This window comes from Paraburkholderia sp. 35.1 (assembly GCF_050436525.1).
GTDB classification, from domain to species: Bacteria; Pseudomonadota; Gammaproteobacteria; order Burkholderiales; family Burkholderiaceae; genus Paraburkholderia; species Paraburkholderia tuberum.
Map to the genome: position 1 here is coordinate 2,526,910 of NZ_JBNDMJ010000002.1, position 56,603 is coordinate 2,583,512.

The following is a 56,603-nucleotide window of genomic DNA, read 5'->3' on the forward strand; positions in this document are numbered from 1 at the left end:
CGGGGAACTTCGCGTAGCCTTCGTCGATGACAGTCGGACCGTGCTGCGCGCAGATCGCCTCGTCGCCCTTGCGGGCAAGCGGCCTGCCCATGAAGTTCATCCATGGCGAGCCGCCCGACACTTCCCCGCCGTGTTCGAGTATGTCGCCTTTGCGGATGGGAAATGTCATCGCGTCACCAACACATTCTGTTCCATTTTTCTAGCGCTTTAAGATCAAATAAAAATGCCGCTTGCATTGCGAATGCCGTAATTTTATTAGACAGCATCAGCCACCATTTTTCATGCGAACACTTTGAACAACATCAATCACTCGATTGATAAGTTCGGTGGCTTTTATTTGCGATTCTTCCGTTTTGTCAACCGGAATAGCAATACCGTATTTTCCGCCGGCGAAGACGTATCCGAAGGGGGTGCGTCTTATTACGTCAAAAATTATCAAATCACTTCCCGTTTGATCCGGAAAATGATACGGACGCTTCCATTCGCTGACAACTGTAATTCCATCAGAATTTCGTATGGTTCCATTAATGGTTTCCGACATGGACTTCTCCAACTCGCCTCCAGCATCACCCAAATTATAGACCCTCCTTTTCCAGCGACCTTGATATCCCTCGTAAAATCCGTTGTAATTAAGTACAGCCTTTTCTAAGCATTCGTCATAGTCGGGCTTTCCTTCGCAAAGATAACTCGGAGAAAGATAAGCTCCGCGCACAATCATGATATTCACAAATTCTCCATCCTGATGGGCGTCGGTTGACGACATAGGCATTAACACTTTAGACCTTAGCCCTACTATGCATTGATCGTGTACATCGTGATTCCCATAGGTTTCTGACAAGTTAGAAAAGTGACTCACACTAGAAAAGAGTACCCCATCATTTTTATTGTCAAATACAAATAATCTGCAATCGTTGTATGCCTCATTAATACCAAGATCGGCAAGCATAGGAGAAGCCTCGTCTGCCAGCACATTCGACCATGCTGCCAGAAAAAAGGTCTGAAATACGATTGAAATAAGTGTTTTTGCGATTACCTTGGCCGTCATACATCATCCCGCTATATTATCAATTGTCGACAAATCTTACAGATTTCAAAATATTAACAATTTCGGGCAAGATACTACCCCGCGGGTTTTGTAGGCGCGTAACAGATCGGGAACCGCAAACCGCCGAATGATCGTGGAAAAGGCAATACGAGAAATAACGTTGGCGTGTAGCTTCATCACCATCGTTATCATCCTGCACCATATAAAATCCGCTCGCATTTACCGCCTTCAATGCATAGACTTTAGTCAAACTGTGCAAATTATCGCGATCCTCATCAGACTCGTAATAGACTGACCAACCCTCGTCTGCCGTTTTATCGGGAACTGCGCCAAATCGCATGGAAACTTGATCAACCGTGGAACCATCCAAAATTTGGCACTCAAACGGGACACCAAAATTTTCCATATCAGTTTTGTGTGGTGGAGTGTCTGTCCAATATCCCGCTTTCAGTGGCATCTTGCTTGAGAAATGCCCTTCATAAATATCTTCAATGCCGATATGACACCCGCCCCCCATATCGACATAAACTATTTCTTGACCGGCATGCGCCGAAAATCCCAGCGAGAAATAGATACATATCCCGAAGACAGCCCTCAAAGCAGCACTAGATTTGACCATCAACTTCTCCTCGGCTCGCGCCCTTCTGGAAATCCCAATGTCATTGCACCTTGCGCATCTGGGAAAAACATATCCCCCAAGACGGCTAGCGCTTGAGCGTAGCCTACGCATCTCGCGATATACCCATTGAATGGCCTCTCTGGATGCCCAACTGCCGCCGGGAGATTGACCGCCGCCGATGCATCTCTAAATGAGGCACAATGATAGTAAACTTTGCTAACTGGCGGACTACTCGAATTCTGTTGGTGGTGGACGGGTGGGCGTGTCGCCGCAACCCCTCGCCGTTCGAGGGCAATTTGCTTGTCGGCGTAAACACCCATGCCAGAAAAAATCCAATAGAATCCCGCGCTATCTGATGGCGCGATTACATCTTCATCCGAAGGAGGCATCGAGTTCGCAGAAACTTGCGCTCGCCACGCAATCATTTGCGCCGTTACACCGCTAACGGAATCAGACAGATAATGTGCAGCGTTAGATCGGCTGTTACTCGCGTTACGATAGCTCTCTTTTAGTCTAACTCGCGTCGCATCGGATATTTGGCTCTTTCGCCCCCTAAAGTCCCAATAGTGCATGTAGTTTTCCGGGCCAGTAAGTTGAAGAAAGCCCCGACCATCCCAAGGGTGATACCACTCACCGGCATTATTTTCATAGAGGGAACCAAACCATCCCGTTTCCTCCGCTGAGTTCCCAAAAAAAGTTGACGCTCGGGACGGTGTGCTCAAATTATATTTTCTTAATGCATAGTTAAGCGGTATAAGGCTGTTCTCTGCAAAATACCTCCGGCTCTGCGTATGGCTCACTGTCTCATAGTAAACAGCGTGATGTGTCCTCTCCCGAAGTACTTCTTTTGGAAGGAGTTGTCTAAACTCGTCTGCCGAGAGCCACCCACACTTCCTGAAATGCCGGATAAGCGCCAACGGATGAAAAAACCAGAGTTTCTGCCCGACGAGCGGCGTCTTGTCCAGAAACTGGAACTTGCTCAGGAAATCGGTGAACTTGGCGTACCCATCGGGGTTGGTATCCTTCTGCTTGCCAAAGAAGCCGTACGGATCGTTCAGGTCCTTGTAGCGTTCGTCGTTGTTGGACGGATCCCACTCGCTGCGCGCCTTGAACACCATCCCACGGAGCTTTTCATCCACGCCGTCCGTGTTCTGCACGTAGCCGGCAAGCTGAAGGTTGACCTCATTGTTGTTGTTTGGGTCGGCTTCGAGCGGTTGCGCCGACGGCAGTGAATCCTGAATGCCGGTCAGCCCGCAAAGCGTGGCGTAATCACATCGCCCCGCATCGTTGAACGGCGTGTTGTCGCCATCGACCTTTTGCCACCCCGTAAAGAACGGGAAATCCGCGTCAGACAACTTCTTGATCGCGTCCGGCGCGATGTTGACATAGCCCAGCGTGCCGTTCCCGTCGAACGGCACTGCGATCCAGGTGGCACAAGCCGTCCCCGTCAGCGTCGGATGGTCCGAGAGAATGCGTCCAAACCGAAGCATTTCGTAGCCATCGCTCGGGCACGTCGGATAGAGCGCCATTGCACGCTCATACAGATCATATTCATAGCGCTTTGGATTGTGGTGGCTGTCGGTGCCGCTGTCATAGGGGTCTGCGACCGGGTCCGGCGTGAGCAGCGTCACGTTGCCACTATCGCCGTTATCGATCCACGCCCGCGTAAAGCGCTGCCCCTTGTTGAACCACGCCTCGACATAGAGCGTGTCGCCTGCGCCAAGCGAGCCGCCCTGCACCTTGGGAAACCACTTCTCATCCATGCCCGCCGGCTGGGGATAGAACTCCTGCGGGCCGGAAATGATGAAATAGCTGTGCCCCCAATAGTCGCCCGTGGTCGGCTGGGTTGGCTTTTTCACGCCGATCTGTACCTTGTCGAACCAGGTCGTGAAATCGCCGTCCGCCATGAAGACTTCGAAGTGCAGATGTGCCACGCCCTGATGCTGGCCGACATAGCCAAGCATGTCCTTGCGATACACCTTCTTCGTGCCGCCCGCCTGGACCACCCCATCCTTGCCCCCTGCCGTATCGAGTAGCCATCGGGGCAGCGCATTCGCCGAGCCGGTCTCTGGCGGATCGTTAGGCTGGGGGACGATGTGCTCCTGGTTGATCATGTCCAGCAGGTGCATGTAGAGCGAGTAATACGTGATCGTGCGTCCGTCGCCCGTGTCGGTCTTGTGCCGGAGCAGGACGAAACCGGCATTCGAATTCAGCTCCGGTTGCCCGGTCGTCGAATTGGTGGTGCCGTCCGAAATGCCGTTCTTGCAGACCCGGTACGCGACCACTTCCCCATCGGCGATCGCGCGGACAGGTTCCGTCTGCTCACCCGGGTTCAGATGGATGCCGCAATGAGAACGCCGGTCGAAGGTGACCGGCCAGACCCCGTGATGGCCGATCTCGAACGGGTCGACGAGGTCCATCATGGGGTCCGGTTTCGACGCGTCGCTGGCCGTCGGGCCCGACGCGGGAAGGAAGGGAGGGCTGATGATCATGGCTTCAGTGGGATGACGAATACGGGTCGGAAATCTTCAGGCTGCTTTTCGGCAGGGACGGTAACTGGGTCGGCACGTTGTCGGGGCCGACGAAGGTGAACGAGCCGGCCTTGATGGTGTATGCGCCGGGGCAGTGGAACGTGATGTTGCCGCCCTCCATGACAACCGAGGCCCCGCCGCAGTTGAGCGTGATCTTCGACTTCGCCGACACCTGCACATCCGCACTTTCGCTGGCGACGCGCAACTGCTTCTGCGCGAACAGGTCCATCCCGTCGGTAAGCGCCGAGGCCGTGAACTTGCCCTTTGCTGCAGTCAGGTTGATGCCGAGCCTGTGCGCGCACAGCGAGATCATGCCGCCCACCGCCATGCGCAGGCGCTGGACGACGCTCACGTCCATGTCCTGCCCCGCCGTCACGATCGCGTTCTGCCCCGCCGAGTGCTGCATCGATTTGGGCGTCACGAACGCCATGCCACCGGGGGCGCTGGCGAGCAGCCCCGCGTCGCGCAACTGGTTCAGCCCGTCGAGCAGCGCCGCCTGCGTGGCCCGGTCGGCAGGGTCGGCCCCAGCCTGCGCCGTCGCCGTCGCAAGGTCCGTCACGCGCTGCAATGCCGCCTTGAGCTGCGCGACGGCGGTGGGCATGTCGAGGTGCGGCGTATCGGCTGCGGCCGCCGCATCCGCCGAGAGAAACAGTCCCTTCGCCGCACGCATCGTGCCCCAGCCCTGGGTCGTCACTTCGGACCCTTCACCCCGCAGGAGCTTCTTGCTGTTGAGCAGATAGCCCTGATTGAACGCCGTCTGGCTGTAGACCGTCGCTATGCGGGCGCTTTCCTTTCCTTGCAGATCGTTGAACACCACCTCCGCACCGAGCAGCGGGGAACGCCAGATGGCATAGCTAAACAGCGACTGGTCTCCACGCACCACGTCCGGGTGGGCGTAGTCGTGCATGGCCCCCGCTATGTAGATGCGGTCCACGTCGCGATTTTCGGCGTCGAGCAGGACCTCGGTCCCCGGCAGCAGGGGCGAGTGGAAGCCGCCCTGGTAGGACGATGACGGACGCAGCAGGCGCAGCTTCAGCAGCTTGTTGTCGGTGTTGCCCGAGCCCTGCAGGAACTTCGGCAGAACGGCGTAACGCCCGTGGTCGTCCATGTCGCCGTATGGCGCGGAGTCCGATGTTGTGACCACGCCCACAGCGGGACCAGGCAGAAAACGCCAGTCCCGCTCAAAGTCAAACCTCGGCCGGTAGGTCAGGTTCGCCGGCATCGCCTTGAAGCGCGTATAGGCCGGCTGGGTGCGGCTGCCCTTCATCTTGAACGAAGTGATCACGAAGCCGTATTCGGCGCTCGGCATCTTCGCATTGGTGAGCTTCATTACCACGCCCGCCGCGATGCCCTTGGCGTCGGTCCTGCCCGCCAGCGTCGCCTGACGCGCGATCTGCTCATCGCGCCGCGTCTGCGCGAATGCTTCGCCCTGCGCTGGCGTCAGATGGCCTTCGACGCTGCGACTGATCTGCCCGAACGACGAGCGGTCATCCGTCTCGCTGGAGACATTCGCCGTGGCGCGAAGGGGATCGTCCGGCGTGCAGTAGTTGCGCTCCCACAGTTCGATGGTGGCCGGCACCAGCGCGCGCTGCTCATGCACGGCCTGGGCCGCTTCGTGCCAGCTCGCGTGCAGGCCCGAGGCATCCAGCAGCGGCACGTCGACCGAGCGGATATAGGCGCGCGGATTGTTGGCGAACACGATGGTGTCGAGCTTGCCATCCTTGCCGCGTCCCTGCTTGTAGAACCAGAATACGCCGAGGCGACGGCAATGGCGGGCGATGAAATTCCAGAGCGACTCCTCCAGCATCACCACCTGCTCCATCTTCTCCTGCAGCCCTTCGATCTGGAATTCGACATCGAAGGCATCGAAATTCTTGCGGTCGACCAGCGCCTGGGTGATCAGCTCCTGCAAAGTCACATCTTTAAATGTGTCGCTTTTGATGATGCGTTTGCAGAGGGCCACAAAGCGCGGCTCGATGAGCAGCCGGTACGCGGACTCGTCGCGGCTCGTGCGGATGCGCTTCCAGCTCGTCACCACGCCGTTGAAGGTGGCGGCGTCGTGACTGACGGGCTGCACGTAGCTCACCGAGGGCACCGCCGCCTGCTCGTCGATCTGCAGGCCCGCGCGACGGCCCACATACTGCTTTCCGTCGATCTCCAGCCGTGGCGACGTAACCGTGACGTCGACGCGGTAGTCCTTGCAGAAGCCGCCGCTGGCCTTGAAATCGAGCACGTCGAGGTCATGGGGCTGGGAGCCGATCCAGATCCTGAGGTGCTGGGTCAGGCGCGCGCTCGGGTGGCTGAGCGCGGCGGTAAAATTCTTCGTGACAGCATTCATCCACACATCCCTGTATGGTTAAAGAAACGAGGCACAACTGTTGCATCAGCAACCTTCAACCGAAAAAATCTAGGGCGGTACTCGCTGCCCGTCAATCACTCCACTCACCCTGTGCGAAATTGCCAACGATTTTGTGAATGATCGTTAAATCGGAATCCTTTGCTTTTTCGAGATGGAAATGCGTGATAAACGGGTGCAGCAACACCTAATGGCGAACGACGCATGCGAGTCGATCGCGCGCGGGAAACGGTCAGCCCTGCTGCTCGTGATAGCGCAGTGTGGTAGAGAGAAGCGTGGCGTCGCCGCGAGCGCGCGCCTCCAGAAGATCGGCGATGCGCTCAATCATGGCCAGCATCTCCTCGCGCGTTTCGTTCGGGTCGGGTCGGGTCGGGAGGCACATGATTTATCTGATGGACGCGCGTGACAACATATGCAGACACAATATGCAAAACGAATAAACGTCTGCTTCTCGCCGTGCAATTGAAAAAGGCGGCATCAAGCCGCCTTCATTGGATTGCGGTCCGGAATACCCTTGGCGTCGAGCGCCAGAACCGTGAACAGTTCATGATCGCAATTGTTCATGCGCCTGTAGTCCTCGCCGATATGGATCATGACCTCAAGCAGATTCCGCTGGTCGTGTCTTTCCTCAGGCGTTACAGAAGGATTCCTGAACAATGAAGTCGCAAGCGTAATCAGGTGTTGAAGTTGCTGTCCCTGCCTTTCACAAAGATGGAAGGCAGCCAGCGCGAGACGTTCATACTGAAGCGCATCTATGGGGGGCGGGAAGAAGGCTGTTGCCTGGTAGCTTTGGTCATACGCGGTCCGGGTTATGGGCGTGTTGGATCGAACGACACGTTTGGGTTCGCGTCGGCTTATGGGTTCAATAGCCACGGCGGCACTGCGACGGCATTCGGAAACAGTTATTCGATTGGCGACAAGTTCGTCAAGGCGCTGCTCTCGTCCAGCGACGGTCACGGGCTGCGATGCGACCTTCGCGGCCAGGGAGCCAGTGGTGGCGGCATATGCGTAGACGACGGCGGCAAACTGTACGACGTCATCCTCGTGCGGAGATAGGCACCAACTTACCATTCGCGCGGCATGGCGTCCTTGCTGAACGCGATTGACGCCAGCGAGCAAGATGTCGTTGCTACTCAATCGTGTCAAGTTGGATATTGAGATTCAATATCTCAGCATCGAGATCGACAGGGTGTTCGAGACGGCGACACAAACCGAGATTTGGGCCACTGTACGGGCCGTACAGTACGGACACCGTTAGGCCAGGAGTGGACGCCCGTATGCAGTGCTACAAAGCTGCCGTTCGAGCTTTCTCGGGTGACTGTTTGCGGGTGAGTCCTGGCACTTTTGCATAATCTCATCTGGCGCGGCTTTCCGGGGAATCGTGCGTAAGCTCAGAGCCCATTGCTCGATCCTCCATTACTGAAATTTTACGCACACTCAGTAACCGATACGGTTTTCAGTTTCCAGCTGAGCGCCAGGATCTAACGGATGTGCACCAAAGGCTGCCGCAACCCGTCTTTGACTCGCGCCGCCATATTTTAGTCAAAATCCCTCAACTGTTTTTTTAGTCATTGGATTCGCTCTCCCTTGCAACACGGGCCTGAGAGGGGATAGAAAAGTCCGTAACTTTAGGAATTTGAAGGAAGTCTGCTACGCTGCGCGCTTCACCACCCTCGCATTGAAACAATGGAAAGCCCTTTCAACGATCGCGGCGTGTCGGTCACGCGCAACGCCCTCTCATCCGCAGGTCAGGTCTTCCCGCTGCGCGATATCGTCGACGTGCGGGTCGTGACCGTGCAGAAGAACAAGGTCGTGCCGCTCGTGATCTCGGTGGCCGGGCTGATCGGCGCAATCGTCGGGGGCGTGCTGCACTCGGCGTCGGGACTCGTATGCGGGGTGATGCTGATCGTGGTCGGTTGGCTTACCTGGGTGACCCAGGACATCACGCATCGGCTGATGGTCAAGACGGCCGACGGCGAGCGCGAAGCGCTGATGAGTACGGATCGCGAGTTCGTCGAACGCGTCGGCGAGGCAGTGCATCGGGCGAAGGCCGCGGCTGCCGCGCCGAAGGCTTGACGCGGGGCGACGATCGAACATGACGAAGCCGTGCGCGACGGATCAGCACCAGCCTCGCACGGCTTTCGATCTGCTTGCCCGCAAGCAACGACTACGTTGCCGTCATCTCGCGCTCAGTCGAGACTGAGCGGACTCACGCGCCAGATATTGCGCGCATACTCGCCGATCGTTCGATCCGACGAGAACTGCCCCATCCCCGCGACGTTCTCGATCGCGCTTTCGGCCCACGCGTGCTTGTCGACGAAACGCGCATCCACTTCGTTCTGCGCCTTCGCGAACGCGTCGAAATCGGCGAGCACCATATAGTGATCGCCCCAGTCGACCAGCGTGTGAAAGATATCCGAGAAGCGCAGCGGATCGTCCGGCGAAAAGAAGCCCGTGCGAATCTGATCGAGCGCGGTGCGCAGTGCTTCGTTTTCCTCGTAAATCCGCCGCGGCCGATAGCCGCTTGCGCGCAGGTCGTCCACCTCGTCGGCGGAGTGACCGAAGATGAAGATGTTCTCGCGCCCCACCGCGTCGCAGATCTCGATGTTCGCGCCGTCCATCGTGCCGATCGTCAATGCGCCATTGAGCGCGAGCTTCATGTTGCCGGTGCCCGACGCCTCGGTGCCGGCCATCGAGATCTGCTCCGACAGATCGGCCGCCGGAATGATCAGCTCGGCCACGCTGACGCCGTAGTTCGGCACGAACACGACCTTCAGCCTGTCGCCGATCAGCGGATCATGATTGACCTTCTCGCTGACGTCGCCGATCAGCTTGATGATCGTCTTGGCCATCCGGTACGCGGACGCGGCTTTGCCCGCGAACAGCACGACGCGCGGCACCCAGTCGCGCTCCGGATTCGCGCGAATCTCGTTGTAGCGTACGATCACGTGCAGCAAGTTCAGCAACTGGCGCTTGTATTCGTGAATGCGCTTGACCTGCAGATCGAACAGCGCGTCCGGATCGAAGTGCAGCTTCGTGTGATGCGCGAGCCGGTGCACGAGCCGCAGCTTGCTCTGTCGTTTGGCCTCGCGGAACGCTTCGACGAACTCGTCGTCCTTGCGCAGATTACGCAGCTGCTCGAGCTCGAACAGATTGCTGCGCCAGTGTGTGCCGATGCGCGCGTCGATCAGCGACGACAGCGACGGACTCGCCTGCGCGAGCCAGCGGCGCGGCGTGATGCCGTTGGTCACGTTGGTGAAGCGGTCCGGATAGATGCGCGCGAAGTCGGCGAAGATGTCGCGCGTCATCAGCTGCGAATGCAGCTTCGACACGCCGTTCACCTTGTGACTCGCGACGATCGCCAGATACGCCATGCGCACGCGCCGCTGCCCATATTCATCGACGAGCGAAATGCGGCGGATCATCTCGGCGTCGTGGCCCGAGTGCTCGCTGACGTGCTTCAGAAACTGTGCGTTGATTTCGAAGATGATCTCGAGATGCCGCGGCAGCAGGCGTGACAACATTTCGACATCCCATGTTTCGAGCGCCTCGGGCATCAGCGTGTGATTCGTGTACGAGAAGATCTGCGTCAAGTGTTTCCACGCCTTGTCCCACGGCACATGATGCTCGTCGACGAGCAGGCGCATCAGCTCGGGAATCGCGAGCACCGGGTGCGTGTCGTTCAGATGCACCGCGACCTTCTCCGAGAAGCGTCCGAACGTGCTGTGCGTGCGCTGATAGCGGCGGATCAGATCCTGCATCGTCGCCGACACGAAGAAGTACTCCTGGCGCAGCCGCAACTCGCGGCCGGCCGGCGTCGAATCGTCCGGATAGAGCAGCCGCGACACGTTCTCCGACATGTTCTTGGTGTCGACCGCGTTGCGGTAGTCGCCACGATTGAATGCGCCGAGGTCGAGTTCCTCGGTCGCGCGCGCGGACCATAGGCGCAGCGTGTTGGTTGCGTCGGTCGCGTAGCCGGGGATCACGGTGTCGTAGGCGGTCGCGTTCACATGCTCGGTGTCGATCCATTCGGTCTTGTCGCCGCGCTGCACGGTGCGGCCGCCGAAGTGCACCATGTACTTGATTTCGGGTCGCGGAAATTCCCATGGGTTGCCGGCGCGCAGCCAATAGTCGGGCGCCTCGACCTGCTCGCCGTTGACGATTTCCTGACGGAACATGCCGTACTGGTAACGGATGCCGTAGCCGAAGCCCGGAATGCCGAGCGTCGCCATCGAGTCGAGAAAGCACGCCGCGAGCCGGCCGAGGCCGCCGTTGCCGAGCGCTGCGTCGGGTTCGAGATCGATCAGCGCGTCCATGTCGACGCCGAGGCTCGCGAGCGCCTCCTTCATCTGATCGTGAATGCCGAGCGCGAGTAGCGCGTTGGTAAAGGTCCTGCCGATCAGAAACTCCATCGACAGGTAGTAGACCCGCTTCACGTCCTGCTCGTATTGCAGGCGCGTGGTCTTCATCCAGCGCGCGACGAGCCTGTCGCGCACGGCCAGCGCGGCCGCGTGCAGCCAGTCGTGCGGGTGAGCGGTAACGGCGTCCTTGCCGACGCCGTACATCATGCGATTCGAAATTGAGCGCCGTAGCGCGTCGACGGTACTGTTGAGCTGGTCGAATTCCAGATCGACGGCTGTCATCGAAGCCTCCGGGAAGGTCGACATCGCAAACGCGAACCGCACGGGAGACGGACGGGAGGCGCGTGCCTGTCGGAGCGGTTTAAAAAAATAGAGTAGGACATTTTAGGGATCGCGCACACTGGCACGCGAGCGGACGGTAATGCATACGGCGTGCCCAGCGAGCGCGCCCGCTGCCGCGCGACCGAGCCGCGGCGGGCGCCCGGACGCGGTGCAAAGCTGCGTGGCAGCGGCACTCTGGGTGGGCATCGGCGCGCGTGAGTCGGGTGACGAAAGCGGGTTGGGGAAGGCAAACGCCCGAAGCATCTGCGAGCCGCACATCGATTATTTTTCCGATGCGTGACGAGCGGATGAAGCCCCGAATAGCCTGATTTTGTGATCGAATCGGGCGGCCCGTTCTGCCGGGCGGTTCTGTCGTGTGTGTGTTGGATTTGACGGGGGGCGCGCGCCGATTTGGAGATGGCGGGCGGGATTGACGGTTAGTTGCGTTTCATTGAGATCGATCAAAGCGCCTCATCTTCTAGCCGCCTCCCGGTTCCTGCCCGCCTCCCTGCACGATCGTGCCGTCTCTGCAACAATCGCGACGTTGCGCCGCACAAGCCGCCACGCCGATCCTCCGTGGACCGACAGCGCGCGCCTGACCCACGACGAAACCGCCGCCCGAGCGCGTCGCCTCTCCGGAAGCGACCGACACCGGCATGCCCACCCCCACGAGCCACGCCTTGTCCGATAAGCTCAGCCCCGCCGTCGGCGTCCCCACGCCGACTCTCCCCGCCGACGGCCCGATGTCGGCCGCCAACCGCCGCGCGATGGCCGCGATCATGCTCGCCGTCGCGCTCGCCACGCTCGATACCGCGATCGCCAACACCGCGCTGCCCGCGATCGCCGGCGACCTGCACGCGGCGCCGGCCGCCTCGGTCTGGATCATCAACGCATATCAGCTCGCGATGGTCGCGACGCTGCTGCCGCTCGCCGCGCTCGGCGATATCGTCGGACATCGGCGCATCTATATCGGCGGCATCGCGCTGTTCACGCTGAGCTCGCTCGGCTGCGCGATGGCGCCGACGCTGCCGCTGCTCGCCGCCGCGCGCATCGTGCAGGGCTTGGGCGCCAGCGCGATCATGAGCGTCAACACCGCGCTGATCCGCTATCTGTACCCGCCGCATCGGCTCGGTCGCGGGCTTGGCACCAATGCGCTGATCGTCGGCGTGTCGTTCGCGGTCGGGCCGACGGTGGCGTCGTTGATTCTGTCGGTCGCGACCTGGCCCTGGCTGTTCGCGGTCAACGTGCCGCTCGGTGTACTCGCGCTGAGCTTCGCGATGCCGGCGCTGCCGCATACCGCGCAGAGCCGGCACCCGCTCGATCCGGTGGCGGCGCTGCTCAACGTGGTCACGTTCGCGGCGCTGATCTTCGCGCTCGGCGAGGCGGCGCAACGCGCGTCGCTGCAGATCGTGCTCAGCGCCGCGGCGCTCGCCGGCGTGTTCGGGCTGCTGCTGATCCGCCGCGAGGCCGGCCACCCCGCGCCCATGCTGCCTGTCGATCTGTTCAAGCGGCCGGTGTTCGCGCTGTCGGCGGTGACGGCCGTGTGCTCGTTCGCCGCGCAGGGCCTAGCGTTCGTGTCGCTGCCGTTCTATTTCGAGGACGTGCTGCTGCGCAGCCAGGTCGAAACCGGCTTCCTGATGACGCCGTGGCCCGTCGTGGTCGCGCTCGCCGCGCCGCTCGCGGGCGGCCTGTCGGACCGCTACCCGCCGGGGCTGCTCGGCGCGATCGGGCTAGCGGTGCTGTCGGCGGGGATGGCCTCGCTGGCGATGCTGCCCGCCCATCCGCACGTGCTCGACATCGGCATCCGTATGGCGATCTGCGGCGCGGGTTTCGGCTTTTTCCAGTCGCCGAACCTGAAGGCGCTGATGGCGAGCGCGCCGCCGGAGCGTAGCGGCGGCGCGAGCGGCATCGTGGCGACCGCGCGGCTGCTCGGACAGGCGACCGGCGCGGCGCTGGTCGCGCTGTGCTTCGGCATTGCCGGCCGCCAGCATGGGCCGACGCTCGCGCTCGGCCTCGGCGCGTTCTTCGCCGGCGCGGCGAGCCTGGCGAGCGGCTTGCGGCTGCTCGCGCCGTCGCATCGCGCGGGCGTGCAGGCGAAGGCGGCGGTCAAGTGAGATATGCGCCGGACGGCGCGTGAGGCGGGGATGAAGCCTGAATGAAGCGCGCCTCGAACGAGCGCGCACGAGTTGAAGCCAGTGCGGGAAGACGAGGCGGCAACCACGCGAGCCGCCTCGCTTACGACCCATGCGGCGCGATCAACGTGCCGCGAAATACCCCTTCACCGCGGCAATGAACGTGTCGATATCGTCGCGCGACACATCCATGTGCGTGACGAAGCGCGACGCATACAGCATCTGCGTAAGGATGCCGCGCTCCTTGAGCCACGCCTCGAGCGGCGCGCAATGCTGCTGCGGAAACTGCGCGAACACCATGTTCGTCGCGACCGACTGCACCTTCACCTGCTCGATCGTCTCCAGCCCCGCCGCCAGATGCGCGGCGTTTGCGTGGTCGTCGGCGAGCCGCTCGACGTTGTGATCGAGCGCGTACAGGCACGCCGCCGCGAGCACGCCAGCCTGGCGCATGCCGCCGCCGAGCACCTTGCGCCAGCGATGCGCGACGTCGATCAGCGCGCGGCTGCCGACCAGCACCGAGCCGACCGGCGCGCCCAGTCCCTTCGAAAAGCAGATCGACACCGAATCGAACGGCTCGGCCAGCGCCGCGACCGGCTTGCCCGCCGCGACCGCCGCGTTGAACACGCGCGCGCCGTCGAGGTGGGTCGCGAGGCCGCGCTCGCGCGCGAGCCGCGTCGCATCGGCGACGTACTGCGCCGGCAGCACCTTGCCGCCGATCGTGTTTTCCAACGCGAGCAACCGCGTGCGCGCGAAGTGATCGTCGATCGGCTTGATTGCGGCGGCGATCTTGTCGAGCGGGATCGAGCCGTCGGCGGCGTTTTCGAGCGGTTGGGGCTGGATGCTGCCGAGCACGGCCGCGCCGCCGCCCTCGTATTTGTAGGTGTGCGCGAGCTGGCCGACGATGTATTCGTCGCCGCGCGCGCAGTGCGCCATCAACGCGGCGAGGTTGCTTTGTGTGCCGCTCGGGAAGAACAGCCCCGCTTCCTTGCCGGTGCGCTCGGCCAGCGTGGCCTGCAGACGCAGGACGGTGGGGTCGTCGCCCCAGACGTCGTCGCCGACTTCGGCCACCGACATCGCCGCGAGCATCGGCGGAGTCGGACGGGTAACGGTATCGCTGCGCAAATCGATCATTGTGTGTCCCTGTGCGTCCATGAATGACAGCCTACGGCAACCGGCCGCCCGTGCATTCCGGAAGGAACGCGCGCGCCAGCAAACGAGCCATACAGTGTATTCAATTCAGACGACGCTGAAAATCGACGCATCCCCGAGAAGCGCGCCGATCCGGCTGCGATGAGCCAACAGTCGCGACGGGGACGCTCAGCCGCCAGGCTTCGGCAACCACTGGAGCGGATCGACCGGCTGGCCGTTCTCGCGCACTTCGAACTGGATCGACGCGACGCCGTGGCTATCGACACCGACCTCGCCGATCGTCTGCCCTTGCGCCACCGCATCGCCTTCCTTGACGAGTAGCTGGCTGTTCTGGCCGTACGCGGTGATCAGCGAATCGTTGTGCTTGATGATGATGAGCGGGCCGTAGGCTTCGATGCCGGTGCCCGCGTACACCACGCGGCCGGTCGCCGCGGCCTTGACCGGATCACCGGGTTGGCCGCCGATCACGATGCCGTTGGATTTGCCCGGCGCGAACGCGCGCAGGATCGGTCCGCGCAATGGCCATTGCAGCACGCCCTGCTGTGGCACGGCGGCAGGGGCCGGCGCACCGGGTACGGCGCCCGGCGGCACGTTCGCCGTCGCGCCCGGCGCGGCTGGCGCGCCCGGCGCCACCGCGACCGGCGGCGTGACCACGCTGCCCGAGGCCATCGGCGGCGAAACGCGCAGCACCTGGCCGGGCGCGACCGCCGCGTTGACCGGCAAGCCGTTCCAGGCCGCGATTTCCTGCGGCCTTCGTCCATAGGCCGAAGCGATGCCGGACAGCGTATCGCCCGGATTGACGCGATAGTAGCCGGCGGGCACCGGGACGGTCGCGAGGCTGGTCGTGCTCGACGGCGCGTTGCTGTAGAACGGCGTGCTTTCCCACGGCATCGTCGTGCAGCCGGCGATCGCCACGCCGAGCGCCGCCGCCATCAGCAGGCGGATCGCCGTCGGTTGCCATTGTCGTGTCATCTGATTTTCCTCGACCTGTGTCTCAATCCAATTCAATCGACGCCGTAGCAATTGCCGTGCCGTCAAACTGCCGTGTTCTTCAGACGCTGCCCTGCTTTTCGACGACGAGCACGCGTGCCGCGCCCAGCGGATGCGCGACATGCTCGGTGCCGACCGACGCATGGAACACGTCGCCGGTTTCGAGCACTGTCGTGCGTTCGACGCCGTCTTCGCGATAGCGCATTTCGACGCGGCCGTCGAGCACGGCGAATACCTCCTCGCCGTCGTTCACGTGCCACTTGTACGGCTGGTCGGTCCAATGCAGACGCGTGGTGATGCCGTTCATGTTCGCGATGTCGAGCGCGCCCCAGGCACGCGACGCGGTGAAGCTTCTGCTGCGGATGATCTTCATGGTCGATGAGCAATTGGCAAGCGCGCAAGCCCGGCGGGCGGCGCCGTGCGCCCACGGCGTCGGCGCTCGCGCGGCTGGCCCTATTATAGGTCGCGTGGCCCGCGCGTCTGGGCGAGCAAGCCGCCACGGTCGTTCCGTCCGATCATTGCAGGCGATCGACCATCGCCTATACTCAGTCAAGCCGCGCGGAGCAGCTCACGACAACGTTGGGATTCTGGGAGGAATCGAGCATGAACAAAGCCACCTTTCTGGCCGTGCAACTCAACGTCGACGATGTGGCGGCGTCTGCCGGCCTCGTCGAACTGCTGAACACGCATCTGATCTTCGCCGCCGAAGTTGCCGAGGCCGCCGATGCGCTCGTGCAACTGGCGAGCATCGCGAGACTGTCGAGCGGGGTCGAGGCGAGCGTCGAGCTGCCGGCGGTGGCGCTCGAACGGCTGCGCGAGGCGCTCGACAACCTGAGCGACTACGACGAATCGTGGCTGCTCGCGCTGGAGCCGAGCCGCGCGCTGTTCGATGACATCGGCCGACGGCAGCGAACGCTGCATTGACGGGAACGTCGCAGCACGGCGCCGTAAACGACAAAACGCCATCCGATCGAACTGGATGGCGTTTTTTCTTGCCCGCCGCGTTCGCGCTATTCCACGAAGCGGCGTCTACAGCGCACTACAACTACCCACTACATCTGCGGACTTCTACTGCGATTAGTTGCCGAAGTACACCGAGTCACGGTTGGCCTTCGCCGGAATGACAGCGTGGCCGGCTTGCGATGTGCCGGCGGCCGGAGCGCCGTAGCCGCTGGTGTCTGCGGGGTTGGCCGCGATGGCCGTGCCGCGTTGCGCATCGACGCGTGCTTGCGCTGCCTGGATGTCGGCCGGGTAGTTCACGTCGCTGGCGCTCGGGTTGTAGCCGGCCTTTTCGAGTTGAATCAGTTCAGCGCGAACCTGAGCACGGGTCACCTGCTGACTCGCTTGAGCGAACGACGCGACCGGAACAACGAGGGCGGCGGCGATAGCAACAGCGGAAATCAGGGTCTTCATGATTAACCTCCAAAGGACTTGTTGTGTGGTGCGCTTCGGGTTTCTGCTTATCCCTCAGCGATTGAAAACAAGTCTAGAGGTGTCTCGACCTAGGGTAAACCCTTAAACCAGTGAAACTCTATTGCTGCCGTCGCAATAATCATTTGGGCATTCTTTAAGTCCGCTTTTAACCCGCAAGACATTTGGTAATAATGCGGCGTTTCCTTGCCGATCCAAACGGAGCAACGGCCCGGCGCGCCCTGTCACCATGGCGCGCCGGGCCGTTTTTTCAACCGCTCAGCTCCACTGCGCGTGGAAGCTGCCCGGCTTGTCGATGCGTTCGAACGTATGCGCGCCGAAGAAGTCGCGCTGCGCTTGCACGAGGTTCGCGGGCAGACGCTCCGAGCGGTAGGCGTCGAAATACGCGATCGCCGACGCGAATGCCGGCACCGGCACACCCGCGTTGACCGCGGCCACCACGACTTCGCGCAGTGCCGCCTGGTAGTTCTTCGCGATGTCGCGGAAGTACGGGTCGAGCAGCAGGTTCGCGAGCGCCTTGTCCTTCGAATAGGCGTCGGTGATCTTCTGCAGGAAGCGCGCGCGGATGATGCAGCCCGCGCGGAAAATCTTCGCGATCGTCCCGTAGTCGAGATCCCAGTTGTACTCTTCCGACGCGGCGCGCAACTGCGCGAAGCCCTGCGCGTACGAGATCACCTTGCTGAAGTACAACGCGCGGCGCACCGATTCGATGAACGCGTCCTTCGCGCCTTCGAGCGGCCTCGCCTGCGGACCTTCCAGCACCTTGCTCGCGGCCACGCGCTGCGTCTTCAGCGACGACAGCACGCGCGCGAACACCGCCTCGGTGATCAGCGGCAACGGCGCGCCGAGGTCGAGCGCGTTCTGGCTGGTCCACTTGCCGGTGCCCTTCTGCGCGGCACGGTCGAGAATCACGTCGACGAGGTCCTTGCCGGTTTCGTCGTCCTTCTTGCCGAAGATCTTCGACGTGATTTCGATCAGATAGCTGTCGAGCTCGCCCTGGTTCCACTCGGTGTAGACCTTGCCGAGTTCCTCGTTCGACAATCCGACGACCTGCTTCAACACCGCGTAGCTTTCGGCGATCAGCTGCATGTCGCCGTACTCGATGCCGTTGTGCACCATCTTCACGAAGTGGCCCGCGCCGTCCGGTCCCATGTACGCGACGCAGGGCTCGCCGTCCGGCGCCTTCGCGGCGATCTCGGTGAGGATCGGCGCGACGAGGTTGTACGCGTCGCGCGGGCCGCCCGGCATGATCGACGGGCCTTTCAGCGCGCCTTCCTCGCCGCCCGAGACGCCGGTGCCGATGAAATGCAGACCCGCCTTCGCGAGTTCCTGGTTGCGGCGGATCGTGTCGGTGAAAGGCGTGTTGCCGCCGTCGATCAGGATGTCGCCTTTTTCGAGCAGCGGCTTGAGCGAGGCAATGGTCGCGTCGGTCGGCTCGCCGGCCTTGACCATCATCAGAATGCGGCGCGGCTTTTCGAGCGAGTCGACGAACTCTTCCAGCGTGAAAGCCGGCACCAGTTTGCGGTCCGGAAATTCGGCGATGAGTTCGTCGGTTTTCGCGCGGCTACGGTTGTAGACCGACACCGCGTGGCCGCGGCTCTCGATGTTGAGCGCCAGATTGCGGCCCATGACCGCCAGCCCCACCACGCCGATTGCCTGTTTGCCCATTTGAATTCTCCAGAGTCCAAAAAAATGTCGTGGCGCCACGCCATGAAAACGGCGGGCGCGGCGTCGAGGGTGAAAGGATAAAAGAAATGCGCGCTTGCCGCTTGGGAGGGGGCAAGCACGCCAGTTGCTCGTGCTCCTGTCGTGCTCATGTTTGCGCGTGACGACAGGTATTGTGCGCGCGTCGGCGTTTGCGCGACCGGTTCGGTTTGGGATCGGACCGAGGTTTGGCGCAAGGCGTGGACGAATGCGCGGCCCGTCGGTGCACCCGCTACCCTGCCCGCTTCGTGAACACCAGGCTGAAGTTGTTCGCGGGCATCGCGACCACCCGTTCGCAGGTGAGCCCCGCCGTGTCGCCGAGCGCGACGACCGCTTCCATATCGCGCACGCCCCATTCGGGATCGCGGCTCTTCAACCATTGATCGAACGCTGCGTTGCTCGGCGCCGTGTGCGCGCCGCCGCGCCGGTAAGGACCGTATAGATAGAGCACGCCGCCGTCGACGAGGCGCCGCCCCGCGCCGTCGAAAAGTGCCTGCGCCGCGCTCCACGGCGAAATGTGGATCATGTTGATGCAGACGACGGCGTCGAGCGCATCGACGCCCCAGTCCGGCTGATGCACGTCGAGCGCGAGCGGCGCGCGCACGTTCGCGAGCCCCGCGTGCGCGGTCCACGCGGCAATCGACTCGCGCGCCTGCGCATCGGCATCGCTCGGTTGCCAGTCGAGACCGGGCAGCGCGCCGGCGAAGCAGATCGCGTGCTCACCGGTGCCGCTCGCGATTTCGAGCACGCGGCCGCTCGCCGGCAGCGCCTCGCGCAGCACGGCGAGGATCGGTTCGCGATTGCGTTCGGCGGATGGCGAATGTTGCCGGGAGTCGGTCATGGTCGGCTCTGGGTGTTCCTCAGGTTTTGACGGTGATCCACGGGATCTATTCATTCTCAATCGCCAGCCAGCAGACCGGCGAGCGCGCTCAAGGTATCGCCGCACGGCGCGGCCACCTTCAGCGACAGCAGCGGATCGGCGCGCGTGCGGCCGAGGTTGATCGCCGCGATCGGCTTGCCCTGGCGCTGCGCCCACACGCAGAAGCGGTAGCCGGAATACACCATCAGCGACGAGCCGGCCACGAGCACGGCGTCGGCCGCATCGAGCGCATGCGACGCCGCTTCGACGCGCGCCTTCGGCACGTTCTCGCCGAAGAACACCACCGACGGCTTCAGCAACCCGCCGCAGTTCGCGCATGCCGGCACGCGAAAACCGCCGAGATCGTGCCACTCGAGATGCGCGTCGCCATCGGCGGCGGCTTCGGCCGTGACGTCGAGCAGAGCGGGGTTGTCGGCTTCGAGCGTCTGCTGGATCGCCGCGCGCGAGTGCTGCATGCCGCAGTCGAGACAACTGACGCCGTCGATGCCGCCATGCAGCTCGATCACGTCGCGGCTGCCCGCGCGCTGATGCAAGCCGTCGACGTTCTGCGTGACCAACGTCGGCACGTGACCGGCCGCTTCGAGCCGCGCGAGCGCGACATGCGCGGCATTCGGCTGCGCGCGCGCGACGAGCGGCCAGCCGACCATGCTGCGCGCCCAGTAGCGCTGACGCATCGCCGGCGTGCCAAGGAACTCCTGCAGCGTGATCGGCGGCGAGCGCTTCCATGCGCCGTTGTCGTCCCGGTAGCCGGGGATGCCGGAGTCAGTGCTGATGCCCGCGCCGGTCAGCACGAACAGGCGCGGATGACGCTGCACGAAGCGATGCAGATCGTCGAGCGTGTGCGGATCAGTGAGAGATTCGGTCGGCGTGAGCTGAAGGTCGGTCATAACGGGGACGGTGGACGATCGTGCGCGAATTCGTGCGCGAATCAGCGGCGAGGGCTCGGTTTGCCGCGCGTGGGTGTCGAGCGACGCGCGTCGGCTTGCGGTTTCGACTTCGCGCCCTGCGTGTCCGGTCGCCGCGCTGGCCGCGCCTTCTGCGCCTGCCGCTTGTGCCACGCAGCCAGCGCGAGCTCGTAGCGCTCCAGCGCTTCATCGTAGAGATCGAACACACACTGCGTGCAGCCGCTATGACAGCAGTCGTCGAGATCGGGCCGCACGGGCGGCTGTGGCGGCGGGTCGTCGCTGGGTGTGGCGCGGGGCACGGCGGCTTGCTTTGCGTGGAAAGACGGCTAAGCGCCCAGTATAAGTTGAACGCGCGCGCCCCGCCCCCCGCCCCGGCGTTGTGAGCCGGTGCTGCGCGCCGCTCAGCCGCGCCCGACGAACGGCATCTTGCTCGCCATGATCGTCATGAACTGCACGTTCGCCGACAGCGGCAGGCTCGCCATGTGCAGCACCGCGTCGGCGACGTGCTGCACGTCCATCAGCGGCTCGACCGCGATCTCGCCGTTCGCTTGCGGCACGCCGCGCGCCATTCGCGCGGCCATCTCGGTCCCCGCGTTGCCGATGTCGATCTGCCCGCACACGATGTCGTATTTGCGGCCGTCGAGCGACACCGCTTTCGTGAGTCCGGTAATCGCGTGTTTGGTCGCCGTGTAAGCGGCGCTGTTCGGACGCGGCGCATGCGCGGAGATCGAGCCGTTGTTGATGATGCGGCCACCGCGCGGGTTCTGCGTCTTCATCAGGCCGAACGCCGCGCGCGTGCACAGGAACACGCCGTTCAGATTGGTATCGACGATGGAACGCCATTCGTCGATGCTCACTTCGTCGAGATCGACGGGCGAGCCGTTGCGTCCCGCGTTGTTGAACAGCAGGTCGAGCCGGCCGAAGCGCGCGCGGATCGTGTCGAAAAGCGCGGCGACGCTGTCGGCGTCGGTCACGTCGCACGCAACCGCGAGCGCGTCGCCGCGCAGCGCCCGCGCTTGCTGCGCGACCGCATCGAGCGCGGCCTGGCGGCGGCCGGCGAGCACCACGCTATAGCCGTGCTGCGCGAGCGTCAGTGCGCACGCGCGGCCGATGCCGCTGCCCGCGCCCGTCACCAGCGCCACTTTTCCGTTTCCTGTTTCCGACATCACGCATCTCCTGTTGTATTGGGTAGCGACGCGAGCTTGTTGCGGCAATCGGTCCGATCGCCATCGACACGCGCGACTCTTTTCGCCCCGCACCATACAACAGCGAATCAGCGATCGCAAACCGCGCGACGTCTTTCAGCGCGCTTTCACCGGATACGTGGCCGCTGAACGGCACGTCGACGAGCGCAACAGTGGTATCGTTCGCGGCTGCGCATCGCGCAAGATTCACGGCCTTCCCGGGACGGAGGAAGGCGTACTGGAAGCACGTTCGATGAATGAATGCCCGAACCCGCCGCGCCGCTGGCCGCGTAGCCGCAACTCCGCACTGCTGAACGGCACGATCGGCTGGCACGTGATCGTGCTGATCGGCGTGGCTGTCGCACCGGCCGCGTGGCCATGGTGGCTCGCCGCGATTGTCGCGAACCACGCGCTGTTCACGATCGCCGGACTATTGCCGCGCACCACCCTGCTCGGGCCCAACTGGACCCGCCTGCCCGCGAACCCGCGCAACGCGGATGCAATCGCGCTGACCATCGACGACGGTCCCGATCCCGTCGTCACGCCAAAAGTGCTCGATCTGCTCGACGCGTTCGACGTGCGCGCGACGTTCTTCTGCATCGGCGCGAAGGTGGAGCGTTATCCGCAACTCGCGCGCGAGATCGTCGCGCGTGGGCATGGGCTCGAAAATCACTCGCAGGTGCACGTGCATACGTTTTCGGTCACGTTTCCGCGCGCGTTGACGCGCGAGATCGCCGCCGCGCAACGCACGCTCGAAACCGTCAGCGGCGCGCGGCCGATGTTTTTCCGCGCGCCCGCCGGCCTGCGCAACCTCTTCCTGGAGCCGGTGCTGCGCAAGCTCGATCTGCGTCTCGCGGCCTGGACACGGCGCGGCTACGATACGCGCGAGCGTGACCCTCACGTGGTTGCGCGGCGGCTGCTCGATGGTCTCGCCGCGCGCGACATCCTGTTGCTGCACGATGGCAACGCCGCGCTGACGATCGAAGGCCAGCCGCTGATTCTCGCGGTGCTGCCGAGCGTGATCGAAGCGGCACGCGAGCGCCATCTGCGTTTCGTCACGCTGCGCGAAGCGCGCGCCGATGCGTGACGGCGCGCGTGAAGTGACACCACGCGCACGCAGCGCTACACACGGAAATCCGCCGCCATGTCCTCGTCGGTGCGCGCTTCGAGCTTGCCGTCGCGGCACGCTTTGATGAACACGTCGTGGTCGCGCTCGACCTGATCCGCGTAGGCGCTCGCGTAGCCGCTCAGCGCTTCGCCGAACTGATCGCCGCGGCCGATGTACGCGCTGATCTCGATCGCCTGGCCGCTCGCCTTCGCATGCGCGCGCGCCATGATCCAGCCGCACAGCCGCGCATAGCCGTCGAGCAGATCGCTGTCGAACAGCTCGATATTCGCGGACAGCTTCATGTCGCGCAGCTGGCGGAAATAGAAATGCCGCCCGAGCGGCCCGGTCCCCCAGCCGAGGAAGACGTCGCTCGCGGCCTGCAGCAGCCGCTGTCCTTGCACGACGCGCTCGCCCTGATGCTTGACCGCCGGCGACTTGTAGAACTGCGCGATGACCGACGGCCGCGCCTCCTTCAATTGCAGGAACAACGGCTTGCCCATGTGATCGACGAGCAGCACGCCCAGACAACGCGTGCCGACGCTGCCGACGCCGACCGCCTTGAACACGACGTCGTGCCTCGTGAACTGATCCAGCAGTTCGCGCCGATCGTGCGACATCGTCTTGCGGTACTCGTCCCACACCTGCTCGACCATCTTGTCGACGTTGCCGGTCCGGTAGGTTTCGGTTTCCTCGGCCGTCAACAACGTGTTCGCACCGTGCACGTGAAACAGCGCGGGCGGCGCATCGTGGATGGTCCACCGATTGCCGTCGAACGAGGCCATTTTTTCGAGCAGGCTTTCATGCGTGCGGCTCGCGGCCTTCTCCATGCCGCGCCGCACCGCGCGCCGGCGCTCGGGCGTCAGTGCGATCTCGGCCATGCGGTCGAACGTGATGCGGTCGTACCACAGGTCGAGCGCGCCGAACTGCGCGTATTGCGCGACGCGATCGCGATACGAGCCGACCGCGCTCATCACCAGACTCTCGGCGGTGCCGCGGCTCAGGCGCATCTGGCGCGCGGCCACGACGAGGCTCGCGCACAGGCGTTTCAGGTCCCATTCGAACGGGCCGATCGAGACTTCATCGAAGTCGCTCAGGTCGAAGACCAGTTGCCGCTCGGGCGTTGCGAAGCCGCCGAAATTCATCAGATGGCCGTCGCCGCAGATCGGCATGGTGAGGCCGGTGTCGTGCACCTTGCTCAGATCGTGCGCCTGCAGAATCGCGCTGCCTCGAAAGAACGAGAACGGCGAGGCAGCCATGCGCCCATAGCGCAGCGGCACCAGATTCTCGACGCGCTCCGCGCTGCTCTGTTTCAGCAGCTCGATCGGATCGCGGTGCAACTCGCCGACCGCCCGGTGACTCGAGCGTTTCGAATGCTCGCGCGCGGCGCGGCCGCGCGCTTCCCGTTCGGCAATGGTGCTGGCTTTCATGCTTTCTCTCCGTTTTGCGAGTCTTGAGCCGGCGCTGACAGAGACTGCTTGCCGCGCACGGCGTCGTTAACATCGAGGGCTGCAGACGCGATCATAACGGGTCGAAACACACAATGAATCGCCGCCAGTGAGCGCGGCGCTTGCAGCCGTGGCGGCGAGCTTGCAACCCGCTTTACAGCCAGCCAGTAGCTCGCGTAGTACGCCGTAGTATTTTGCCAACGCCGGCGCGCGTGGGCGCGAAAGCCCATGCAGCCGCGCGCGCACCGCGCGTAGAATCGAGCGCATGCGCCCTACCCTCGCTCCGCAGCGCGAGCCCGAGCTGCCGCTGCATACGCCCAGTGTGTCGTCGCTGACGTTGGCGGCGGTCATTGCGCTGATCGCGTGGATGGCGATCCTCGCGCAAGCCGACCTGACGATCGATCGCTCGCTCGCGCGCGGGCTCACCGTATTCGACGCGCTCGCGCGCATGAGCAGCTACCTGACCAATCTGACGGTGCTCGCCAGTGCGCTCTGCTTCACCTGCATCGTGCTGCGGAAGCACCGCTCGCCGCTCGTGCGCTTCTTCCGGCAGCCCACGGTCGTGACCGCGGTGGTCGCGTACATCGTGTTCGTCGGCCTCGCGTACAACCTGCTGTTGCGCGGACTGTGGCCGCTGTCGCCCTACCGGCGCCTGCTCAACGAGTCGCTGCACAGCGTGCTGCCGATGCTCGCCGCGCTCTACTGGGTGCTGTTCGTGCCGCGTTTTCATCTGCGGTTGCGCCACGCTCCGCTGTGGCTCGTCTATCCGCTCGCCTATCTCGGCATCACGTTCTGGCGCGGCAGCCTGTCGGATTTTTATCCGTATCCGTTCATCGACGTCGAAACGCTCGGGCTGCGCCAGGTGCTCGTCAATGCCGCGCTGCTGTTCGGCGGTTTTCTGATGCTGCTGGCCGTGTTCGTCGGCATCAATTTCGGGCGCCGACGATGATGTTCCAGCACGTCCCCTTTGGCCGGATGCATGGCGTCCCGTCGCCGGGCGCACTTCTTGCGCCCCTTTCGTCACTGACGCAGGCTCACGCCGCACTGGCACGGCTTGCGCGGCGCCCTTGTGCGAGCGCGTTGCAATTGCCGCGGGCCCGCACGTAAATATGACAACAGGAGCGATGCATATGGATACGAATTCAGCGGCAGGCGCGGTAAAGGAAGTCGCGGGCAAGGTGCAAAGCGCGGTCGGCGATGCCGTCGGCGACACCAGCGCGCAGGTGGCGGGCAAGGCGCGCGAATTGAGCGGCAAGGCGCAGCAGTTATGCGCGAATACGACGAGCCTCGTGCGCGATACGACGGCCGAAAATCCGTTCACGACGTTGGCCGTGGTTGCTCTCGCCGGGTTCGTGATGGGCGCGCTGTGGTCGCGCGGCGGTCGCGACTACGACTGAAGCAGGCACGGCGCCGGATCATCGGCGCCGATCAACAGGGCGCAGCAGTCGCGCCAAAGCGGGCGATCCGCCGCGAGCGGATCGCCCGCCGCTTCACTAGCCGCTCTTCTTCTTGCGGCCGGCGCCCATTTCCAGTTCGATCCACGTCGGCGCGTGGTCGCTGGCATGCGGTTCGCCGCGCACCCAACGGTCGACGCCCGCATCGCGCAGGCGCGGCGCGAGGTCGGCGCTCAGCAGCAGATGATCGATGCGCAGCCCCGAATTCGTATCCCAATGACGGCGAAAATAATCCCAGAACGTGTACACGCGTTCGTCGCCGAAATGCGTGCGCAGCGCATCGGTCCAGCCTTGCGCGAGCAGCCTGCGATAACGCTCGCGGCTCTCCGGCTGCAGCAGCGCGTCCTTTAGCCACGAGCGCGGGTTGTAGATGTCTTCGTCGGTCGGCACGACGTTGAAGTCCCCAGCGATCACGACCGGATGGCCGCTCTGGTAGAGCTGCGCCGCATGCGCGATCAGATGATCGAACCACGCGAGCTTGTAGTCGAACTTGGGGCCGGGCTGCGGATTGCCGTTCGGCAGGTACAGACACACGATCAGCACGCCGCCGACCGCGGCCTCGATGTAACGGCTATGCGTGTCGTCTTCGAAACCGGGCAGACCGCGCCGACGTTCGAGCGGTGCGTCGCCTTTGGCCAGAATCGCCACACCGTTCCATGCGCTCTGGCCTTGCCACACGGCGCCATAACCGGCGTCGCGCAATGCGTCGACTGGAAATGCGCTATCCACTGCCTTCAGTTCCTGCAGGCAGACCACGTCAGGCGCCTCGCGCTCGAGCCATTGCAATAGCGCCGCCTGCCGCGAGCGGATACCGTTGATGTTGAACGTCGCAATGCGCAGCTTCGCCATGATCATCTCTCCCTCGCCTATTGCTCCGCGACGTCGCGATACTCGGTCGGCCGCGAACGCGCGCGGCAATCAGGGTGTTGTCCCCGATCGGTTTTGCTCATAGCACCGACTCCATTTTGGCCCGGTTGGCCAGTTCCAAATTTATCACCCGCAAAGCGGACATTTTCCATCCAGTTCAAACCTGTCGACATCCGCGGCGAAGCTACCCGTAAGTCTGATGAATGGGACTGAAAGTCCGATGATAATCGGACGGTAAGAGCATGTGTATTGCATTATAATTTTTTGCACCCACGAGCCGCCGGCACGACGACCGGCTCAGGCCTGGCGGGTTGCGCGCCTGTTTTTTTACTGACTGACTCAAAATCGTTTCAATGGAAGCTGCAATGAACGCTGCCCCTTCATGCCCGCAATGCGCAATGGAAAACACTTACCCTGACGGCACGCTGTACGTGTGCGCGGACTGCGGTCACGAATGGTCGGCGAACGCTGGCGCCGACGCGAGCGATGAACCGGCGGGCAGCGTCGTCAAGGATGCGAACGGCAACGTGCTGTCGGACGGTGACTCGGTCGTGCTGATCAAGGATTTGCGCGTCAAGGGCTCGTCGATCACGCTGAAGATGGGCACCAAGGTGAAAAGCATCCGGATCGTCGGTGGCGATCACCAAATCGACTGCAAGACGGACGCCGGCAGCTTCATGCTCAAGGCCTGCTTTCTGAAGAAGGTCTGACGGGCCGTTCGCCGTTGGCGGCCCCGCCCGGAAGCGCGGACATCGCGTTCTTCACCGCCTGTCGCGAGCGTTTAACCGGGACGGGCGTCCTCGTCATCAACTTTACGGACGATGATCCGGCCATACCGCGGCACCTCGAGCGGCTGAAATCCGTATTTGGCGTTTCCTATGCGATCGTTCGGTGCGGCGACGACAGCAACTTCGTCGCGTTTGCCTGGAAAAGCGGGCGTCGCTTGCCGCCCCGACAAGTCCTGTTCGAGCGCGCCCTCTCGTTTGACTTTGCAGGCGAACGCAAGCTGTCCGTCACTGCTTGCCACCTGAAAGCGGGAGAGCGCCTCGATCCGAAGCGGCTGATCTGGCATGCGCAAGGGTAAGGGCAAGGGCAAGGGCAAGGGCACTGGGAAATCGGCGGTTGACCGGCACCAGGCCTCGAGCTGGGCGTCACTTTCCCCGCTTGGCGAGTGGACTCTTGGTCTTGTAGGTCACGCCGTGACGCTCGAGATACTCGCGGATCAGTTGGCGGACGACTTGTGACGGCGTCAGATCTTGCGCCGAGCAGAGCATTTCAAATGCTTCTTTCTTGGCGGGGTCGATCAGGACGGTCAGGCGTGCGGTTTTCGTTTCCATTACGAGGACGGGTCGGCGAATATGCTAACCAAATTATAATGCATTTGCTTTCGACGAGGATTCACCCCGCCTCCTATGAGGTCAGTGCCTGCGCTCGAACCGATAGAGATAGGCCAGCACATCGTCGGCGACGGGCACGATCGCGAGTGTGACGAGCGCGCCGGCGAGCGGCACGGTCGACACGTAGCCCACATGCTTGAAACCGATTGCGCCGATCAGGCCGCCCACGAAAAACGACGCGAGCATCGTGCCGTGGATCTTCAGCTTCGCGCGGTTTGCGATGACCGCGTGCGCGTCGTCGATGAGCGCCGATCGATTCCAGTAAAAAAGCTTACCCAACTCAATTCCGAGGTCCGTGACGATGCCGGTCATGTGTGTGGTACGGATCTCCGCGCCCGACAGCTTGGTGATCATCGCATTCTGCAGCCCCATGATGAAGCACAGCAGGATCACGGTCACGGGGACGAAGAACGCTTCGCGTAGCGCGAGGTGGCTGCCGAGCAGACCGAACAGGAGCAGCAGCGCGGCCTCGACCGCCAATGGCAGCACGTACTGGCTTTGCAGGCCGCGGCGGCGCCCCCAGTTGACGAGCACCGCCGAGCCCCCCGCTCCGACGACAAACGATGCCAGCGAACCGATGCCGGCCAGCACGAGCCGGATGTCCCCGAGCGCCGTCTGGTCCGCGATCGCCGACACGATGCCGCTCATATGCGACGTGTATTGCTTGACCGCGAGGAAGCCGCCGGCATTGGTGGCGCCGGCGACGAAGGCAAGAGACAACCCGAGCTGACGGTTCGCGGTCGTGCTGCGGTGTTTTCCCGTCAGGCTTCGAAAGTACTGCGCAGGCATAGGTTCTTCACTCAATCGCTCGGAACAACAGCAAAGACGCGGCGAATAGACGCTTCGCGCACCGCATGCAGGCGAGCTGCGCACAGCGGCGCCCGATTCGCTCGAACATGTGGTTCACATGATAACGCCATTATCATATCCTGTTATCCAGATTGGTTTTCTGATGTCATAATGCGGTTTGAGTGAGCCCGGCAAGCTGGAGCTCATTCCATGCTCCTCGTCCCAATCCGAGCGTACTGGAGACATTCCGGATGGCACCTTTCACGGTCGTCCATTTCGTCCTGCTGGTCGCGGCCGCCTGGCTTGTGACCGGCACGCTGGGTCTCGGAGTTCTGCATCGCACGCGATTCGTTGCACACGGGCTGTTTCCGCTCGGCGCGCTGGGAGGGCTGCTGCTGGGCGCGGCGGGACTCGCCGGCATCTTTTCCGAACCGACCGCCGCGGTGCTGCCGATCGGACTGCCCGGGTTGCCGTTCCATCTGCGCGTCGATGGGCTATCCGGCTATTTCCTGTTCGTGCTTGGTGTCGTCAGCGCGGGGATCGGCGCCTTCTCCGCCGGTTATTTCCGTAAGGGCGAAGGGTCCGCGCCGGGACTCATCTGCTTCGAATACCACGTTTGCATCGCGAGCATCGCGCTCGTGCTCATCGCCGACGATGCGTATGTGTTCATGGTCGCCTGGGAAACGCTGACGCTGTCCGCGACGTTCCTCGTGATGACCAACCATCGGATCGGCGAGATCCGCCGCGCAGCCTACCTGTATTTCCTGATCTCCCACGTCGGCGCGCTCGCGCTGCTGCTTTGCTTCGGCATCCTGCAGGCGCGCACCGGTGACTACACGTTTGCCAATCTGCGCGCGCAGTCGCCCGACGCGTTGTGGGCATCGCTCGCGTTCCTGTTCGCGCTGGTTGGATTCGGTGCCAAGGCGGGCGTGTTCCCGTTGCACGTGTGGCTGCCGGACGCCCATCCCGCGGCGCCGTCCCCCGTATCGGCGCTGCTCAGTGGATTCGTGCTGAAGGTCGGCCTGTATGGCCTGATCCGGACCGTGTTCGACCTGCTGCACGTGCAGCTCGCCTGGTGGGGCGTGCTGCTGCTCGTGCTGGGTATCGGCACCGCGCTGCTCGGCGTGGTGTTCAGTACGATCCAGGTCGATATGAAGCGCCTGCTCGCGTATTCGTCGATCGACAACGTCGGCCTGATGATCGTCTCGCTCGGGCTCGCGGTGCTGTTTCGCGCGTACGGGATGACGGCCCTTTCCGCGCTTGCGCTGAGCGCGATGCTCTACCAGATCGTCGCGCATGCGGCCTTCAAGAGCCTGCTGTTCCTCGGCACCGGGGCCGTGCTGCACGCCACCGGGGAGCGCAATCTCGGCAAGCTTGGCGGCCTGATCCGTGTCATGCCGTGGACCGCCTGGGCCGTGCTCACTGGCGTCGCAGCCAGCGCTGGCTTGCCTCCGATGAGTGGTTTCGTCGCGGAGTGGCTCCTGCTGCAAAGCTTCCTGTTCACGCCGGGTCTGCAGAATTCCGTGCTGGCGATGACGGTGCCGATTGCGGCCGCGCTCGTCGCGATGACGGCAGCTCTCGCCGGTTACACGATGGTCAAGTTCTACGGCATCGTCTTCCTCGGGCAGCCGAGAGAAGCGAAACTGAGTCGCGCACACGACGCAAATACCTGGGAACGGCTCGCGTTCTGCTGGTTCGCGGTGGCCGGTGTACTGCTCGGACTGATGCCTACGCAGTTCGTCAAGGTGCTGGACCGGGTCACGCGCGTGCTCGTCGGTGCCGGAATCGGCGCGGAAAATCATGGCTGGTTGATCTTCGTGCCGGTGTCGACCGCGCGGGCGAGTTACATGCCCGTCGTGTTCATGCTGTTTTTCGTCGCTTGCTGCGGCCTTGCGTGGGTGCTGGTACGGCGCTTCTACCACGGTCGGCTGCGACGGGCCGCGCCGTGGAGTTGCGGCTTCCCGTTTACGACCGCGCGGATGCAGGATACGGCGGAAGGCTTCGGGCAACCGATCCGGGAGATCTTCGCGCCGCTGCTGCGCATCGAGCGGCAACTGCCGTCGCCGTTCGACGCACAGCCGGCCTACCGGGTCTCGGTCGCCGACCGCACGTGGTCGATTCTCTACGACCGTATCGCCGCACTCACGCAACGCGCGGCGGAATGGGCGGGGCGGCTGCAGACGGGCAAGATTGCCGTGTACCTGACCTACAGCTTCGCCGTGCTGATCCTGCTCCTGCTGCTGGTGAGACGATGGTGACCCTATCCGGCGTGCTATCGCAAACCCTCGAGATCGTGCTGGCGCTTGCCGCCGCGCCACTGCTCACGGGCTGGGTCAACCAGTGCCGCGCGTGGCTGCAGAACCGGCGCGCGCCCAGCATCTGGCAACCGTACCGGATGCTCCACAAGCTGTTCAACAAGGAATCAGTCGTCGCTTATGGCGCGAGTCCGGTGTTCCGTGGCGCGCCCTATGTCGTGTGGGCGGCGATGACGCTCGCCTGTGCAATCGTGCCGACGCTGTCGACCGAATTGCCGCTGTCTCCCGCCGCGGATGCGATCGCGCTCGTCGGCCTGTTTGCGTTCGCGCGCGTCGCGCTGTCGCTCGCGGCGATGGATATCGGTACGGCGTTCGGCACGCTCGGCGCGCGCCGCGAGATGCTGGTCGGTTTCCTCGCGGAACCGGCCTTGCTGATGGTGCTGCTGTCGGCCTCGCTGATCACGCAGTCGACCCTGCTCACGAGCATCGTCGCGACGCTCGGACACAGCGAGCTGACGATCTATCCGAGCCTGGCGTTCGCCGGCATAGCGTTCACGCTGGTGTCGCTCGCCGAGAATGCGCGGCTGCCCGTCGACAACCCGACCACCCACCTCGAGCTGACGATGATCCACGAGGCGCTGATCCTCGAATATTCGGGGCGGCACCTCGCGCTGATGGAATGGGCGGCCAGCCTCAAACTGTTCGCCTACTCGTGCATCGGCATTGCGCTGTTCATGCCGTGGGGGATCGCCGCGGCGGGTAATCCGCTCGCGCTGCTGCTCGCGGTGCCGGCACTCTTCGTCAAGCTGATGGCGGGCGGCGCCGCGCTGGCCGTGATCGAGACCGCCAACGCGAAGATGCGGATTTTCCGGGTCCCGGAGTTCCTCGCGACCGCCTTCCTGCTCGCGGTGATCGGCATGCTCGTTCACCTGCTACTGGGAGCATGAATGCACACCTACGCGACGCAACTGATCAATTTCCTCGCGGCGGTGCTGCTGATGCTGTCGTTCGCGATGCTGAGTCAGCGTCGGATCCTGTCGCTGATCCACCTCTATACGCTACAGGGTGTCGCGCTGGTTCTGGCCAATCTGATCCTCGGTTTCGGGACCGGTGATGCGCATCTGTACGTGTCGGCCGGACTGACGCTCGTGCTGAAGGTCGGCGTGATTCCGTGGCTCCTGTATCGCCTCGTGCGCAAGCTCGACATTCAGGCCGACGTCGAGCCGCTCATCAACATTCCGACGACGCTGCTGATCGGCATCGTGCTCGTGATCGTCGCGTTCAACGTCGCGTCGCCGATCAGCCAGCTCGCGACGTCGGCCGCGCGCGGCACGCTCGGGATCGCGCTTGCGTGCGTGCTGCTGTCGTTCATGGCGATGATCACGCGCGCGAAGGCGATTCCCCAGGTGATCGGCTTCCTGTCGATGGAGAACGGGCTGTTCTTCGCCGCAACGGCCGCCACCAATGGCATGCCGATGATCGTGGAACTCGGTATCGGACTCGACGTGCTGGTCGGGATTCTGATTCTGGGCGTGTTCATGTTCCAGATTCGCGAGCAGTTCGACAGCCTGGACATCCGTCACCTCGAGACACTCAAAGATGAATGACGCCCACGTCGTGCTCGCCGTGCTCGGCATTCCGCTCGTGGCGGCCGTCTCTCTTGCGGCCGTGCGACCCGCTCATGTCGCGCGCAACCTGAACGCCGGCTTCAGCGCCGTGACGTTCGCGGCGACGCTCGTGCTCGCCGCGCGTACCGTCGAACATGGACCGTCGTTCGCGTTCGAACGCGCATTCTTCGTCGATCCCTTCAACGTGTACCTCGTCGCGCTGACTGCGTTCGTCGGCTGGACGACGTCGCTGTTCTCGCGGCCGTACATGCAGGTCGAAGAGGCGCGCGGCCGGATGACGGCGACGCGCATGCGCCTCTATCACAGCATGTACCAGTTGTTCATGTTCGCGATGCTGCTCGCGCTGCTGACCAATAACCTTGGCGTGCTGTGGGTCGCGATGGAAGGCGCCACGCTCGCGACCGTGCTGCTCGTCAGCGTCTATCGGACCGCCGCGAGCCTCGAAGCCGCCTGGAAGTACTTCATCCTGTGCGGTGTCGGCATCGCGCAGGCATTGTTCGGCACGATCCTGCTGTACCTCGCCGCGAGCCGGCAACTGACCGACGGCGATGCGCTGCTGTGGACGAGCCTTGCCGCCGTCAAGACGCACCTCGACCCGTCCATCGTGTCGATCGCCTTCGTGTTCCTGCTGGTCGGCTACGGCACGAAAGTCGGCCTCGTGCCAATGCACAACTGGCTGCCGGACGCGCACGCCGAAGGCCCGACACCGGTTTCAGCGGTGCTGTCCGGGCTGCTGCTGAACGTCGCGCTGTACGCGGTGCTGCGCTGCAAGGTGCTGGCGGACGGTGCGCTTGGCAACGGCCTGCCGGGGCGATTGCTGGTCGGGTTCGGGCTCGTGTCGGTGCTGGTCGCCTCGTTCTCGCTGTTTCGGCAGAAGGACGTCAAGCGGCTGTTCTCGTATTCGTCGATCGAGCATATGGGCTTGATGACGTTCGCGTTCGGCCTCGGCGGCCCGGTCGCGACGTTCGCCGGTCTGCTGCACATGACCGTCCATTCCCTCGTCAAGTCGGCAATCTTCTTTGCGGTTGGCCACGCGACGCAGAAGGCCGGTACCCAGGCGATCGAAGGCATTCGCGGGCTGCTGCAGGTCAGCCCGACGGTCGGCTGGGGCATGCTGCTCGGCGCGCTCGCGATTCTCGGCCTGCCGCCGTTCGGTGTGTTTGCAAGCGAATTCCTGATCCTGACGACCGCGATGAACACGATACCGTGGACGGCGCCGTTGTTGCTGCTCGGCCTCGCCGTCGCATTCGCGGCGATCTTCGCGCGCGTGCAGCAAATGGTGTTCGGTGAAACGACCACGGCCAAACCGCTCGAGCATCGCCCCGCGCCGCTGCCGGTATTCGTGCATCTGGGTTTGGGGCTGATGCTTGGGCTTTATGTGCCACCCTACCTGGCGACGTGGTATCGCCAGGCCGCAACGATGTTGGCGGGGTGACGGATGCGACTCGAATCGATGCAGATTGCCGCCACCCGCCTCACGCACCGTGCGGGCCAGATTCCAGCGCATGTAGTGAGTGCCGATGAATCAGTCTGGCTCGAGCTGGCGCGAACCGCGAGATCCGAGCAGCGGCGCCTCGTTGCAATGTGGGGCAGCGAAGCAGTCGAAGACGGTTTCTCGGTGAATGCCGCGTACGAATGCGATGACGGCATATTGTGGGTACGCCTCGCGATCGGGCGTAAGCAGGATGCCGATGGGGACTATCCCGATCTCGCCACCGTTTTCCCGTGCGCGACTCGCATGCAACGGGCGATCTTCGATCTGCTCGGCCTGCGGGCGCGTGGCGCCCAGGACACGCGGCCGTGGCTCAATCACGGCAACTGGCCCGAAGATTATTTCCCGCTGCAACGGCAGGCGACGGGTGTCGAAGACTTTGATTCGAGCGAGGCGGACTACCCATTCGTGCAGGTCGCGGGCGATGGCGTACACGAGATCGCGGTCGGGCCGATTCATGCCGGCATCATCGAACCGGGGCATTTCCGGTTCTCGGTCGTCGGCGAGAAGGTGTTGCGCCTTGAAGAACGTCTCGGCTATGTCCACCGTGGCGTCGAGCGTCTGTTCGAACGTACTCCTGCATCGCGCGGTCATCGGGTTGCCGCCAGGATTGCGGGCGACTCGACCGTCGCGTTCTCGTGGGCCTTTTGCATGGCGCTCGAACAAGCCGGCGGCACGATACTGTCGAAGCGCGCACTGTATCTGCGTGCGCTTCTGCTGGAACGCGAGCGCGTGGCCAACCACCTTGGCGACCTCGGCGCGCTCGGCAACGACGCCGGGTTCGGCTTCGGACTCGCGCAGTTCTCGCGGCTCAAGGAGGACTGGATACGGATGAACGCCCGTACATTCGGACATCGGTACCTGATGGATCGGATCGTGCCGGGTGGCGTATCGATCGACGTTCGCCCCGACGACGCGGCGGTGCTGGCGGAGCAATGCGAACGCATCGAACGCGAGGTCCACGTGATGCGCAAAGTCTACGATGACCAGTCCGGGCTGCAGGATCGATTCCTCGGCACGGGCCGATTGACCCCCGCTGTCGTCGAGCATTTTGGCGTGCGTGGCATGGCCGCCCGCGCCAGCGGTCGAACCTTCGACGTTCGCGCCAACTTGCGGCCCGCTCCGTATGACGACATCGCCGTCAAAGCGGTCAGTGATGCGCGCGGCGACGTCGCCGCGCGCGTCGCGGTGCGCTTCGCCGAAATCGATGAATCCCTGCGCCTGATCCGCACGCTGCTGGCCAATCTACCGGATGGTCCGGTGGTCGTCGCCACGACGCCTGCAACGGCGCCCGCGCAAGGCATAGGCTGGGTGGAAGGTTGGCGGGGGGACGTATTCGTCGCCCTCGATCTCGCCCCCGGCGACGTCATCGCCCGATGCCATTGCCACGATCCGTCGTGGCAGAACTGGCCGGCGCTCGAGCACGCGATCATCGGCAACATCGTTCCCGATTTCCCGCTGATCAACAAGTCGTTCAACCTGAACTACGCGGGGCACGATCTCTGATGTGGCAACTGATCCGGCAATTCGCACGCACCGATTTTCCCGGCGAACCCGCACCGGCGGCAGAACACGCGTGGCATCACGACGAGCGACGCATTCGCGAGGATATTCTCGATCTGCTCGGGCGGGCGCTGTGCATCCGGCAGATCGACGCGGGTTCATGCAACGGTTGCGAACTGGAGATCCACGCGCTGAACAACCCGTACTACAACATCGAAGGACTTGGAATCAAATTCGTCGCGAGTCCGCGGCATGCCGACATGCTGCTCGTGACCGGGCCGGTAACGCTGAATATGCGAGCGGCCTTGCTCGCCGCGTACGACGCGACACCCGCCCCGAAACTCGTCGTTGCCGCAGGCGAATGCGCGTGCACGGGCGGCATTTTTGCCGACAGTTACGCGGTGTGCGGCGCTGTTTCGTCGATCTTGCCGGTCGACGTGACGATCCCCGGATGTCCGCCGCCGCCGATCGATTTGCTGCGAGGCATCCTGGCCGCCTGCCGGGCGCGCTGAGCCCGGAGGTCGATTTCGCATTTTCCCCGTTGCAACGTGCAACCTTTGCCCGTGTTTGCGCGGCTCCAGCCGGGCTCCATCGCGGTCATTGCGCATATTGGCCTGCCTTTATTGCGCAGATCGGCTTTGCGCTTGCAGCGAGTTTTTAATACCGTGTTAGCTGCAACGGCATTCAAATTGCTGCGCAATAGTTTTGTTTCAACGCGATGCGTTGGACATCGACGCGTCGTCAGCCTGCATTGACCTTTCAGTGGAGTCAACAGATCGTCATGACTACGCCTACAGAATGTCAGCATTGCGGGGACACCCCCGCATCAGAGTCCACCGCCGAGCCCACCACCACGCCTTCCCAACCGTCACGACGCCGCTTCCTGCAATCGGCGGCGGCCGCCGCGACGATCGGTGCGGCGCCGCATCTGCGCGCGCAAACGCAAGCGCCGGCGCCCGCCTCACCCGCGCCGCCAGGCATCCCCGTGGTGCCGCCGCGCCCCGTCACGTTGACCGTCAACGGCCGCGCGTACACGCTGCAGCTCGAACCGCGCGTGACGCTGCTCGACGCGTTGCGCGAATACGCGGGTCTGATGGGCACGAAGAAAGGCTGCGACCGCGGTCAATGCGGCGCCTGCACGGTGCTCGTCGACGGCCGCCGCATCAACTCGTGCCTGACGCTCGCGGTCATGCACGAAGGCGAGAACATCACGACCGTCGAAGGACTCGCGAGCAACGGCGCGTTGAGTCCGGTGCAGGCCGCGTTCATCGAACACGATGCGTTCCAGTGCGGCTACTGTACGCCCGGGCAGTTGTGCTCGGCGACCGCCCTGCTCGGCGAATTCCGCAACGGCACGGCGAGCACCGTGACCGCCGACGTGCGCGCGCGTCCCGCCGCGCTCACCGACGACGAAATCCGCGAACGCATGAGCGGCAACCTCTGCCGCTGCGGCGCGTACGTGAACATCGTCGCCGCGGTCCGCGCCGCGCACGACAACGCCTGACGGAGACCGACATGGATGCGATCTCCTACGAACGCGCCGGCGACGTCGCCAGCGCGGTGCGCGCCGCGCAACAGCCGGGCGCGGTATTCATCGGCGGCGGCACGAATCTGCTCGATCTGATGAAGGGCGGCGTCGCGCGGCCGGTGCGGCTCATCGATATCACGCACATCGGCGGCCTCGACTCGGTGACGACGCTGCCCGGCGGCGGCATCCGCATCGGCGCGCTGGTGCGCAACAGCGACGCGGCCAATCACGCGCTGGTGCGCGAGCAGTACCCGCTGCTGTCGCAAGCGCTGCTCGCGGGCGCGTCGGCGCAGTTGCGCAACATGGCGACGGTCGGCGGCAATCTGCTGCAACGCACCCGCTGCGGCTACTTCTACGACACCGCGTTCACGCAGTGCAACAAGCGCCTGCCCGGCAGCGGCTGCGCGGCGCTCGACGGCCATAACCGCGCGCACGCGATCCTCGGCGCGAGCCCGCAATGCATTGCGGTCAACCCGTCGGATATGAGCGTCGCGCTGGCCGCGCTCGATGCGCTGGTGCGCGTGAGCGGTCCCAGCGGCGAGCGCACGATCGCGTTCGCCGATTTCCATCGGCTGCCGGGCGACCGGCCCGATGTCGATACCACCTTGCAGCCCGGTGAGCTGATCACCGCGGTCGATCTGCCGCCGCCGCTGTTCAGCGCGCATTCGCACTATCTGAAGGTGCGTGATCGCGCCAGCTACGCGTTCGCGCTCGTATCGGTCGCGGCCGCGTTGCAGATGGACGGCGAGCGTGTTCAGAGCGCGCGCATCGCGCTCGGCGGCGTCGCGCACAAACCATGGCGCGCGAACGTGGCCGAGCAGATGCTGAGCGGCCAGCCGCTCAGCCAGGCCACGCTGAAGAGCGCCGCCGCGGCCGCGTTGAGCGGCGCGCAGCCGCGCCACGACAACGCCTTCAAGGTGCAGCTCGCGCAGCGCGCGATCGTGCGTGCGGTCAATCAGGCAGCCGGCAACGCGGGAGGTATCGCATGAATCTGATCGGACAACCCCTCGATCGCGTCGACGGACTGCTGAAGGTGACCGGCGACGCGCGTTATGCAGCCGAATTCCCCGGGGCGCGCCTCGCGCATGCGGTGCTCGTGACGAGCACGATCGCGGCCGGCACGATCGCGTCGATCGATGCGAGCCGCGCCGAGGCCGTGCCCGGCGTGCTGCTCGTGATGACCTACCAGAACGCGCCGCGCCTGCCGAATGGCGGCCGGCCCGCGCTCGCGCCGCCGGCCGGCCGGCATCTGTCGCTTCTGCAGGATAACGAAGTGCACTACAGCAACGAGCCGGTCGCGGTGGTCGTCGCCGATACGCTCGAACATGCGGCCGATGCCGCTCGCCAGCTGCGCATCGCCTATCAGCCGGGCGCCGCGGCGCTCGACTTCGAGCAGGCGAAGGCGCACGCGCATGCGCCGGACAAGCCGCAGGGCCGCCAGACCGACACGCAGCGCGGCAGCTTCGAAGACGGCATGCAAAGCGGCGACGTGCATATCGAAGCGACCTATACGACGCCGATCGAGCACCACAACCCGATGGAGCCCCACGCGACGATGGCGCAATGGGACGGCCCGCAGTTGACGGTCTACGACTCGACGCAGGGCGTGAGCGGCGCCGCGCAGGTGCTCGCGAAGACGTTCGCCATCCCTGTGTCCGACGTGCGCGTGATCTCGCCGCTGATCGGCGGCGGCTTCGGCTGCAAGGGCTCGTCGTGGTCGCACGTATCGCTGTGCGCGATGGCCGCGCGGCAAACCGGGCGGCCCGTGCGGCTTGCGCTCGAACGCCCGCAGATGTTCGGCCCGGTCGGCGCGCGGCCGCGCACCGAGCAGCACTTCGTGATCGCCGCGCGGCATGACGGCACGCTGAGCGCGATGCGTCACGACAGCATCTCGAACACGTCGATGATCGAAGACTGGACCGAGACCTGCTGCATGGTCACGCGCATGCTGTACGCGGTGCCCAACCAGATAACGACGCACCGGCTCGTGCAACTCAATGTCGGCACGCCGACCTTCATGCGCGCACCCGGAGAAACCACCGGCTCGTTCGCGCTCGAATCGGCGATGGACGAACTCGCCGTCGCGCTGAAGATGGACCCGCTCGCGCTGCGCCTGAAGAACTACGCTGACAGCGATCCGCAGGAGCACAAGCCGTGGTCGGGCAAGTCGCTGCGCGAGTGCTATCAGATCGGCGCCGAGAAGTTCGGCTGGTCGCGCCGCCCGCACGCGCCACGTTCGAGGCGCGACGGCGACACGCTGATCGGCATGGGCATGGCGACCGCGACCTATCCGGCCAACCGCAGCGAGGCGTCGGCGCTTGCGCAGATTCTGCCGGACGGCACCGCGGTGGTCGCATCGGGCACGCAGGACATCGGCACCGGCACCTACACGGTGATGACCCAGGTCGCCGCCGATGCGCTCGGCTTCACGCCCGAGCAGATCCACTTCGCGCTCGGCGATTCGTCGCTGCCGCGCGCGCCGGTCTCGGGCGGCTCGCAGTCGGCGGCCAGCGTGTCGCCCGCGGTGCGCGACGCGGCGAGCCAGGCGCGCAGCCAGCTGATCGCGCTGGCGCTTGCCGATGCGGCGTCGCCCGTGCATGGCCTGCCGCTCGATGACGTCACCGTCGCAAGCGGCTGGGTCGTGAGCCGCTCGCAACCGGGCAAGCGCGATCCGGCCGCGGCGATCATCGCGCGCGCGGGCGGCAAGCCGATCGAGGCGAGCGCGACCGTGAAGCCCGGCGACGAGAAGCAGAAGTACTCGTTCCACTCGTTCGGCGCGGTGTTCGTCGAGGTCCACGTCGATGCCGAGCTCGGCACGGTCCGCGTGCCGCGCGTGGTCGCGGTGTACGACGTCGGCCGCGTGCTGAACCAGAAGACCGCGCGCAGCCAGATGATGGGCGGCATCGTCTGGGGCATCGGCGCGGCGCTGCAGGAGGAAAGCACGCTCGATGCGCGCTTCGGACGCTTCACGAACGCGAACCTCGCCGAGTATCACGTGCCGGTGAATGCCGATATCGGCACGCTCGACATCACCTTCATCGACCGGCCCGATCCTTATATCAACTCGCTCGGCGTGCGCGGTATCGGCGAGATCGGCATCACGGCCGTGGTGGCCGCGATCGCAAACGCGGTGTACAACGCGACCGGCGTGCGGGTGCGCGATCTGCCGATCACGCTGGACAAGGCGGTGCCGACCTGAACCGGCGGCAGTGCCGGAGTTGGAGTGAAAGCGAAAGCGGCGGGCGGCTTGCATCGGGCGTGCCTTGCCGCTTGCTTCGCGCACCGTTGCATCGCACAATCGGGGGCATTCCTGTCTACCGGTATCCGCCGATGGCCTACGCTTCGCTCGCCACTGGTGTGTTGCTCGCCGCCGGTCTCGGCTCGCGCTTCGATCCGCACGGGCTGCACAACAAACTGCTCGCACGTATGCCCGACGGCACGCCGGTTGCGCATGAAGCCGCGCATCGGCTGCTGCGGGTCGTGACGCGGGTGCTCGCAGTCGTGCGGCCGGGCTCCGACGCGCTCGCCCGCGCGCTGAACGATGCCGGCTGTGATGTCGTGTTTGCGGCGAGCGCCGAACGCGGCATGGGCGCGAGCCTCGCCGCCGGTATCGAAGCGAGCGACGACGCCGAGGGCTGGATCGTCGCGCTCGCCGATATGCCGCGCATTGCGGTTCCGACGATCGAAGCGGTAGCCCGCGCGCTCGACAACGGCGCGCCGCTCGTCGCGCCGTTCTACGACGGCCAGCGCGGCCATCCGGTCGGCTTCGGCAGCGAGCATCGCGACGCGCTACTCGCGCTGGACGGCGACACCGGCGCGAAAGCACTGCTCAGGTCACACGCGCTGACGCGCATCGACGTCGACGATCCCGGCATTCTGCGCGACGTGGACACGCCGGACGATTTGCGCACGCTCTAGCCGCTAACATCACACTCGCCGAGACTGGCTGCCCGCAGCCGGTCGACATCGAGAATCTTGCCGGGCAAGGAACACTGATACGGCATGAAGCCCCTGGATCTGACGCGTTTCGATCTCAACCTTCTGGTTGTACTTGAGCCGTCGAGACGGCGACTCATACCAAAAACGTGCGCTTCAAGGGCCCCTCCGCGATCTTTCAGGCACGCGCTTTGCGCGCCGCAAGTTTCGCGCGCAAGCCGCACCAATTGCGCCTAAGCTGAGGTGACGCCATTTTTTCGCACGCGGCGCCTTGACGACCGGCAGCCTCGATGCCTCATCCGTCCCGCCTCGAATCGCCACACGCAAGCCCATGAGCGAAACCACTCCACGCCTTTTCATCGTCTCGCCCCATTTCGACGACGCCGTCTTCAGTTGCGGCGCCTTGCTCGCCGCCCATCCCGACGCCGCTGTCTGCACCGTGTTCGCCGCGCCGCCCGAGCACGACATGCACACGGAGTGGGACGAAAAAGCAGGCTTCGCGAACGCCCATGAAGCGGTCCGCGAACGCACCATCGAAGACAACCGCGCGCTCGAAGTGCTCGACGCGATCCCGCTGCGCATGCCGTTTCGCGACAGCCAGTACGCCGACTCGCCGTCGATCAGCCAGATGGCCGCGGCGCTGGAGGAAACGATTTACCGCACGACCGCGAACACGCTGCTGATGCCGCTTGGCCTGCATCACGACGATCACGCCCGGGTATTCGAAGCGTGCTGCGAGATCCTGCCGCGGCTCACGCATCTGGACTGGTTCGGTTACGAGGAAGCGATTCACCGGCTCACGCCGGGCGCGGTGCAGGCGCGGCTCGCCGATCTCGCGCAGCGCGGCATCGTCGCGACGCCGGCAACGCCGAGCGCGGGCCACACCATCGACGTGCAGCGCCGCGCGCATCTGAAACGCGAAGCGGTCAACGCGTACGCGAGCCAGTTGCGGGCGTTCGGCGCAGGCAACTACGACGACGTGTTCGCGACCGAGCGCTACTGGCAGCTCAGCGCCGGCCGCAAACGCGCGAAGAAATAGCAAAAAGGAGCGAGCAGGAAGCGCGGCGAGCGCCTACGCTTGAAGACAGATAGCCGACGCGGCGGCACAGATCGGCGGTATCAAGCCGCTTCGGCCGGACCCGCGCATTTCAACCGCAAGGGTGACGCAATGAGCTACGACATGCACACCAGCCCGATTCCCGACCCGAACGCCGATCCGAACCGCGACCCGGAAGCCGACCCGCTCGTGCCGCCGTCGCCGGGGCATCATGCCGAGGAGCCGCAGCGGCCTGACGGGCCGCCGGACAAGGATCCTGTGTAAGGGAGCCGCGAGCGGCGCGGTCGCGGCGCGCCGCTCGGCGCAGCGTCAGCGCATCAAGTCGCTGAAGCCCTGCAGCAGGCGGTCGATATCGGCCGCGTGAACGTTGCCCATCGTCGAGATGCGGAACAGCTCCGCCGACAGCCCGCCCTGCCCCGCATAGATCACGAAGCCGCGCGCCTTCAGCGCGTCGTGCAGTTGCGGATACGCGATACCGTTGGGCAAGCGGTACGCGCGCAACACCACCGACGACTGCCCGGCCGGCAACACACTGTCGATGCCGCGCGCCGCCAGCCCAGCGCCCACCTGCTCGGCAAGCGCCGCATAGCGCGCGTGACGCGCGCGCCAGCCGCCTGCGTCGGCGAGCTCACGCAGCGCCTCGACCAGCGCGTAATACGCGTGCACCGACGGTGTAAACGGCGTGTTGCGCTGATCCTGCAAACGCGCGAGCCGCGCGAGATCGAGGTAGTACGTGCGGCTCGCCGCGCGCGCGAGCGCCGCGCGCCGCACCAGCACGAACGACGCGCCCGGCACGCCATGCAGGCACTTGTTGGCGGTCGCGGCGAGCGCGTCGAGGCTCGCGTCCGCGAAATCGATCGTTTCGGCGCCGAAGCTGCTGACACCGTCCACCAGCAGACGCAGGCCGCGCTCGCGACACAAGGCGCCGAGCGCCGCGATGTCGTTCAGACGGCCCGTGGTCGTTTCATGATGAATCACCGCGACGTGAGTGAACGACTTGTCGGCGTCGAGCCGTTCGGCGATCTTCGCCAGATCGGGCGCGTCCATCCAGTCGTGCTTCAGCGCTTCGTGCGCGATGCCGTATTGCGCGGCGATCTGCGCGATACGCTCGCCGTACACACCGTTTTCGACGACCAGCAGTTTGCCGTTGTGCGGCACCAGCGCGGCCGTCATGCTTTCGACGGCGGCCGTGCCGGAGCCGGTCATCAGTACTGCCTGCCATTCGTTCGGGTCGAGCCCGTACACGTCGACGAGACGCGTGCGCGCCTCTTCCTGGAGATCGAAAAACTCGCTCTCGCGATGGCACAGATCCGTCTGCAACAGGCTGTTGCGGACACGTTCGGTGAGCGTCACCGGGCCGGGGTTGAGCAGCAGCATGGGCGCTCCTGTTGGCGTTGGGTTCAGATCGCGCCGATGTGGCGCATCAGGCGCGTCTTCACATCGGGCGGCGTAATGGTCGGGCGCGGCAGGCCGTCGGGCGTGCCGCGGCGGATCGTCAGGCGCGCGAAGCGCGGCCCGTCGAGCGGCGGCGCCGCGAACAGCTCGTCGATGATCGCAGGATCGTCGCTCTCCACCGCCGACGCGTAACCGCACGCGGCCGCCACGCCCGCGAACGACACCTGCGACGATACCGTCGCCTGGCCGCCGGTCGAGTCGTGCGCACCGTTATCGAGCAGCACGTGCGTGAGGTTCGACGGGCCGTACGCGCCGAGCGTCGCGAACACGCCCATGCGCATCAGTGCGGCGCCGTCGCCGTCGAGCGCGACCACGCGCAGATCGGGGCGCGCGAGCGCGAGGCCGAGCGCGAACGGCGTCACGCAGCCCATCGAGCCGACCATGTATAGCTGGTTCGCGCGATCGTCGATCGCATAGAGTTCGCGGCCGCAAAAGCCGGTCGACGCGAGCACCACCGTGGAGTCGAGCGGCGTATGCGCGATCACCTTTTGCAGCGCGTCGTGGCGCGTCGCGAGTTCGTCCGCGGCGCTGTCGCGAAACCGCGCGCGAGGCTCGACCGGCGTGCGCCGCCTGGGCGCGCCGCCGTCCTTCAGTTCATACGGCGCTACGCTGCCCTTCTGCATCACGAGCGCGTACGGACGGCCGGTTGCGTCCATGTGCGCGATCGCGCGATCGAGCGCCGGACCGATCGCGTCGGCCTCGGTCGGGAACGTCTCCCACGGAATTTCCATCGTGTCGAGCATCGCCGGTGTGATCGGGCCCATCAGCGCGTGCTGCGGCTCGTCGGCAACGCCGGGCTGGCCGCGCCACGTGACGATCAGCAGTTGCGGCAGGCGGAAGGTCCACGTCAGCGACGTCAGCGGGCTTACCGCGTTGCCGAGCCCGGAGTTCTGCATCATCGTGATGCCGCGCCGGCCGTTTTTCGCGCCGAGCGTAACGCCGGCGATCAGCGCGACCGCGTCGCCCTCGTTGGCCGCCGACACGTAGTGCAGCGACTCGTCCTGCAGCACGTAGTTGATGAACGGCGTCAGATACGAGCACGGCACGCCCGCGTACCAGTCGAAACCGCGCTCGCGCGCCGCCTCGACGAACTGTGCTGCTTCGATCATTGCGCGCCTCCGTGTGCATCGTTCGCCGTCGCCCCGCCGCCGACGGCCGTCGCGAACGGCGCCTGCGCGTGCGCGAAGTCGCCCGCGCGGCGGAAATCGTCGAGATCGTTGACGCCGCGCCAGTGGCCGTGCACGTATTGCACCTCGATCGACTCGCCCGCTTCGATCAACGCGTTCAGCAGCGCGGGCATGTCGAGCGACGCGAAATCGTCGCGCGTGCGCAACTCGCGCATGACCGCCCGCAGGCGCTCGCGACCCGCGCCGCGCACGTTCAGCAGACCCACCCAGCGGCCATGCGGCACTGGGACGACGCCCGCCGCCGACGACTGCTCCCGCCCGCTCGCGACATGCCGCAGCACGATCTTGTTGCCGAACAGACCGCGGTCGTCGGCGACCGAGCACCACGCGAAATCGCGCACGCTCGCGTTCTCCGCATCGGTTAGCGACGAATCGACGACCACGCTGAACGCGGCCTCGCTTTCCACCAGATCGCGCAGGATGTAGCTGCGAAACAGCAGGTCGCCGTACGAAATGACCGTGTCGCCGGTCAGGTGGTCGAGTGCGCACGCGAGCGAGGCAAGCTCGCCGGTCTGCGCGTGCTGCTGGTTGACCACGAGGCGGATGCCCGCGGTATCGATCGCGTCGGCGCGGTAGCCGCCGACCACGGTGATGTCGTTGACGCCCTGCTTCTTGAACGCGTCGACGAGCCAGCGCAGCAGCGGTTTGCCGGCGATCGGCAGCATCACCTTCGGACGGTCCCCGGTCACCGCTTCAAGGCCTTTGCCGCGGCTCGCGGCGAGCACGACGGCCGAGCCGGCCGCGCGGCCGCTCGACAGATAGCGGTCTTCGGCCTCCGAATATTCGTCGGCGTCCTGCAAACGGAAGATTTCGTTGACGGCCGCGATGCTGTCCTCGACGTTGACGAGCGTCTCGCTCGAATGGATTTCCTTCGCGACGGCTTGCATCGCCGAGGTCGCCGCGCGGATCAGATGGTTCGCCCAGATCACGGTACTGATGCCCGCTTCGCGGAACACCTCGGTCGGCGTGCTGTAGTACTTGGTCGGCACGATCACGAGCGGCGCGCGCCCGGCCCATTCGCGCGCGAATTCGAGAATCTCGTCGGGGCGCGACAGCTTGCTGTGAATCAGGATCGCATCGGCACCAGCTTGGGCGTACGCTTGCGCGCGGCGCAGCGCTTCGTCCATGCCCCAGCCCGCGATCAGCGCCTCGACGCGCGCGACGATCGAGAAATGCTCGTCGTTCTGCGAGTCCTTGCCCGCCTTGATCTTGCCGCAGAATTCGTCGATATCGGCAAGCGGCTGCGCCTCGCCGTTGATGAAGCTGTTGGTCTTCGGAAACTGCTTGTCCTCGATGCACACGCCGGCGATGCCGCGCTGTTCGAGCTTGCGTACGAGGCGGCGCACGTTGTTGAAGTTGCCGTAGCCGGTGTCGCCGTCGAGCAGGATCGGCAGATCGCTCGCGTCGGCCATGAATTCGAGCGTATCGACCACCTGCGTCCAGCTCGCCTCGTTGTTGTCGCGCACGCCGAACTGCGCGGAGATCGCGAGGCCCGAGCCCCAGATCGCCTTGAACCCAGCTTCGCGAACGATGCGCGCGGACAGGCCGTTATGCGCCTCCATCATGAATTCGAGTTCGCTGCTGACGAGCATCTGGCGCAGGCGCGCGCTGCGGGACTGGGAAACGAAAGCGGGATCGCGTGCATTCACTCTTCGGGACTCCTGGTGGCGGGCTTATTGGCGTTCTTCGATGCCAGGCTGGCAATCGGAAAAGGGCGACTATAGCGGAATTTTTTATGACGAGTCTTTGAAGGTCTCAGCGGTCTTTCGTGGTTGCGCTTAAGTGGAAAAATGTGTTGTTTTTTGCATTCGTGACCATTTAACGGGATTTTTGGATTTGATTGGCGTTTTGTGGGATGTTGGTGCGAACCCTCCTGGATTGGGCTCAGCAGGTTTTACGCAGACCAGCGCCGGCATTTTTTCATGTCGATTTTCTCGCGCATTTTTCAATCGCCGCGATTTACCGAAAATCGCCGGTTAATTCAGATTCGCGAATAATGCACAAAAATCTTTTTCGAATTGCGCGCATGAGCGCCGCTAAAACATTCAATAAATCCACCCATTAATCGGACGAATAGGGATGTCGAACAGCGGGTTTTCCCTGCCTCGATCAATGCCATTTCGCGCCGTAAACACAGCGAGCGGCATCCGACCGCAATTCAATGGACCTTACTGGCCAAAACGCCTATTCCGATCGCTATGACTCTGAACCGAAAACTGGCGTCCATGATCGCCGTTCTGTGGGTCGGCCTGATCCTGATCGGCGCGTTCGGCGCGTGGCAGAACCGCGCATCGATGATCTCGGACCGACGCGAGCAATTGCGCTCGTTGATCGACGAGGCAAACCACGTCGTCGGCCACTACTACTCGCTCTCCCAGCAGCATGCGCTGTCCGAGGACGACGCGAAAAAGCAGGCGCTCGCGACGCTCGGCGCGATGCGCTACGGCAAGGACGGCTATTTGTCGATCAACGACTCGCAGCCGGTCATGCTGATGCATCCGATCAAGCCCGAACTGATCGGCAAGAACCTCGCGCAGTTCACCGATCCGGCCGGCAATCATCTGTTCGTCGATATCGTCAACTCGGGCAATCACGACGGCGGCGGCTTCGTCGATTATTTGTGGGCCAAGCCCGGCAGCGAGCAGCCCGTCGCGAAGACCAGCTACTCGATGCACTTCGCGCCGTGGGACTGGTACCTCGTGACCGGCATGTACATGGACGACGTGCAAAGCGCGTTCTACCGCAACCTGCTGCGCTGGCTCGCGATCACCGTCACGCTCGGTGCGCTCTCTACGGCCGTGATGCTGGTCGTGCTGCGCAGCATCCGCCGCTCGCTCGGCGGCGAACTCGAAGTGGCCGTCGAGCACGCACGGTTGATGGCGCAAGGCAACCTCGCGACGCCGGTGCCGATCGAGCCGCACGACAGCGGCAGCCTGCTGCATGCGCTGCGCACGATGCAGGCGGGACTCGTCGACACGGTCTCGCGAGTGCGCCAGGGCACCGAGAACATCAATGTCGGCGCGACCGAAATCGCAGCGGGCAACACCGACCTGTCGCAGCGCACCGAGGAGCAGGCGGCGGCGCTCGTGCAAACCGCGTCGAGCATGGATCAGATGACGGTGAACGTGAAGCAGAACGCGGACAGCGCGACCCAGGCCGCGCAACTCGCGAGCGACGCAGCGAACGTCGCGACGCGCGGCAGCCGCGTGGTCGACGACGTGGTGCGCACGATGGGCGAGATCACCGCGAGCTCGCGGCAGATCGGCGACATCATCGGCGTGATCGACGGCATCGCGTTCCAAACCAATATCCTCGCGCTGAATGCCGCCGTCGAGGCGGCTCGCGCCGGCGAACAGGGCCGTGGCTTCGCGGTGGTCGCGGCCGAAGTGCGCAGCCTCGCGCAGCGCTCGGCGACGGCCGCCAAGGAGATCAAGGCGCTGATCGAAACCTCGACCGATACCGTCGAGACCGGCTCGTCACTGGTCGCCAACGCGGGCGCGACAATGGGCGAGATCGTGCAGTCGGTGCGGCGGGTCAACGAGATCCTCGAAGAAATCAGCCACGCGTCGCGCGAGCAGAGCGCGGGCATCGAACAGGTCAATCGCGCGGTCGGCGAGATGGATCAGGTCACGCAGCAGAATGCGGCACTGGTCGAACAGGCCGCGGCCGCCGCGCATTCGCTGAAGGACCAGGTCGCCGTGTTGCGCGACGCGATTGCGAGTTTCGCGTTGCCGGCTTGAGCTTGCCCCGCCGCGCCCGCGACGGGCGCGAAAAAAGAAGGCGCCCCACAGGCAGGGAGCGCCTATTCAACACGCCGCGTCGGAGTCGACGCATCAATCGAACGAATCAGCCGCGCGGATTTTGCAAGTCCGCGCGGCTTTTCGTGATCAAGCTGCGGCTCGGCTCGCCTTTGCTCCAACTCGAACGCGCCTCCTTTCACATTCCTAGCATTTAAATTACGTTTTATTTACAATCGGCCCGGCGACAGTCCTTGCCGCCAGGCCTCGTGGCTTTGGCGGCCTCGTTCAATCGAAAGTACGTGAGGTCCGCTGCCCGCCGCCATGATCCGCCAGAAAAAACCGCCGTCGTCCGATCCCTATGCCTTAGCCGCGAAGAACCCGCTGCTCGATGCGCGACTACCCGCGTGGCGCTCGAAGTTCGTCGTGCTGCTCGTGTTCGGCGCGTTCGCGACGCTCGCGCTCCGCGCGTTCTGGGTGCAGGTCGTGAATCAGGACTTCTACGTCGACCAAGGGCAGAAACGCTATCAGCGCCTGCTCGAACTCGACGCGACGCGCGGCCGGATCGTCGATCGCAATGGTTCGATGCTCGCGGTCAGTCTCGCGACCTACGAAATCTGGGCCACGCCGAAGCTCGTCGACGAAAGCGCGTTCGCGCCGCTGGCAAAGCTGCTCGATCTGCCGCTCGCGGAACTGCGTCGACGTCTGAACGGCGAGCGCAGCTTCGTGCTGCTCAAGCGCCAGGTCGATGCCGACACTGCCGGGCAGCTGTCCCGCCTCGGGCTCGCCGGGATCACGCAGATCGCCGACACCAAACGCTTTTATCCCGAGGGCGAGTCGGCCGCGCACGTGGTCGGCTTCACCGACATCGAGGACAACGGCCAGGAAGGCGTCGAACTCGCCGCCAATGCGCAGTTGCAAGGCGTGCCCGGCCACCGCGAGGTGATCCGCGACCGGCTCGGCCGCGTGATCTCGGAGACGCGGCCGCTCGTGCCCGCGCGCAACGGCGCCACGATCCAGCTGACGATCGACCGGCGCATCCAGCAACTCGCATACACACAACTCAAAGCGGCGATCGCGCAGCACCGCGCCGAAGCGGGCAGCGTGGTCGTGCTCGATGCGCGCAACGGCGAGATCCTCGCGCTCGCCAACTACCCGAGCTTCGATCCGAACGACCGCGCGCACCTGTCCGGCCGGCAGCTGCGCAACCGCGCGGTGATCGACACGTTCGAACCGGGTTCGACGATCAAGCCGCTGGTCGTCGCACTGTCGATCGACGAAGGCAAGGTGCGGCCGCAGAGCATCATCGATACCGCGCCCGGCTGGTATCGGATCGGCCCGGCCGTGATTCACGACACGTCGAATCATGGCGCGATGACGGTCGCCGAGGCGGTGCAGAAGTCGAGCAATATCGCGCTGGCAAAGCTCGCGCTGAATCTGTCGGCCGAGACGATCTGGACCAAGTATCGGCAATACGGGCTCGGTCTGAAGCCCGAGCTGCCCTTCCCTGGCGTGGCCGCCGGCAAGCTGCGGCCATATAAGCGCTGGCGCCCGATCGAACAGGCCACGATGGCATATGGCTACGGGCTGTCGGTATCGCTGCTGCAAATCGCGCAGGTCTACACCGCCTATGCGGGCGACGGCGCGCTGAGGCGTGTGAGCCTGCTGCGCGAGCCGCTCGACGCGGACGACCCCGCGTCGTTCGCCGACCGCGGCGAATCGGTCACGACGCCCGGCACCGCGCGCGCGATCCGCAACATGCTCGAAATGGCCACGGGCGACGGCGGCACCGGACGCGCCGCGACCGTGGCGGGTTATCGCGTCGGCGGCAAGACCGGCACCGCGCGCAAGCAGATCGGCGCGGGCTACGCGAAGAACCGCTACCGCGCGCTGTTCGTCGGCATGGCGCCGATGAGCGATCCGCGCCTGATCGTCGCCGTGATGATCGACGATCCGGCTGGCAAGGCGTTCTATGGCGGCACGGTCGCTGGACCGGTGTTCAGCGGCGTGATGGGCGGCGCGTTGCAGCTGCTCGGGGTACCGCCGGATGCGGCAGGAGTGTGACGCGTAGTTAGTGTTGGTTACGGTCGATCAGCCCTGCTCATCGAGCGCATCGACCTGCGCCTCGATACGATTGCGGCCGTTGCGCTTGGCCTGATACATCGCGCGATCGGCCTCGTCCATCATCGCCTGACCGAGCGACATCGCCTCGGCCGGGCTGCCGGCGACCACGCGCCCGGCCACGCCGATCGACACGGTCAATGCAATGAGCACGCCGTGCTCGTCGCGCACGTCGAGATTCTCGACCGCACGCCGCACGCGTTCCGCGACGGTCAACGCGTCGCTGCGATCGCCTTGCAGCAGCGCGGCGAACTCCTCGCCGCCATAGCGCGCGACGGTGTCGCCAAGCCGCACCTGCTGTCGCACGCAGGCGGCCACCGCCGCGAGCGCGCGGTCGCCGCTCTGATGGCCGTGGCTATCGTTGATGCGCTTGAAACCGTCGATATCGATGAAAAGACACGCGACCGGCACGCGATAACGGGCCGCGCGCATCAACTCCTCGCGCAGCCGTTCGTCGAAATAGCGGCGATTCGCGAGGCCGGTCAGCGAATCGGTCATGCCGAGCTGCCTGAGCCGCTCGCGATGCGCGACGTTGTCGAGACTCGCGGTGACGATGCTCGCGAAGCGCTCGAGAATGTCGGTGGCCATGCCCGCGCCGAAGCGCGCGGGGTCGTCGCTGCCGAGGCATAGATAGCCGCTGACGCTCGTGCCCGCGGCGAGCGGCAGCAGGATCGCGCTGGCCGGCACGTGAGCTGGCGCGGTACCGAAGAACGCGCGGCGCGTGTCGTCGTCGAGTTCGCCAGGGCGGCCGAGCCACGGCCGATCGTCTTCGCACAAGGATTGCGCGACGAGACCGCCCTCGCGCGAGGTCTTCAGCTGCGCATGATCGAGCGCGCGCAGGTTGCCCGGCTCGAGCAGTTCGAGCAGCATTGGCGCGCGCTCATCGAGCCACAGCACCACGTTCGCGAGCGAGAACTCCCGCGGCAGATGGCTGAACAACGTATCGAGAAACGATGCGAAATCCTGCGCGCCGATCAACCGCAACTCGACGTTCTGGAAGCGGCGCAACGTGCGCTCGTTGTGCTGCACGGTGTCGACGAGCGAGCGAAGGCGCTCGGCAAGCGGCGTTTGGGCGAGATTCGTCACGGTATCAGTAGCGCGGCCCTGAAGGCGAAGCGGGGTCGACGCCCCAACTCTACTGATAACGGCCGATCCGCCGGGGTCTTGAGGGCAGGCTCGCGACGTGTCGGCCGGCCTGCCAGCGTTCATGCCCACTGTTGTCAGCTCTTGCTTGCATTCACTTGCACTCGCTTACACGCAATGAGATCCGTTTGCGTAATGATTGCGGTTCTTAAGTTTCGCTTAATTGTTCCCTGCAAGTATGTGGCACATCCCCTGTTGAGCCGCCAGAACATCGGCGGCGCTTTTTCTTGAGGGGTGCCAGAAGCGCGACCGAAAACGGTTACGCGCACAAGAAGGAGGTAAATCATGGTTGAAGAGATGGTAGTCGAACACCTGCGTGCGATGCCCGGCCATGAATGGACTCGCCAGATTCATTCCTGCAAGGTCTCCGATCCGCTGCAACCGCCCTGGGGCCGTTCATACCGGCTCGTCGAATGGACGATGAAGCACGCGCCCGAACCGAGCCGTCGCGTCGTTCCCGCCGAATGTACTCCGCTCGAAATCGCCCAGGCCGTGGTCTCTCACGTGCCGGGTCGGCGCTTCTGTCAGCAGGCTGATTAAGCGCTCCCGCTGATGTTCAATGACGCGCCGCGATCGCGTCGCAGTGGTCCAACGCGTCCTCCAGCCTGTCATTGCCCCAGAACATCTCCGCGCCGACAAAAAACGTCGGCGCACCGAAAATCCCCTTGTTGATGGCCCGTTCGGTCTGCTCGCGCAAGCGGAGCTTATTCGCGTCGCTTTGCGCGGCGTCGATCACGCTCTGCGCCGGTAAGCCAAGCGAGTCGAGCGCGTGACTGACGACATCGATTGAACCGATGTCGCGGTCGTCGACAAAATTCAACTGCATGATCTTGCGGCACCAGGCACCGATCCACGGCTCGTTCGCACCCAGCAGCGCGACACGCATCGCGAGAAGCGCCGCGCGCGGAAACGTGCTGGGGCGCGTGAGCGCAATGCCGTATTTGCGGCATTGACGCTCCATGTCTTTCCACACGTACGCGCCTTTTTCTTTCTGCAGTACGAAGGGCGAGTTGTCGAAACCGAGCTGGCGAAATACCGGACCGAGCAGAAACGGCCGCCAGACGATCGTCACGTTGCGCGCGGCCGCCAACGCTTCGATCCGCATCATGCTCAGATAGCTGTAGTTGCTGCCGAAGTCGAACCAGAACTCGATTGCGCGCGCCGTCGAAGTTGCGTCTTCATTCATCGCTGTCTCCTGAATCGGGCGAGCCATGGCATCGTCGCCTTGCAATGCTTAACAGTCGCGTCGTTGGGTCGCTGATCCTGCTGGCGCCGTCCTGAACTCGCGCTTCCGGACTCAGCGTGTTTGCACTGCCACGCGCAGGCCGAGCGAAATGAACAACACACCGATGAGCTTGTTCTGCCAGCGCGTCAACCACGTCAAACGCTTCACGAGTTTGCCCAGCGGCCGCATCGTCAGGACGATCAGCGTCGTATAAAGCGCGCTCATGGCAACGAAAATCAGCCCGAGTGTCGCGAACTGCAGAAACGTCGAGCCATGTTCGGGGCGCACGAACTGCGGCAGAAACGCAAGGAAAAACAGCGCGGTCTTCGGGTTCAGCACTTCGGCGGGAATTGCCTGCAAGAACGCCTTCGAACCCGACACCGGCGCGACGACCGGCAGGTGCGCACTCGCCTGCTTTTCGCGCAACGCGCGAATGCCCAGATAGACGAGATACGCGGCCCCGACGAATTTCACCGCATTGAAGGCCAGCGCGGACGTCATCAGCAGCGCGGAGAGGCCAACCGCGGCGCCCAGCGTATGCACGAAATCGCCAGTTGCGATACCGAGACCGGTCAGAATGCCGGCTTTACGTCCGCCGTGCATGGTGCGCGTCAAAACTAGCAGCACGGCCGGGCCTGGAATCAGAAAGAGCCCGAGCACGACGGCAACGAACGTCCCCAACGTGGATAGGTCAAGCATGTCGTCTCCTTGCGACGCGCGGGGTCTAAATGACGGGCGCGCGCTCAGCGGACCATTGTAGACGAACCCGCGAAGCTGCCCTTGCGCCTCGCTGGCACCGACGATCCGTTACCATGACGGACATCGCGCCGCCTACCGTGTGCTTCTTTTCATCCACCGACGTTTCCGCCTTGCCCACCTATACCCTGCCCGCGCCACTGAGCGCGGAACTCGAGATTCGCAAGAGCCGCTTCATCGCGCATGCGATCCCGGTCGCCGATCGCGATGCCGCGATGGCCGAATTGCAGCGTCTGCGCGACGAACATCCTGCCGCGACGCATGTGTGCTGGGCGCTGCTGGCGGGCGGCCAGTCCGGCATGTCCGACGACGGCGAACCGTCCGGTACCGCCGGTCGGCCGATTCTCGAAGTACTGCGGCATCACGATCTGGATGGCGTGCTTGCGGCGGTCGTGCGCTATTACGGCGGTGTGAAGCTCGGCGCGGGCGGTCTGGTGCGCGCGTACACCGATGCGATCGCGTCCGCGCTGCTCGACGCGCCGCGCGTCGAGAGGATTGCCCAGGTGTTGCTGGGCGTCGAAGTGAGTTATGCCGACGAAGCCAAAGTCCGTCGATGGATGGACGCCGAAGGCTATGCGCTCGTGGACAGCGCCTACGGCATGCTGGTGAAGATGACGATGCGCGTGCCCGCCAACGCACTCGATGACGCCAAGGCAACGCTGATCGATATCACGCAAGGAAAGGCGGGCTTTTTCTGAACGGCTCAGGTCCGGGCCTGACGCGGGCAATTCCGAAAACATCCGTTTGAAGGTTCGACGGTCCGGTTCGCTGCTACCATGCTGTTCTTCACCGGAATGACTCCACTGAAAAGGGCAACTCCTCTGACTTCGACCGCCGCTTTCTCCCGCATGGCTGCTGCGCGTTCGCCGTTGAGATCCGTCGTGCTCAAGGGCTGCGGCGCCATACTGCTGCCCACGCTGCTGTCCGCGTGCTCGTGGTCATGGTTCGGCCTGAACAGCAGCGCCAGCGCAACGCACACGAAGACCCACGGCACCGGCTCGCTCAGCGTCGCCCCTGCACGCGACTTCGCGTATCTGCCCGCGCGCGACGGTCATATCTCGCCGAACCGCATCGAAAATACCGGGATGACCGGGCTCGTGCTGAAGGACGACGTCAGCCTCGCGGTGCGCAATGGCGTCGCGAATAGTCTGCGAGTGGCCGGTTTTCGTATCGACGACAACAAACGCGTGCTCAGCGGCAGCATCGAAACCTTCACGGTGGACGATAGGCGCTCGCCGGCGCTGTGGACGCTGAAGATGCACTACGTGGTTATCGATGCGGCGACCCAAAAAGTCATGTACACGACCACGCGCACCGTGAAGCAGAAGTCGCCGAAATTCACCAACAACACGATCGCGATCGAAGACACGGTCAAGCTCAGCGTCGATACATTGATTGGCGATCCTGGCTTTATCAAGGCGGTGAACTGAGCACGCGGCTGGCCGAGGCGCGGCGCGGTTTCGCTACAATCCCGGCAACGCATCGCGCGCGATGCATCGTGATCTCCCGTTCGGAATGCAAGCCGTCATGTCCCTTACCGCCTGGCTATTCTTTTTACCCGCCTGCTTCGCCATCAACCTCGCACCCGGGCCCAACAACCTGCTTTCGATCAACGTGGCCGCGCGTCATGGCTTCATGAAAGCGTTCGTCGGCGGCAGCGGCCGGCTGCTCGCCTTCGCGATGATGCTCGCACTCGCCGCGACCGGTCTCGCGGTCGTGCTGCATGCGTCCGAGTGGATCTTTCTGGCGATCAAACTCGCGGGCGCCGCTTATCTGATCTGGCTCGCGATCCAGTTGTGGCGCAGCGACGCACCCGCAATCGATACGTCGCAACCCCAGGAGGCCGCGCTCTCGCGCATCGCACGGCACGAGTTTTTCGTGGCGACGGGCAATCCGAAGGCGATTCTGGTTTTTACCGCGTTCCTGCCGCAATTCGTCGACGTCGCGCAGCCGATACTGCCGCAATTCGCCGCGCTCGGCGCGAGCTTTCTGGTACTCGAATGGGTGGCGATTGCATTGTATTCGTGGGCCGGCATGTATCTCGGCAAATGGCTGATGCGCGCGCAGATCCGCCGCTGGTTCAATCGCTGCTGCGGCGGATTTCTCGCGGCAATCGGCGTGAGTTTTCTGCTGGTTCGGCGCGGCTGAGGTATCGAGGCCGACAGTCGAAGCAGCATTCACGTCGCGGTCTTGTCATAACGAATAACTAATACATCGACAGAGAAACTTTAACTATCAGCATTCGTCGCGCCACCTTATGCTCGAACCGTGACCGGCCGCGAGGTACTGCAATGCGGCATTGGGCGAACGGCTTTTTCATCGTCACGGAGCGACATCATGAAGATCTGCATCTTCGGAGCGGGAGCGATTGGCGGTTTAATGGGCGTGCAATTGGCGCGCGCCGGCGCGGACGTCAGCTTCATTGCGCGCGGCCCGCATCTGGCCGCGATGCGTGAACACGGCGCGCGCCTCATCATGGATGGCGAAACGTTCAGCGCGCCGGTGCGCTGCACCTCCGATCCACGTGAGCTTGGCGTCCAGGACTTCGTCATCGTCACGCTCAAGGCGCATTCGCTGCCTGGCGTGGTCGACACGATGCAACCGCTGCTCGGCAAGCACACGGCGATCGTCACCGGCGTCAACGGCATTCCTTATTGGTACTTCTATGAGCACGGTGGGCGCTTTGCCGGCACTCGGCTGACGAGCGTCGACCCCGACGGTTCGCAATGGACCAAGCTCGGACCCGAGCGCGCGATTGGCTGCGTACTCTATCCGGCGGCGGAGATCGTCGAACCGGGGGTGATCAAACACGTGTACGGCAAGAAGTTTCCCATCGGCGAACCCAGTGGCGAGCGCACCCCGCGCATTGAGCAATTGCACGAGATCATGCAGGCGGCCGGCTTCGAAGCGCC

Annotated in this window: 52 protein-coding genes and 1 pseudogene (2 of these 53 only partly in view); 27 read left to right on the forward strand and 26 right to left on the reverse strand. The window is 64.2% G+C overall.

Annotated elements, in window-relative coordinates; all coding sequences use genetic code 11:
• The 6 genes from OKW27_RS17460 to OKW27_RS17485 form a co-directional block, all read right to left on the reverse strand.
• A protein-coding gene (locus OKW27_RS17460; RefSeq protein WP_429334226.1) for a PAAR domain-containing protein crosses the window boundary here: on the reverse strand, positions 1–169 show its 5' portion. The gene continues 92 nt to the left of window position 1, outside the view; only the first 169 of its 261 coding nucleotides appear in the window; the start codon lies at positions 167–169; the stop codon falls past the left edge of the window.
• Between the two features lie 96 nt (positions 170–265).
• Entirely contained in the window at positions 266–1,045 is a 780-nt protein-coding gene (locus OKW27_RS17465; protein WP_429334227.1) for a hypothetical protein, read from the reverse strand.
• Between the two features lie 19 nt (positions 1,046–1,064).
• A complete protein-coding gene (locus tag OKW27_RS17470) occupies positions 1,065–1,664 on the reverse strand; it encodes a hypothetical protein (RefSeq protein ID WP_184060555.1) in 600 nt (199 codons plus the stop codon).
• Positions 1,664–4,156 carry a M23 family metallopeptidase gene (locus tag OKW27_RS17475; RefSeq protein WP_429334228.1) on the reverse strand — a complete coding sequence of 831 codons (2,493 nt, stop codon included), beginning with the start codon at positions 4,154–4,156 and terminating at the stop codon, positions 1,664–1,666. The genes OKW27_RS17470 and OKW27_RS17475 overlap by 1 nt, the downstream gene beginning before the upstream one ends.
• Positions 4,157–4,160: 4 nt before the next feature.
• Positions 4,161–6,533 carry a DUF2345 domain-containing protein gene (locus OKW27_RS17480; protein WP_429334229.1) on the reverse strand — a complete coding sequence of 791 codons (2,373 nt, stop codon included), beginning with the start codon at positions 6,531–6,533 and terminating at the stop codon, positions 4,161–4,163.
• Positions 6,534–7,028: 495 nt separating this feature from the next.
• Positions 7,029–7,670: a hypothetical protein gene (locus OKW27_RS17485; protein WP_429334230.1), complete on the reverse strand. Its 642-nt coding sequence runs from the start codon at positions 7,668–7,670 to the stop codon at positions 7,029–7,031.
• Between the two features lie 567 nt (positions 7,671–8,237).
• Here OKW27_RS17485 and OKW27_RS17490 point away from each other — a divergent pair.
• Positions 8,238–8,627: a DUF6232 family protein gene (locus tag OKW27_RS17490; RefSeq protein ID WP_090809387.1), complete on the forward strand. Its 390-nt coding sequence runs from the start codon at positions 8,238–8,240 to the stop codon at positions 8,625–8,627.
• 113 nt (positions 8,628–8,740) lie between these two features.
• On the opposite strand, the gene OKW27_RS17495 is transcribed toward OKW27_RS17490, so the two are convergent.
• Positions 8,741–11,194, reverse strand: a complete 2,454-nt coding sequence (locus tag OKW27_RS17495) for a glycogen/starch/alpha-glucan phosphorylase (protein ID WP_187613623.1) — start codon at positions 11,192–11,194, stop codon at positions 8,741–8,743.
• Between the two features lie 782 nt (positions 11,195–11,976).
• On the opposite strand from OKW27_RS17495, the gene OKW27_RS17500 reads away from it, so the two are divergent.
• Positions 11,977–13,347, forward strand: a complete 1,371-nt coding sequence (locus tag OKW27_RS17500; protein ID WP_184072591.1) for an MFS transporter — start codon at positions 11,977–11,979, stop codon at positions 13,345–13,347.
• Between the two features lie 141 nt (positions 13,348–13,488).
• Here the strand turns inward: OKW27_RS17500 and ltaE are convergent, their stop codons facing one another.
• The 3 genes from ltaE to OKW27_RS17515 all read right to left on the reverse strand — a co-directional run bounded on the left by ltaE (position 13,489) and on the right by OKW27_RS17515 (position 15,877).
• The gene (gene ltaE, locus OKW27_RS17505; protein ID WP_429334231.1) at positions 13,489–14,496 is read right to left on the reverse strand and encodes a low-specificity L-threonine aldolase; all 1,008 of its coding nucleotides are present in this window, start codon (positions 14,494–14,496) and stop codon (positions 13,489–13,491) included.
• Positions 14,497–14,682: 186 nt separating this feature from the next.
• The gene (locus tag OKW27_RS17510; protein WP_090810456.1) at positions 14,683–15,486 is read right to left on the reverse strand and encodes a peptidoglycan DD-metalloendopeptidase family protein; all 804 of its coding nucleotides are present in this window, start codon (positions 15,484–15,486) and stop codon (positions 14,683–14,685) included.
• A 79-nt stretch (positions 15,487–15,565) separates the two neighbouring features.
• A complete protein-coding gene (locus OKW27_RS17515) occupies positions 15,566–15,877 on the reverse strand; it encodes a cupin domain-containing protein (protein ID WP_090809381.1) in 312 nt (103 codons plus the stop codon).
• Positions 15,878–16,107: 230 nt separating this feature from the next.
• Here OKW27_RS17515 and OKW27_RS17520 point away from each other — a divergent pair, with 230 nt between their 5' ends.
• Positions 16,108–16,428 (forward strand): hypothetical protein, encoded by a 321-nt coding sequence (locus tag OKW27_RS17520; protein WP_090809379.1) that lies wholly within the window; start codon positions 16,108–16,110, stop codon positions 16,426–16,428.
• A 153-nt stretch (positions 16,429–16,581) separates the two neighbouring features.
• Here OKW27_RS17520 and OKW27_RS17525 read toward each other — a convergent pair whose 3' ends face one another.
• The 6 genes from OKW27_RS17525 to OKW27_RS17550 form a co-directional block, all read right to left on the reverse strand.
• Positions 16,582–16,917, reverse strand: coding sequence for a DUF4148 domain-containing protein (locus tag OKW27_RS17525; RefSeq protein ID WP_429334232.1), 336 nt, complete (start codon positions 16,915–16,917; stop codon positions 16,582–16,584).
• Between the two features lie 276 nt (positions 16,918–17,193).
• Positions 17,194–18,603, reverse strand: a complete 1,410-nt coding sequence (gndA, locus tag OKW27_RS17530; protein WP_429334233.1) for an NADP-dependent phosphogluconate dehydrogenase — start codon at positions 18,601–18,603, stop codon at positions 17,194–17,196.
• A 268-nt stretch (positions 18,604–18,871) separates the two neighbouring features.
• Positions 18,872–19,480 (reverse strand): DUF938 domain-containing protein, encoded by a 609-nt coding sequence (locus OKW27_RS17535; RefSeq protein ID WP_429334234.1) that lies wholly within the window; start codon positions 19,478–19,480, stop codon positions 18,872–18,874.
• A gap of 56 nt (positions 19,481–19,536) precedes the next feature.
• Positions 19,537–20,406 carry an NAD-dependent protein deacetylase gene (locus OKW27_RS17540; RefSeq protein ID WP_429334235.1) on the reverse strand — a complete coding sequence of 290 codons (870 nt, stop codon included), beginning with the start codon at positions 20,404–20,406 and terminating at the stop codon, positions 19,537–19,539.
• Positions 20,407–20,447: 41 nt separating this feature from the next.
• Positions 20,448–20,723 carry an oxidoreductase-like domain-containing protein gene (locus tag OKW27_RS17545; protein ID WP_090809369.1) on the reverse strand — a complete coding sequence of 92 codons (276 nt, stop codon included), beginning with the start codon at positions 20,721–20,723 and terminating at the stop codon, positions 20,448–20,450.
• A gap of 102 nt (positions 20,724–20,825) precedes the next feature.
• Positions 20,826–21,590: an SDR family oxidoreductase gene (locus OKW27_RS17550; protein WP_090809366.1), complete on the reverse strand. Its 765-nt coding sequence runs from the start codon at positions 21,588–21,590 to the stop codon at positions 20,826–20,828.
• 271 nt (positions 21,591–21,861) lie between these two features.
• On the opposite strand from OKW27_RS17550, the gene OKW27_RS17555 reads away from it, so the two are divergent.
• Positions 21,862–22,695 (forward strand): polysaccharide deacetylase family protein, encoded by an 834-nt coding sequence (locus OKW27_RS17555; RefSeq protein ID WP_429334236.1) that lies wholly within the window; start codon positions 21,862–21,864, stop codon positions 22,693–22,695.
• 35 nt (positions 22,696–22,730) lie between these two features.
• Here the strand turns inward: OKW27_RS17555 and OKW27_RS17560 are convergent, their stop codons facing one another.
• Positions 22,731–24,143: a DUF2252 domain-containing protein gene (locus tag OKW27_RS17560; RefSeq protein WP_429334237.1), complete on the reverse strand. Its 1,413-nt coding sequence runs from the start codon at positions 24,141–24,143 to the stop codon at positions 22,731–22,733.
• Positions 24,144–24,426: 283 nt separating this feature from the next.
• Between OKW27_RS17560 and OKW27_RS17565 the strand changes: the two genes are divergently transcribed.
• Positions 24,427–25,110, forward strand: a complete 684-nt coding sequence (locus OKW27_RS17565) for a Pr6Pr family membrane protein (RefSeq protein WP_090809359.1) — start codon at positions 24,427–24,429, stop codon at positions 25,108–25,110.
• Positions 25,111–25,291: 181 nt separating this feature from the next.
• Positions 25,292–25,558, forward strand: coding sequence for a CsbD family protein (locus OKW27_RS17570; protein WP_013091250.1), 267 nt, complete (start codon positions 25,292–25,294; stop codon positions 25,556–25,558).
• A 96-nt stretch (positions 25,559–25,654) separates the two neighbouring features.
• On the opposite strand, the gene xth is transcribed toward OKW27_RS17570, so the two are convergent.
• Entirely contained in the window at positions 25,655–26,464 is an 810-nt protein-coding gene (xth, locus tag OKW27_RS17575; RefSeq protein WP_090810451.1) for an exodeoxyribonuclease III, read from the reverse strand.
• Positions 26,465–26,847: 383 nt separating this feature from the next.
• On the opposite strand from xth, the gene OKW27_RS17580 reads away from it, so the two are divergent.
• On the forward strand, positions 26,848–27,192 hold the full coding sequence (locus OKW27_RS17580) for a zinc ribbon domain-containing protein YjdM (protein ID WP_090809357.1): 345 nt from the start codon (positions 26,848–26,850) through the stop codon (positions 27,190–27,192).
• Positions 27,193–27,227: 35 nt separating this feature from the next.
• Positions 27,228–27,566, forward strand: a pseudogene (locus OKW27_RS17585) (spermidine synthase); the annotation flags it as partial.
• 67 nt (positions 27,567–27,633) lie between these two features.
• Here OKW27_RS17585 and OKW27_RS17590 read toward each other — a convergent pair.
• Together OKW27_RS17590 and OKW27_RS17595 are read right to left on the reverse strand one after the other, a co-directional pair.
• The gene (locus OKW27_RS17590; protein WP_090809355.1) at positions 27,634–27,819 is read right to left on the reverse strand and encodes a CopG family transcriptional regulator; all 186 of its coding nucleotides are present in this window, start codon (positions 27,817–27,819) and stop codon (positions 27,634–27,636) included.
• A gap of 81 nt (positions 27,820–27,900) precedes the next feature.
• Positions 27,901–28,668 carry a YoaK family protein gene (locus OKW27_RS17595; RefSeq protein ID WP_090809353.1) on the reverse strand — a complete coding sequence of 256 codons (768 nt, stop codon included), beginning with the start codon at positions 28,666–28,668 and terminating at the stop codon, positions 27,901–27,903.
• A gap of 251 nt (positions 28,669–28,919) precedes the next feature.
• Here OKW27_RS17595 and hyfB point away from each other — a divergent pair, with 251 nt between their 5' ends.
• The 12 genes from hyfB to OKW27_RS17655 all read left to right on the forward strand — a co-directional run bounded on the left by hyfB (position 28,920) and on the right by OKW27_RS17655 (position 42,331).
• Positions 28,920–30,926, forward strand: coding sequence for a hydrogenase 4 subunit B (gene hyfB / locus OKW27_RS17600; protein ID WP_429334238.1), 2,007 nt, complete (start codon positions 28,920–28,922; stop codon positions 30,924–30,926).
• Complete coding sequence (locus OKW27_RS17605; protein WP_429334239.1) at positions 30,920–31,870, forward strand: respiratory chain complex I subunit 1 family protein; 951 nt, start codon at positions 30,920–30,922, stop codon at positions 31,868–31,870. The genes hyfB and OKW27_RS17605 overlap by 7 nt, the downstream gene beginning before the upstream one ends.
• Positions 31,871–32,530, forward strand: coding sequence for a formate hydrogenlyase (locus OKW27_RS17610; RefSeq protein WP_429334240.1), 660 nt, complete (start codon positions 31,871–31,873; stop codon positions 32,528–32,530).
• Entirely contained in the window at positions 32,523–33,986 is a 1,464-nt protein-coding gene (locus OKW27_RS17615) for a hydrogenase 4 subunit F (RefSeq protein ID WP_429334241.1), read from the forward strand. Before OKW27_RS17610 ends, OKW27_RS17615 begins: the two co-directional genes overlap by 8 nt.
• Positions 33,987–33,989: 3 nt before the next feature.
• On the forward strand, positions 33,990–35,549 hold the full coding sequence (locus OKW27_RS17620) for an NADH-quinone oxidoreductase subunit C (protein WP_429334242.1): 1,560 nt from the start codon (positions 33,990–33,992) through the stop codon (positions 35,547–35,549).
• Complete coding sequence (locus OKW27_RS17625; protein ID WP_429334243.1) at positions 35,549–36,058, forward strand: NADH-quinone oxidoreductase subunit B family protein; 510 nt, start codon at positions 35,549–35,551, stop codon at positions 36,056–36,058. Before OKW27_RS17620 ends, OKW27_RS17625 begins: the two co-directional genes overlap by 1 nt.
• 269 nt (positions 36,059–36,327) lie before the next feature.
• Positions 36,328–37,050 (forward strand): (2Fe-2S)-binding protein, encoded by a 723-nt coding sequence (locus OKW27_RS17630; protein ID WP_429334244.1) that lies wholly within the window; start codon positions 36,328–36,330, stop codon positions 37,048–37,050.
• Positions 37,051–37,061: 11 nt separating this feature from the next.
• Positions 37,062–38,063: an FAD binding domain-containing protein gene (locus tag OKW27_RS17635; RefSeq protein WP_429334245.1), complete on the forward strand. Its 1,002-nt coding sequence runs from the start codon at positions 37,062–37,064 to the stop codon at positions 38,061–38,063.
• Positions 38,060–40,273: a xanthine dehydrogenase family protein molybdopterin-binding subunit gene (locus OKW27_RS17640; protein ID WP_429334246.1), complete on the forward strand. Its 2,214-nt coding sequence runs from the start codon at positions 38,060–38,062 to the stop codon at positions 40,271–40,273. Before OKW27_RS17635 ends, OKW27_RS17640 begins: the two co-directional genes overlap by 4 nt.
• A 131-nt stretch (positions 40,274–40,404) precedes the next feature.
• Entirely contained in the window at positions 40,405–40,992 is a 588-nt protein-coding gene (locus OKW27_RS17645; RefSeq protein ID WP_187619469.1) for a nucleotidyltransferase family protein, read from the forward strand.
• Positions 40,993–41,341: 349 nt separating this feature from the next.
• Positions 41,342–42,049 (forward strand): PIG-L deacetylase family protein, encoded by a 708-nt coding sequence (locus OKW27_RS17650; RefSeq protein WP_090809333.1) that lies wholly within the window; start codon positions 41,342–41,344, stop codon positions 42,047–42,049.
• Between the two features lie 129 nt (positions 42,050–42,178).
• Positions 42,179–42,331 carry a hypothetical protein gene (locus OKW27_RS17655; protein WP_166618176.1) on the forward strand — a complete coding sequence of 51 codons (153 nt, stop codon included), beginning with the start codon at positions 42,179–42,181 and terminating at the stop codon, positions 42,329–42,331.
• A 45-nt stretch (positions 42,332–42,376) separates the two neighbouring features.
• Here the strand turns inward: OKW27_RS17655 and OKW27_RS17660 are convergent, their stop codons facing one another.
• Genes OKW27_RS17660 through aepX form a run of 3 tightly spaced genes read right to left on the reverse strand, consistent with a single transcriptional unit; the run spans position 42,377 to position 46,358 of the window.
• Positions 42,377–43,444, reverse strand: a complete 1,068-nt coding sequence (locus OKW27_RS17660) for a 2-aminoethylphosphonate aminotransferase (protein ID WP_090809331.1) — start codon at positions 43,442–43,444, stop codon at positions 42,377–42,379.
• Positions 43,445–43,467: 23 nt separating this feature from the next.
• The gene (gene aepY, locus OKW27_RS17665; protein ID WP_090809329.1) at positions 43,468–44,631 is read right to left on the reverse strand and encodes a phosphonopyruvate decarboxylase; all 1,164 of its coding nucleotides are present in this window, start codon (positions 44,629–44,631) and stop codon (positions 43,468–43,470) included.
• Positions 44,628–46,358, reverse strand: a complete 1,731-nt coding sequence (aepX, locus tag OKW27_RS17670; RefSeq protein WP_429334247.1) for a phosphoenolpyruvate mutase — start codon at positions 46,356–46,358, stop codon at positions 44,628–44,630. Before aepX ends, aepY begins: the two co-directional genes overlap by 4 nt.
• A gap of 549 nt (positions 46,359–46,907) precedes the next feature.
• Here aepX and OKW27_RS17675 point away from each other — a divergent pair.
• Positions 46,908–48,449, forward strand: coding sequence for a methyl-accepting chemotaxis protein (locus OKW27_RS17675; RefSeq protein WP_429334248.1), 1,542 nt, complete (start codon positions 46,908–46,910; stop codon positions 48,447–48,449).
• A gap of 321 nt (positions 48,450–48,770) precedes the next feature.
• Positions 48,771–50,510, forward strand: coding sequence for a peptidoglycan D,D-transpeptidase FtsI family protein (locus tag OKW27_RS17680; RefSeq protein ID WP_429334249.1), 1,740 nt, complete (start codon positions 48,771–48,773; stop codon positions 50,508–50,510).
• 27 nt (positions 50,511–50,537) lie between these two features.
• Here the strand turns inward: OKW27_RS17680 and OKW27_RS17685 are convergent, their stop codons facing one another.
• The gene (locus OKW27_RS17685; protein WP_429334250.1) at positions 50,538–51,653 is read right to left on the reverse strand and encodes a diguanylate cyclase; all 1,116 of its coding nucleotides are present in this window, start codon (positions 51,651–51,653) and stop codon (positions 50,538–50,540) included.
• A gap of 342 nt (positions 51,654–51,995) precedes the next feature.
• On the opposite strand from OKW27_RS17685, the gene OKW27_RS17690 reads away from it, so the two are divergent.
• Positions 51,996–52,250: a DUF2866 domain-containing protein gene (locus OKW27_RS17690; protein WP_429334251.1), complete on the forward strand. Its 255-nt coding sequence runs from the start codon at positions 51,996–51,998 to the stop codon at positions 52,248–52,250.
• Positions 52,251–52,266: 16 nt separating this feature from the next.
• On the opposite strand, the gene OKW27_RS17695 is transcribed toward OKW27_RS17690, so the two are convergent.
• Positions 52,267–52,896 carry a 2-hydroxychromene-2-carboxylate isomerase gene (locus tag OKW27_RS17695; protein ID WP_429334252.1) on the reverse strand — a complete coding sequence of 210 codons (630 nt, stop codon included), beginning with the start codon at positions 52,894–52,896 and terminating at the stop codon, positions 52,267–52,269.
• Positions 52,897–53,007: 111 nt separating this feature from the next.
• Positions 53,008–53,634, reverse strand: a complete 627-nt coding sequence (locus tag OKW27_RS17700; RefSeq protein ID WP_090809317.1) for a LysE family translocator — start codon at positions 53,632–53,634, stop codon at positions 53,008–53,010.
• 113 nt (positions 53,635–53,747) lie between these two features.
• Here OKW27_RS17700 and OKW27_RS17705 point away from each other — a divergent pair, with 113 nt between their 5' ends.
• The 4 genes from OKW27_RS17705 to OKW27_RS17720 form a co-directional block, all read left to right on the forward strand.
• Positions 53,748–54,389, forward strand: a complete 642-nt coding sequence (locus OKW27_RS17705; protein ID WP_262420055.1) for an IMPACT family protein — start codon at positions 53,748–53,750, stop codon at positions 54,387–54,389.
• A 150-nt stretch (positions 54,390–54,539) separates the two neighbouring features.
• Positions 54,540–55,121 (forward strand): hypothetical protein, encoded by a 582-nt coding sequence (locus OKW27_RS17710; protein ID WP_187613603.1) that lies wholly within the window; start codon positions 54,540–54,542, stop codon positions 55,119–55,121.
• 97 nt (positions 55,122–55,218) lie between these two features.
• Positions 55,219–55,839, forward strand: a complete 621-nt coding sequence (locus tag OKW27_RS17715) for a LysE family translocator (protein ID WP_429334253.1) — start codon at positions 55,219–55,221, stop codon at positions 55,837–55,839.
• A gap of 189 nt (positions 55,840–56,028) precedes the next feature.
• Positions 56,029–56,603: the 5' portion of a 2-dehydropantoate 2-reductase gene (locus tag OKW27_RS17720; protein ID WP_429334254.1), read on the forward strand. The gene runs 403 nt beyond the window's last position; the window shows 575 of its 978 coding nt (coding positions 1–575); it begins with the start codon at positions 56,029–56,031; the stop codon falls past the right edge of the window.

What these genes read in the sequence shown, in the direction of transcription:
- OKW27_RS17465 (WP_429334227.1), bottom strand. Translation starts at nt 1,045, where the DNA reads ATGACGGCCAAGGTAATCGCAAAAACACTTATTTCAATCGTATTTCAG.
- OKW27_RS17470 (WP_184060555.1), bottom strand. Translation starts at nt 1,664, where the DNA reads ATGGTCAAATCTAGTGCTGCTTTGAGGGCTGTCTTCGGGATATGTATC.
- OKW27_RS17475 (WP_429334228.1), bottom strand. Translation starts at nt 4,156, where the DNA reads ATGATCATCAGCCCTCCCTTCCTTCCCGCGTCGGGCCCGACGGCCAGC.
- OKW27_RS17480 (WP_429334229.1), bottom strand. Translation starts at nt 6,533, where the DNA reads ATGAATGCTGTCACGAAGAATTTTACCGCCGCGCTCAGCCACCCGAGC.
- OKW27_RS17490 (WP_090809387.1), top strand. Translation starts at nt 8,238, where the DNA reads ATGGAAAGCCCTTTCAACGATCGCGGCGTGTCGGTCACGCGCAACGCC.
- OKW27_RS17495 (WP_187613623.1), bottom strand. Translation starts at nt 11,194, where the DNA reads ATGACAGCCGTCGATCTGGAATTCGACCAGCTCAACAGTACCGTCGAC.
- OKW27_RS17500 (WP_184072591.1), top strand. Translation starts at nt 11,977, where the DNA reads ATGTCGGCCGCCAACCGCCGCGCGATGGCCGCGATCATGCTCGCCGTC.
- ltaE (WP_429334231.1), bottom strand. Translation starts at nt 14,496, where the DNA reads ATGATCGATTTGCGCAGCGATACCGTTACCCGTCCGACTCCGCCGATG.
- OKW27_RS17510 (WP_090810456.1), bottom strand. Translation starts at nt 15,486, where the DNA reads ATGACACGACAATGGCAACCGACGGCGATCCGCCTGCTGATGGCGGCG.
- OKW27_RS17515 (WP_090809381.1), bottom strand. Translation starts at nt 15,877, where the DNA reads ATGAAGATCATCCGCAGCAGAAGCTTCACCGCGTCGCGTGCCTGGGGC.
- OKW27_RS17520 (WP_090809379.1), top strand. Translation starts at nt 16,108, where the DNA reads ATGAACAAAGCCACCTTTCTGGCCGTGCAACTCAACGTCGACGATGTG.
- OKW27_RS17525 (WP_429334232.1), bottom strand. Translation starts at nt 16,917, where the DNA reads ATGAAGACCCTGATTTCCGCTGTTGCTATCGCCGCCGCCCTCGTTGTT.
- gndA (WP_429334233.1), bottom strand. Translation starts at nt 18,603, where the DNA reads ATGGGCAAACAGGCAATCGGCGTGGTGGGGCTGGCGGTCATGGGCCGC.
- OKW27_RS17535 (WP_429334234.1), bottom strand. Translation starts at nt 19,480, where the DNA reads ATGACCGACTCCCGGCAACATTCGCCATCCGCCGAACGCAATCGCGAA.
- OKW27_RS17540 (WP_429334235.1), bottom strand. Translation starts at nt 20,406, where the DNA reads ATGACCGACCTTCAGCTCACGCCGACCGAATCTCTCACTGATCCGCAC.
- OKW27_RS17550 (WP_090809366.1), bottom strand. Translation starts at nt 21,590, where the DNA reads ATGTCGGAAACAGGAAACGGAAAAGTGGCGCTGGTGACGGGCGCGGGC.
- OKW27_RS17555 (WP_429334236.1), top strand. Translation starts at nt 21,862, where the DNA reads ATGAATGAATGCCCGAACCCGCCGCGCCGCTGGCCGCGTAGCCGCAAC.
- OKW27_RS17560 (WP_429334237.1), bottom strand. Translation starts at nt 24,143, where the DNA reads ATGAAAGCCAGCACCATTGCCGAACGGGAAGCGCGCGGCCGCGCCGCG.
- OKW27_RS17565 (WP_090809359.1), top strand. Translation starts at nt 24,427, where the DNA reads ATGCGCCCTACCCTCGCTCCGCAGCGCGAGCCCGAGCTGCCGCTGCAT.
- OKW27_RS17570 (WP_013091250.1), top strand. Translation starts at nt 25,292, where the DNA reads ATGGATACGAATTCAGCGGCAGGCGCGGTAAAGGAAGTCGCGGGCAAG.
- xth (WP_090810451.1), bottom strand. Translation starts at nt 26,464, where the DNA reads ATGGCGAAGCTGCGCATTGCGACGTTCAACATCAACGGTATCCGCTCG.
- OKW27_RS17580 (WP_090809357.1), top strand. Translation starts at nt 26,848, where the DNA reads ATGAACGCTGCCCCTTCATGCCCGCAATGCGCAATGGAAAACACTTAC.
- OKW27_RS17590 (WP_090809355.1), bottom strand. Translation starts at nt 27,819, where the DNA reads ATGGAAACGAAAACCGCACGCCTGACCGTCCTGATCGACCCCGCCAAG.
- OKW27_RS17595 (WP_090809353.1), bottom strand. Translation starts at nt 28,668, where the DNA reads ATGCCTGCGCAGTACTTTCGAAGCCTGACGGGAAAACACCGCAGCACG.
- hyfB (WP_429334238.1), top strand. Translation starts at nt 28,920, where the DNA reads ATGGCACCTTTCACGGTCGTCCATTTCGTCCTGCTGGTCGCGGCCGCC.
- OKW27_RS17605 (WP_429334239.1), top strand. Translation starts at nt 30,920, where the DNA reads ATGGTGACCCTATCCGGCGTGCTATCGCAAACCCTCGAGATCGTGCTG.
- OKW27_RS17610 (WP_429334240.1), top strand. Translation starts at nt 31,871, where the DNA reads ATGCACACCTACGCGACGCAACTGATCAATTTCCTCGCGGCGGTGCTG.
- OKW27_RS17615 (WP_429334241.1), top strand. Translation starts at nt 32,523, where the DNA reads ATGAATGACGCCCACGTCGTGCTCGCCGTGCTCGGCATTCCGCTCGTG.
- OKW27_RS17620 (WP_429334242.1), top strand. Translation starts at nt 33,990, where the DNA reads ATGCGACTCGAATCGATGCAGATTGCCGCCACCCGCCTCACGCACCGT.
- OKW27_RS17625 (WP_429334243.1), top strand. Translation starts at nt 35,549, where the DNA reads ATGTGGCAACTGATCCGGCAATTCGCACGCACCGATTTTCCCGGCGAA.
- OKW27_RS17630 (WP_429334244.1), top strand. Translation starts at nt 36,328, where the DNA reads ATGACTACGCCTACAGAATGTCAGCATTGCGGGGACACCCCCGCATCA.
- OKW27_RS17635 (WP_429334245.1), top strand. Translation starts at nt 37,062, where the DNA reads ATGGATGCGATCTCCTACGAACGCGCCGGCGACGTCGCCAGCGCGGTG.
- OKW27_RS17640 (WP_429334246.1), top strand. Translation starts at nt 38,060, where the DNA reads ATGAATCTGATCGGACAACCCCTCGATCGCGTCGACGGACTGCTGAAG.
- OKW27_RS17645 (WP_187619469.1), top strand. Translation starts at nt 40,405, where the DNA reads ATGGCCTACGCTTCGCTCGCCACTGGTGTGTTGCTCGCCGCCGGTCTC.
- OKW27_RS17650 (WP_090809333.1), top strand. Translation starts at nt 41,342, where the DNA reads ATGAGCGAAACCACTCCACGCCTTTTCATCGTCTCGCCCCATTTCGAC.
- OKW27_RS17655 (WP_166618176.1), top strand. Translation starts at nt 42,179, where the DNA reads ATGAGCTACGACATGCACACCAGCCCGATTCCCGACCCGAACGCCGAT.
- OKW27_RS17660 (WP_090809331.1), bottom strand. Translation starts at nt 43,444, where the DNA reads ATGCTGCTGCTCAACCCCGGCCCGGTGACGCTCACCGAACGTGTCCGC.
- aepY (WP_090809329.1), bottom strand. Translation starts at nt 44,631, where the DNA reads ATGATCGAAGCAGCACAGTTCGTCGAGGCGGCGCGCGAGCGCGGTTTC.
- OKW27_RS17675 (WP_429334248.1), top strand. Translation starts at nt 46,908, where the DNA reads ATGACTCTGAACCGAAAACTGGCGTCCATGATCGCCGTTCTGTGGGTC.
- OKW27_RS17680 (WP_429334249.1), top strand. Translation starts at nt 48,771, where the DNA reads ATGATCCGCCAGAAAAAACCGCCGTCGTCCGATCCCTATGCCTTAGCC.
- OKW27_RS17690 (WP_429334251.1), top strand. Translation starts at nt 51,996, where the DNA reads ATGGTTGAAGAGATGGTAGTCGAACACCTGCGTGCGATGCCCGGCCAT.
- OKW27_RS17695 (WP_429334252.1), bottom strand. Translation starts at nt 52,896, where the DNA reads ATGAATGAAGACGCAACTTCGACGGCGCGCGCAATCGAGTTCTGGTTC.
- OKW27_RS17700 (WP_090809317.1), bottom strand. Translation starts at nt 53,634, where the DNA reads ATGCTTGACCTATCCACGTTGGGGACGTTCGTTGCCGTCGTGCTCGGG.
- OKW27_RS17705 (WP_262420055.1), top strand. Translation starts at nt 53,748, where the DNA reads ATGACGGACATCGCGCCGCCTACCGTGTGCTTCTTTTCATCCACCGAC.
- OKW27_RS17710 (WP_187613603.1), top strand. Translation starts at nt 54,540, where the DNA reads ATGGCTGCTGCGCGTTCGCCGTTGAGATCCGTCGTGCTCAAGGGCTGC.
- OKW27_RS17715 (WP_429334253.1), top strand. Translation starts at nt 55,219, where the DNA reads ATGTCCCTTACCGCCTGGCTATTCTTTTTACCCGCCTGCTTCGCCATC.